Annotated in this window: 54 protein-coding genes and 1 pseudogene (1 of these 55 only partly in view); 24 read left to right on the top strand and 31 right to left on the bottom strand. The window is 62.3% G+C overall.

The genetic code is table 11. The features are described from left to right. Positions 1–37 precede the first annotated feature (37 nt). Complete coding sequence (locus GRS80_RS09020; protein WP_160047246.1) at positions 38–694, top strand: ThuA domain-containing protein; 657 nt, start codon at positions 38–40, stop codon at positions 692–694. A gap of 37 nt (positions 695–731) precedes the next feature. On the opposite strand, the gene GRS80_RS09015 is transcribed toward GRS80_RS09020, so the two are convergent. The 4 genes from GRS80_RS09015 to GRS80_RS09000 form a co-directional block, all read right to left on the bottom strand. Further along, positions 732–1,883 (bottom strand): ABC transporter ATP-binding protein, encoded by a 1,152-nt coding sequence (locus GRS80_RS09015; RefSeq protein ID WP_160047245.1) that lies wholly within the window; start codon positions 1,881–1,883, stop codon positions 732–734. A gap of 209 nt (positions 1,884–2,092) precedes the next feature. Continuing rightward, positions 2,093–2,932, bottom strand: a complete 840-nt coding sequence (locus GRS80_RS09010; RefSeq protein WP_160047244.1) for a carbohydrate ABC transporter permease — start codon at positions 2,930–2,932, stop codon at positions 2,093–2,095. After that, on the bottom strand, positions 2,932–3,789 hold the full coding sequence (locus GRS80_RS09005) for a sugar ABC transporter permease (protein ID WP_200840357.1): 858 nt from the start codon (positions 3,787–3,789) through the stop codon (positions 2,932–2,934). The genes GRS80_RS09010 and GRS80_RS09005 overlap by 1 nt, the downstream gene beginning before the upstream one ends. Positions 3,790–3,938: 149 nt before the next feature. Continuing rightward, positions 3,939–5,252 carry an extracellular solute-binding protein gene (locus GRS80_RS09000; RefSeq protein WP_160047243.1) on the bottom strand — a complete coding sequence of 438 codons (1,314 nt, stop codon included), beginning with the start codon at positions 5,250–5,252 and terminating at the stop codon, positions 3,939–3,941. 280 nt (positions 5,253–5,532) lie between these two features. Between GRS80_RS09000 and GRS80_RS08995 the strand changes: the two genes are divergently transcribed. The 3 genes from GRS80_RS08995 (at position 5,533) to GRS80_RS08985 (ending at position 10,468) form a co-directional block, all read left to right on the top strand. Further along, positions 5,533–7,755 carry a glycoside hydrolase family 3 N-terminal domain-containing protein gene (locus GRS80_RS08995; protein WP_200840356.1) on the top strand — a complete coding sequence of 741 codons (2,223 nt, stop codon included), beginning with the start codon at positions 5,533–5,535 and terminating at the stop codon, positions 7,753–7,755. Positions 7,756–7,837: 82 nt separating this feature from the next. Beyond that, positions 7,838–8,917, top strand: coding sequence for a TrmB family transcriptional regulator (locus tag GRS80_RS08990; protein WP_160047242.1), 1,080 nt, complete (start codon positions 7,838–7,840; stop codon positions 8,915–8,917). 612 nt (positions 8,918–9,529) lie between these two features. Continuing rightward, positions 9,530–10,468 carry a glycoside hydrolase family 2 protein gene (locus tag GRS80_RS08985; RefSeq protein WP_160047241.1) on the top strand — a complete coding sequence of 313 codons (939 nt, stop codon included), beginning with the start codon at positions 9,530–9,532 and terminating at the stop codon, positions 10,466–10,468. A gap of 204 nt (positions 10,469–10,672) precedes the next feature. Here the strand turns inward: GRS80_RS08985 and GRS80_RS08980 are convergent, their stop codons facing one another. Next, complete coding sequence (locus tag GRS80_RS08980) at positions 10,673–11,638, bottom strand: mannonate dehydratase (protein WP_343161516.1); 966 nt, start codon at positions 11,636–11,638, stop codon at positions 10,673–10,675. Between the two features lie 100 nt (positions 11,639–11,738). Between GRS80_RS08980 and GRS80_RS08975 the strand changes: the two genes are divergently transcribed. Both GRS80_RS08975 and GRS80_RS08970 read left to right on the top strand, forming a co-directional pair. Next, positions 11,739–12,620 carry an NAD(P)-dependent oxidoreductase gene (locus GRS80_RS08975; protein WP_160047240.1) on the top strand — a complete coding sequence of 294 codons (882 nt, stop codon included), beginning with the start codon at positions 11,739–11,741 and terminating at the stop codon, positions 12,618–12,620. Positions 12,621–12,712: 92 nt separating this feature from the next. Continuing rightward, positions 12,713–13,453, top strand: a complete 741-nt coding sequence (locus GRS80_RS08970) for a sugar phosphate isomerase/epimerase (RefSeq protein ID WP_160047239.1) — start codon at positions 12,713–12,715, stop codon at positions 13,451–13,453. A gap of 171 nt (positions 13,454–13,624) precedes the next feature. On the opposite strand, the gene GRS80_RS08965 is transcribed toward GRS80_RS08970, so the two are convergent. Then, positions 13,625–14,725 (bottom strand): Gfo/Idh/MocA family oxidoreductase, encoded by a 1,101-nt coding sequence (locus GRS80_RS08965; RefSeq protein WP_200840355.1) that lies wholly within the window; start codon positions 14,723–14,725, stop codon positions 13,625–13,627. Positions 14,726–14,869: 144 nt separating this feature from the next. Here GRS80_RS08965 and GRS80_RS08960 point away from each other — a divergent pair, with 144 nt between their 5' ends. The 8 genes from GRS80_RS08960 (at position 14,870) to GRS80_RS08925 (ending at position 22,686) form a co-directional block, all read left to right on the top strand. Next, positions 14,870–15,112 carry a hypothetical protein gene (locus GRS80_RS08960; protein ID WP_160047238.1) on the top strand — a complete coding sequence of 81 codons (243 nt, stop codon included), beginning with the start codon at positions 14,870–14,872 and terminating at the stop codon, positions 15,110–15,112. Between the two features lie 191 nt (positions 15,113–15,303). After that, entirely contained in the window at positions 15,304–16,236 is a 933-nt protein-coding gene (locus tag GRS80_RS08955) for a hypothetical protein (protein WP_160047237.1), read from the top strand. A 105-nt stretch (positions 16,237–16,341) separates the two neighbouring features. Continuing rightward, the gene (locus GRS80_RS08950) at positions 16,342–18,135 is read left to right on the top strand and encodes an ABC transporter substrate-binding protein (RefSeq protein ID WP_160047236.1); all 1,794 of its coding nucleotides are present in this window, start codon (positions 16,342–16,344) and stop codon (positions 18,133–18,135) included. A 15-nt stretch (positions 18,136–18,150) separates the two neighbouring features. Further along, entirely contained in the window at positions 18,151–19,167 is a 1,017-nt protein-coding gene (locus GRS80_RS08945) for an ABC transporter permease (RefSeq protein ID WP_160047235.1), read from the top strand. After that, a complete protein-coding gene (locus tag GRS80_RS08940; protein WP_235019691.1) occupies positions 19,148–20,251 on the top strand; it encodes an ABC transporter permease in 1,104 nt (367 codons plus the stop codon). Before GRS80_RS08945 ends, GRS80_RS08940 begins: the two co-directional genes overlap by 20 nt. A gap of 8 nt (positions 20,252–20,259) precedes the next feature. After that, a complete protein-coding gene (locus GRS80_RS08935) occupies positions 20,260–21,333 on the top strand; it encodes an ABC transporter ATP-binding protein (protein ID WP_235019690.1) in 1,074 nt (357 codons plus the stop codon). Continuing rightward, positions 21,330–22,424 carry an ABC transporter ATP-binding protein gene (locus GRS80_RS08930; RefSeq protein ID WP_160047233.1) on the top strand — a complete coding sequence of 365 codons (1,095 nt, stop codon included), beginning with the start codon at positions 21,330–21,332 and terminating at the stop codon, positions 22,422–22,424. Before GRS80_RS08935 ends, GRS80_RS08930 begins: the two co-directional genes overlap by 4 nt. Before the next feature lie 31 nt (positions 22,425–22,455). After that, on the top strand, positions 22,456–22,686 hold the full coding sequence (locus tag GRS80_RS08925; protein WP_160047232.1) for a hypothetical protein: 231 nt from the start codon (positions 22,456–22,458) through the stop codon (positions 22,684–22,686). 653 nt (positions 22,687–23,339) lie between these two features. On the opposite strand, the gene GRS80_RS08920 is transcribed toward GRS80_RS08925, so the two are convergent. Further along, the gene (locus tag GRS80_RS08920) at positions 23,340–24,989 is read right to left on the bottom strand and encodes a fused MFS/spermidine synthase (protein WP_160047231.1); all 1,650 of its coding nucleotides are present in this window, start codon (positions 24,987–24,989) and stop codon (positions 23,340–23,342) included. An 85-nt stretch (positions 24,990–25,074) separates the two neighbouring features. Further along, positions 25,075–25,293 (bottom strand): hypothetical protein, encoded by a 219-nt coding sequence (locus GRS80_RS08915; protein ID WP_149082009.1) that lies wholly within the window; start codon positions 25,291–25,293, stop codon positions 25,075–25,077. Positions 25,294–25,388: 95 nt separating this feature from the next. On the opposite strand from GRS80_RS08915, the gene GRS80_RS08910 reads away from it, so the two are divergent. After that, positions 25,389–25,796 (top strand): SRPBCC family protein, encoded by a 408-nt coding sequence (locus GRS80_RS08910; RefSeq protein WP_160047230.1) that lies wholly within the window; start codon positions 25,389–25,391, stop codon positions 25,794–25,796. Between the two features lie 6 nt (positions 25,797–25,802). Here the strand turns inward: GRS80_RS08910 and GRS80_RS08905 are convergent, their stop codons facing one another. Further along, complete coding sequence (locus GRS80_RS08905; protein WP_160047229.1) at positions 25,803–27,059, bottom strand: GTP-binding protein; 1,257 nt, start codon at positions 27,057–27,059, stop codon at positions 25,803–25,805. 89 nt (positions 27,060–27,148) lie between these two features. On the opposite strand from GRS80_RS08905, the gene GRS80_RS08900 reads away from it, so the two are divergent. Then, the gene (locus GRS80_RS08900; RefSeq protein WP_149082012.1) at positions 27,149–27,484 is read left to right on the top strand and encodes a hypothetical protein; all 336 of its coding nucleotides are present in this window, start codon (positions 27,149–27,151) and stop codon (positions 27,482–27,484) included. Further along, the gene (locus GRS80_RS08895; protein ID WP_160047228.1) at positions 27,484–28,470 is read left to right on the top strand and encodes an ArsA family ATPase; all 987 of its coding nucleotides are present in this window, start codon (positions 27,484–27,486) and stop codon (positions 28,468–28,470) included. The genes GRS80_RS08900 and GRS80_RS08895 overlap by 1 nt, the downstream gene beginning before the upstream one ends. Here GRS80_RS08895 and GRS80_RS08890 read toward each other — a convergent pair. After that, positions 28,452–29,690 (bottom strand): class I adenylate-forming enzyme family protein, encoded by a 1,239-nt coding sequence (locus tag GRS80_RS08890; protein ID WP_160047227.1) that lies wholly within the window; start codon positions 29,688–29,690, stop codon positions 28,452–28,454. The genes GRS80_RS08895 and GRS80_RS08890 overlap by 19 nt on opposite strands. A 404-nt stretch (positions 29,691–30,094) precedes the next feature. On the opposite strand from GRS80_RS08890, the gene GRS80_RS08885 reads away from it, so the two are divergent. Together GRS80_RS08885 and GRS80_RS08880 are read left to right on the top strand one after the other, a co-directional pair. Continuing rightward, a complete protein-coding gene (locus GRS80_RS08885) occupies positions 30,095–31,951 on the top strand; it encodes a carbon starvation CstA family protein (RefSeq protein WP_160047226.1) in 1,857 nt (618 codons plus the stop codon). 130 nt (positions 31,952–32,081) lie between these two features. Beyond that, positions 32,082–32,303, top strand: a complete 222-nt coding sequence (locus GRS80_RS08880) for a hypothetical protein (protein WP_160047225.1) — start codon at positions 32,082–32,084, stop codon at positions 32,301–32,303. A 42-nt stretch (positions 32,304–32,345) separates the two neighbouring features. On the opposite strand, the gene GRS80_RS08875 is transcribed toward GRS80_RS08880, so the two are convergent. Together GRS80_RS08875 and GRS80_RS08870 are read right to left on the bottom strand one after the other, a co-directional pair. Beyond that, positions 32,346–33,137 carry a hypothetical protein gene (locus GRS80_RS08875; RefSeq protein WP_235019688.1) on the bottom strand — a complete coding sequence of 264 codons (792 nt, stop codon included), beginning with the start codon at positions 33,135–33,137 and terminating at the stop codon, positions 32,346–32,348. Between the two features lie 291 nt (positions 33,138–33,428). After that, positions 33,429–34,628 (bottom strand): redox-regulated ATPase YchF, encoded by a 1,200-nt coding sequence (locus tag GRS80_RS08870; protein WP_160047224.1) that lies wholly within the window; start codon positions 34,626–34,628, stop codon positions 33,429–33,431. A 345-nt stretch (positions 34,629–34,973) separates the two neighbouring features. Between GRS80_RS08870 and GRS80_RS08865 the strand changes: the two genes are divergently transcribed. Next, positions 34,974–35,315 carry a hypothetical protein gene (locus tag GRS80_RS08865; protein WP_160047223.1) on the top strand — a complete coding sequence of 114 codons (342 nt, stop codon included), beginning with the start codon at positions 34,974–34,976 and terminating at the stop codon, positions 35,313–35,315. Between the two features lie 6 nt (positions 35,316–35,321). On the opposite strand, the gene GRS80_RS08860 is transcribed toward GRS80_RS08865, so the two are convergent. From GRS80_RS08860 to GRS80_RS08845, 4 genes are all read right to left on the bottom strand, one after another. Next, positions 35,322–35,600 carry a hypothetical protein gene (locus GRS80_RS08860; RefSeq protein WP_160047222.1) on the bottom strand — a complete coding sequence of 93 codons (279 nt, stop codon included), beginning with the start codon at positions 35,598–35,600 and terminating at the stop codon, positions 35,322–35,324. Positions 35,601–35,776: 176 nt separating this feature from the next. Further along, positions 35,777–36,898, bottom strand: a complete 1,122-nt coding sequence (locus GRS80_RS08855; protein WP_160047221.1) for an alanine--glyoxylate aminotransferase family protein — start codon at positions 36,896–36,898, stop codon at positions 35,777–35,779. A gap of 83 nt (positions 36,899–36,981) precedes the next feature. Continuing rightward, a complete protein-coding gene (locus GRS80_RS08850) occupies positions 36,982–37,668 on the bottom strand; it encodes a class I SAM-dependent methyltransferase (RefSeq protein WP_160047220.1) in 687 nt (228 codons plus the stop codon). 98 nt (positions 37,669–37,766) lie between these two features. After that, on the bottom strand, positions 37,767–38,543 hold the full coding sequence (locus GRS80_RS08845) for an NAD(P)H-hydrate dehydratase (RefSeq protein WP_160047219.1): 777 nt from the start codon (positions 38,541–38,543) through the stop codon (positions 37,767–37,769). Positions 38,544–38,923: 380 nt separating this feature from the next. Between GRS80_RS08845 and GRS80_RS08840 the strand changes: the two genes are divergently transcribed. Next, positions 38,924–39,664, top strand: a complete 741-nt coding sequence (locus GRS80_RS08840) for a hypothetical protein (RefSeq protein ID WP_160047218.1) — start codon at positions 38,924–38,926, stop codon at positions 39,662–39,664. A 102-nt stretch (positions 39,665–39,766) separates the two neighbouring features. On the opposite strand, the gene GRS80_RS08835 is transcribed toward GRS80_RS08840, so the two are convergent. The 7 genes from GRS80_RS08835 to GRS80_RS08805 all read right to left on the bottom strand — a co-directional run bounded on the left by GRS80_RS08835 (position 39,767) and on the right by GRS80_RS08805 (position 48,052). Continuing rightward, on the bottom strand, positions 39,767–40,999 hold the full coding sequence (locus GRS80_RS08835) for an iron-containing alcohol dehydrogenase (protein WP_160047217.1): 1,233 nt from the start codon (positions 40,997–40,999) through the stop codon (positions 39,767–39,769). 70 nt (positions 41,000–41,069) lie between these two features. Continuing rightward, a complete protein-coding gene (locus GRS80_RS08830; protein ID WP_343161508.1) occupies positions 41,070–41,822 on the bottom strand; it encodes a TraB/GumN family protein in 753 nt (250 codons plus the stop codon). Positions 41,823–42,037: 215 nt separating this feature from the next. Further along, entirely contained in the window at positions 42,038–43,345 is a 1,308-nt protein-coding gene (gene gdhB, locus GRS80_RS08825; RefSeq protein ID WP_160047215.1) for a glutamate dehydrogenase GdhB, read from the bottom strand. A 2-nt stretch (positions 43,346–43,347) separates the two neighbouring features. Beyond that, complete coding sequence (locus GRS80_RS08820; RefSeq protein WP_149083033.1) at positions 43,348–43,488, bottom strand: rubrerythrin-like domain-containing protein; 141 nt, start codon at positions 43,486–43,488, stop codon at positions 43,348–43,350. A 102-nt stretch (positions 43,489–43,590) separates the two neighbouring features. Beyond that, positions 43,591–46,569: a bacterio-opsin activator domain-containing protein gene (locus GRS80_RS08815; RefSeq protein ID WP_160047214.1), complete on the bottom strand. Its 2,979-nt coding sequence runs from the start codon at positions 46,567–46,569 to the stop codon at positions 43,591–43,593. Positions 46,570–46,742: 173 nt separating this feature from the next. Further along, positions 46,743–47,597, bottom strand: a complete 855-nt coding sequence (locus GRS80_RS08810; RefSeq protein ID WP_160047213.1) for a YihY/virulence factor BrkB family protein — start codon at positions 47,595–47,597, stop codon at positions 46,743–46,745. Between the two features lie 248 nt (positions 47,598–47,845). Further along, positions 47,846–48,052 carry a DUF2196 domain-containing protein gene (locus tag GRS80_RS08805; protein WP_343161515.1) on the bottom strand — a complete coding sequence of 69 codons (207 nt, stop codon included), beginning with the start codon at positions 48,050–48,052 and terminating at the stop codon, positions 47,846–47,848. A gap of 158 nt (positions 48,053–48,210) precedes the next feature. Here GRS80_RS08805 and GRS80_RS08800 point away from each other — a divergent pair, with 158 nt between their 5' ends. After that, positions 48,211–48,921 (top strand): phosphoribosyltransferase family protein, encoded by a 711-nt coding sequence (locus tag GRS80_RS08800; protein ID WP_160047211.1) that lies wholly within the window; start codon positions 48,211–48,213, stop codon positions 48,919–48,921. A 165-nt stretch (positions 48,922–49,086) separates the two neighbouring features. Here the strand turns inward: GRS80_RS08800 and GRS80_RS08795 are convergent. The 4 genes and pseudogenes from GRS80_RS08795 to GRS80_RS08780 all read right to left on the bottom strand — a co-directional run. After that, positions 49,087–49,302: pseudogene (locus GRS80_RS08795) on the bottom strand (low molecular weight phosphatase family protein); the annotation flags it as partial. 137 nt (positions 49,303–49,439) lie between these two features. Next, positions 49,440–50,255 (bottom strand): ion transporter, encoded by an 816-nt coding sequence (locus tag GRS80_RS08790; protein ID WP_149083036.1) that lies wholly within the window; start codon positions 50,253–50,255, stop codon positions 49,440–49,442. A 234-nt stretch (positions 50,256–50,489) separates the two neighbouring features. Further along, complete coding sequence (locus GRS80_RS08785) at positions 50,490–50,924, bottom strand: universal stress protein (RefSeq protein ID WP_160047209.1); 435 nt, start codon at positions 50,922–50,924, stop codon at positions 50,490–50,492. Positions 50,925–51,022: 98 nt separating this feature from the next. Continuing rightward, positions 51,023–51,613, bottom strand: a complete 591-nt coding sequence (locus tag GRS80_RS08780) for a 50S ribosomal protein L15e (protein WP_160047208.1) — start codon at positions 51,611–51,613, stop codon at positions 51,023–51,025. 217 nt (positions 51,614–51,830) lie between these two features. Here GRS80_RS08780 and GRS80_RS08775 point away from each other — a divergent pair, with 217 nt between their 5' ends. Continuing rightward, positions 51,831–52,493 (top strand): TrkA family potassium uptake protein, encoded by a 663-nt coding sequence (locus GRS80_RS08775; protein WP_160047207.1) that lies wholly within the window; start codon positions 51,831–51,833, stop codon positions 52,491–52,493. Positions 52,494–52,850: 357 nt separating this feature from the next. Here the strand turns inward: GRS80_RS08775 and GRS80_RS08770 are convergent, their stop codons facing one another. Then, positions 52,851–53,915 (bottom strand): DNA methyltransferase, encoded by a 1,065-nt coding sequence (locus tag GRS80_RS08770; protein ID WP_160047206.1) that lies wholly within the window; start codon positions 53,913–53,915, stop codon positions 52,851–52,853. A 180-nt stretch (positions 53,916–54,095) separates the two neighbouring features. On the opposite strand from GRS80_RS08770, the gene GRS80_RS08765 reads away from it, so the two are divergent. After that, positions 54,096–55,103 (top strand): glutathione S-transferase family protein, encoded by a 1,008-nt coding sequence (locus GRS80_RS08765; protein WP_160047320.1) that lies wholly within the window; start codon positions 54,096–54,098, stop codon positions 55,101–55,103. A gap of 242 nt (positions 55,104–55,345) precedes the next feature. Here the strand turns inward: GRS80_RS08765 and GRS80_RS08760 are convergent, their stop codons facing one another. The 3 genes from GRS80_RS08760 to GRS80_RS08750 all read right to left on the bottom strand — a co-directional run. Then, complete coding sequence (locus tag GRS80_RS08760) at positions 55,346–55,600, bottom strand: hypothetical protein (protein ID WP_160047205.1); 255 nt, start codon at positions 55,598–55,600, stop codon at positions 55,346–55,348. Positions 55,601–55,674: 74 nt separating this feature from the next. Further along, a complete protein-coding gene (locus GRS80_RS08755; RefSeq protein WP_160047204.1) occupies positions 55,675–56,481 on the bottom strand; it encodes an NAD(P)-dependent oxidoreductase in 807 nt (268 codons plus the stop codon). A 75-nt stretch (positions 56,482–56,556) separates the two neighbouring features. After that, positions 56,557–56,963, bottom strand: the 3' end of a protein-coding gene (locus GRS80_RS08750) for a zinc-binding dehydrogenase (RefSeq protein ID WP_160047203.1). 607 nt of this gene lie beyond the right edge of the window; 407 of the gene's 1,014 nt are visible here — the last part of the coding sequence; its start codon lies off the right edge, out of view; it ends in the stop codon at positions 56,557–56,559.

Raw genomic sequence — 56,963 nt, 5'->3', positions numbered from 1 at the left:
TCCAAAGATTTAGTATATATTACGAATTCGTACCGGTATGGCCACGAACGCGCTGTTGATCGGGGAACGCACCTTTCCATTTCACGCCATCGACGAGAAGGGTGACGAACTGGTCGATGCAGTCGGCGACGCCGCGGACGTAGAGATCACGACGGACCGAGATGTACTCGAGTCACTCGACGACTACGACGTCCTGATCGATTACATGACCGACAGCGAGTTGACCGCCGAACAGATCGATGGTCTGGTTTCGTTCGTCCGGAACGGTGGCGCATACGTCGGCGTCCACTGTGCGGCCGATCTAACGAGTACGGCCCCCTCAGACCCCGAGGACGTCGTGGACACGCGACCGGAACCCGATCCACGCCATCGCTCGTTACTCGGTGGGGAGTTTCTCGACCATCCGGCCCAGAGCGAGTTTCACGTGGACATCGTCTCCGATCATCCAGTCACAGCCGGCGTCGATTCCTTCGACGTCTACGACGAACCGTACCAGGTCGACGTCGGCGCCACCGTCGACGTGCTCGCGCGTATGGAACACTCTGAGTTAAAGAACTACCCCGTCGCCTGGGTTCGGACCGACGGAGACGGCCGCGTCTGCTACATCTCACTTGGACACACGGACGAAGCGCTTCGTAGTTCCGGCTTTCGACAGCTTCTGCGTAACGCGATTACGTGGGCGACCGACGGCTAACAGCGGCTCTCCGACACTCCACACCGCACGAAACCGGTCACCGTTCGGGACTCGTTATTCGTTTTTCGGTCTCGTCGGCCGAATCCAGGTCTTTCGTTCGAAGCGAATCACCCGTCTCCGCGTCGAAGAGATACACGTTGTCGTCGTCGAATCCAAGCAGGATATCGTCCCCGGCCGAGAGTCGGTGCTGACTGTCGACACGTGCTCTGATCTCTGCGTCGCCGACCTGGGCGTAGACCACGTTTTCGTCACCCATCGCCTCGACCACAGTTACCGTCACGTTGAACCCGCTTTCAGCGCCGACCACCAGATCCTCCGGCCGAATCCCGACGGTACACCGGTTCCGGTCGCCGAGGGCCTCCGCGATCGACGACGCCTCCGAATGATAGACGAAATCCGCGTCGCCGTTGAACGTCACTGTATCGCCGTCGCTCGAGACCGTCGCCTCGAGGAAGTTCATGCTCGGACTGCCGAGGAATCCAGCGACGAACTGGTTGGTCGGATTGCGGTAGACGTCCTCCGGCGGGCCACACTGCTGGAGTTCGCCGTCGTTGAGGACGGCGACCCGATCGCTCATCGCCATCGCCTCGGTCTGGTCGTGGGTGACGTAGACCGAGGTGATTCCGAGTTGTTGCTGGAGTTCCATGATCTCCTTTCGCATGCTGTCTCGGAGTTTGGCGTCGAGATTCGAGAGCGGTTCGTCGAGTAAGAACACCGATGGCTCCCGAATGATCGCACGACCGAGCGCCACACGTTGTTGTTGGCCTCCGGAGAGGTCACTCGGCTTCTTCGGAAGGAGATCCTCGATACCGAGCATTTCGGCCGTCTCTTCGACCATCGATGCGATCTCGCTTTCGGGAATGTCCGTCGAGAGACGGAGTCCAAAGCCGATGTTGTCCCGAACGCTCATGTGGGGATACAGCGCGTAGTCCTGGAACACCATCGCGATATCTCGGTCGCGGGCGCGCAGGTCAGTTACGTCTTCGTCTCCGAACTCGATCGTACCGGTGGTGACGTCCTCGAGACCGGCGATCATTCGCAACGTCGTCGTCTTCCCGCAACCACTCGGTCCGACGAACACGAGAAACTCACCCTCCTGGATCTCGAGGTCGATGTCGTTGACGGCACAGATCTCGCCCCCCTCCGAATCGTAAATCTTGTTCACACTGTCAAGTTCGATCGACGTCATCTATACACACATCCAGTCTCCTGGATAATGAATATACCGGAGACCAACCGAATGAATGCGGTGATCGGACCCTCATACGGATTGCGGTCCCGATTTCCCGGCACACGGGTCGACCGTTGCCGAAGCACTAGTGAACAGGAAACCGTATCACTCCCCGCCCTGGTCGAGTCAGTTCGACGTCCAAAAAATCGTCCGGAGTCGCGTGTCCGTTACGGCTGGTACGCGGTTCCGGCGAATCCTCTCACGAAGTACTTCTGCAGGAGCAAGAACAGTATCGTGATGGGGATGATCGCGAGCGCCGTAGCGACCATGATCTGATCGAAGTAGAGTCGGTGTTGACCGACGAGGCGCTCGATCGCCAGCGGAATGGTGAACAGTTCCTCGCTGGTGAGGACCACCAGCGGGTAGAGGAACGCGTTCCACTGGAACAGAAAGAGGATGACCGAGAGTGCGGCCAGCGCCGGTTTTACCGACGGCAACGCGATCCGATAGTAGAGTTGGAACTCGGAGGCGCCGTCGATCCGCGCGGAGTCGAGCCACGAGTCGGGAATCGACTTCATGCTCTGGCGCATGAGGAAGATACCGACCGGGTTCGCCGCGAACGGCAGGATGAGCGCGATGTGTGTATCGAGCAGACCGAAGTTCGCCATCAGGAGGAACAGCGGAATAATCATAATCTGGACCGGCAACACGACCGTCGCCAGGATGAAGTAGAAGAGGTACTCCTTGTAAGCGAACTCGTATTTCGCGAACGCGAAGCCCGCGAGCGAGCAGAGGAACAGCGAGAGGACGGTGTACACCGTCGCGACGAAGATGCTGTTCCAGATCGACAGCAGATACGGGAACCGATCGCGGAGATCCGCGAGGTTCTCGAAGAAGTGGGTTCCAGGGAGGAACCGCGGCGGGTACGTGAAGAACTGATCCTGTGGCAATGTCGCGCCGACGATCATCCAGTAAAACGGGACGAGCGTCAACACGATGACGATCAGAAGCGAGATGTAGACGCCGAACTGAACCGGCAGATCCGGTTTCTTGGATGCGACCGACATTAGTCTTCACCTCCAATTTTCATCTCGATGATCGACAGTGCCGTGACGACGCCGACGAGTACGTACGTGAGCGCGCTGGCGTAACCGAGGTTGAAGTAGACGAACGCCTGATCGTAGATGTAGTAGAGGATCGTGATCGTCGAGTTGCTCGGACCACCCTCGGTAATGATGAACGGCTCAGAGAACAGCTGCATCGAGCCGACCGTCGAGAGGACGATCACGAACAGCAACATCGGTTTGAGCTGTGGCACGGTCACGTACCGGAACTTCTGCCAAGCACTCGCGCCGTCGATTTCGGCCGCCTCGTAGAGCCGGCCGGGGATGTTCTGTAAGCCTGCAAAGAGGATCAACATGTTGTACCCCATCCAGCGCCAGTCGAGTGTGATCGCCAGCATGACACGTGCCCACCAGCGATCTGACTGCCAGGCGATCGGTTCGAACCCGACGAGTTGGATAACGTAGTTCGCGAGCCCGAACTGTTCGGAGAAGATCATCAGGAAGATCGTCGAGTACGCGACGAAGTTCGCGGAGACGGGAAGCGCGATCAGCGTGCGCTGCAGTCCCGAGAGCTTGATGAACGACGCGTTAAGCGCGAGCGCGACGCCAAGCGAAACCAGGACCATCAGCGGCATCTGGAACACGGTGATGATGACGGTGTTCCACATCGACAGCCAGAACAGTCCGTCACCGACCATCCGGGTATAGTTCTCGAGACCGACGAACTCGACGTTCGAGATGCGCGGAACTTCGACCGCGAACACACCCAGGTCGATCGCAAACAGGAATCCCTCTCCGACTCCGTGATACTCGAAGAACGAGAGGTAGAGCGTGTAGACGACAGGGAACGCTAAAAACACTGCAAAAAATATGAAGAATGGGAGGATGTACAGATACGGCACTCCCGGGAAGGAGGGGAGTGAATCACGAACGCGATTTCGAGCGATTCGCCCCTCCGTTCGAACCGCCTGTATACTACTGTGTTCTCGTATTGACATTGAATACCTGTTCAGGCGGTGTCGAGGCCGGTACGATCGGCGACGGCCTCCTGGGCCTGTGCACCGATCTCGTTGGGCGCTACGTTACCCTGGAGGACCTCTTCGAGTTGCGTTTCCATCTCGTCTAAGACCTCGGCGTGTTCTTCGTGGTATCGGAGCTCCGGAACTTCTTCGGCGACCTCGAGGATCAGTTCGTAGCTCTGGCCGTCGAAGTACTCCTGGGGCTCCTCCCAGAAGGAGTCGCTGTACGTTTCCTCGTTCGCGGGGAAGACGCCAGCTTCGGTTCCCAGCATCATACAGCGCTCGGTGTCGGTGAGGAAGAACTCCGCGAAGTCGTACGCTCGTGCGATCTCAGCGTCGTCGAGCTGACTCGCGAAGACGACGCTCGAGCCACCGTGGTTCGACGCTCGGGCGTCGCCGTCGTGGAGTGCCGGACAGCGATGCATTCCCCAGTTGCCGTCCTGCCCTTCGAGGGAATCTTCCAGCGCACCGGCCATCCAGGCGCCGGAGGTGACGGTCGCGTACCGATCGTCGTTGAGCGCCGCGAACCAGCTTTCGGTGAACTCGTCGGTTCTATCCATCACGTCGGCCTCGTAGAGGTCGAGCATGACCTCCGCGATCTCGGCCGTCGCGTCCGTGTCGATGTTGAGCGCACCGTCCTCGGTGTAGATCTGCTCGCCCTTCTGGCGGTAGAAGATCTCCCAGCGGATGCCGAGCATCTCCGGTGCCCACGAGAGAATGAACTGGTCGTCGTCGAGTTCCTCACCTAGATCGATGAGGTCGTAGTAGGTCTCGATGTCCCCGGGTGCGAAACCGGCCTGGTCGTACATGCTCCGATTGTAGAAGGTGACGACCGGCGCGGTGTCCATCGGGAGGCCGTAGATACCGTCGCCGTCGAAGCCTTCGATCGGCGCCCACTTCCAGTCGACGAAGACGTCCTCCGCGCCGTCGCTCATCATTCCGGAGATATCCGCGAGGCCACCGCGGGCGATCATCCCTGGCGTGTCACGGCCCTCCTGGATACCGATCGAGGGCGCGCCCTGGCCGGACGCCACGGCGGTGTTGTACTGGGAGATGTTCTCGTCGAAGCCCAGTTCCTCGATGTTGATCGAGACGCCGTCGTTCTCCGCGGTATATTCGTCGGCAGCGGCCTCCCACGCGGGAGGAAGCGTGCCGTGGGTCCAGACGTTGATTTCGTCGGCCATCTCGCCGTTACCGCCGTTGCCGCCGTTGCCGCCGTTACCACCATTGCCGCCGTTGCCACCGTTACCGCCGTTGTCGTCGGTACTGATACAACCGGCAATCAGTACTGTTCCTGCTCCCATCGATCCCAGCAGCTGTCGTCGCGACACTGGTGCCATACCATTACGTGACATACGAAAAAGATTGTGTGGGTTAACCCACTTAAACATTTCTAAAACGATCAATATCCTAACCAGGCAGGTGTAAATTTCTCGGACAAACTTGTGGTTTTAATCTAGCTTCGGCACCACCTGTTCGAATGGTCGAATGCGTGTTCGGACGCGTGTGTACACTGGGGGTCAATGTTCCAGGCGGACGTGTCGAGTACGAAAATATAAGTATTGCGCCTCGAAATGGACGACAATGCGTTCAGAATCGGATACGCCCGCGTTTAGAGATGGTGATATCGACCTTGAGACTCGCGTCGACGACCTCGTAGAGCGGATGACGCTCGCCGAGAAGGCCGGTCAGGTGACCGGGACGTGGGGTGGGAATTTTCGACACGAGAACGACGTCGACGATCTGAAGACGGCGATTTCCGAGGCACACATCGGGGCGGCTGCTCCGTTCGGCTGGGGGTCCGGGATCACGAGGGATCCCGCCGAAGCAGCCGCGATCGTCAACGAACTCCAGCGTCACGCGATGGATGAGACGCGACTGGGTATTCCGCTGTTGTTCAACGTCGATGCCGTCCACGGTCACGCCTACATTACCGGGGCGACGGTCTTTCCGAACGGACTCGGTGCCGCCGCGACCTGGGATCCCGAGGGCGTCGAGAAGGCCGCCTCGGTAACGGCGGGTGAAGTTCGGGCGACGGGCGCACACCAGAACTACGGCCCGACGACGGACGTCGCCCGCGACCCGCGGTGGGGACGGGCGTTCGAAACCTTCGGCGAGAGCCCACACCTCGTCGGCGAACTGGTCGCCGCGAAAGTTCGTGGCTATCAGGGATCGGGAGTCGGCGACCCCGAGGGCGTCGTCGCGACTGCGAAACATTTCCCGGCGTACAGTGAACCCGAACGCGGCGAAGACGCCGCACCCGTCGACGTCTCCGAGTACAAACTCCGGAACACGTTCGTCGCGCCCTTCGAGCGTGCACTCTCGGAGGACGTCCGCTCTGTCATGCCATCGTACAACTCGATCAACGGCGAGCCATCTCACGGCTCGGTCTCGCTCCTTCGGTCGTTGCTCCGCGACGAACTCGGATTCGACGGGCACGTCGTCTCCGACTGGGACGGCATTCGGCACATCTTCGAGGATCACGGGACGGCCCACAATCACGCGAGCGCCGTCAAACAGGCCCGACAGGCAGGTCTCGACATCGCCTCCGTCGGCCACATCGAGCACGCCGATCGTGTGATCGAACTGGTCGAGGACGGTGACCTGACCGAGGATGCACTCGATACGAGCGTTCGACGCGTGCTCCGCTTGAAGTTCGAACTCGGGCTGTTCGAGGAGCCGTTCGTCGACGAGGAGGCGGTCACGGAGACGCTCGGCAACGACGATCACCGCGAGGTCGCACGCCAGTCGGCGCGTGACAGCATGACGCTTCTGAAAAACGACGATCTCCTCCCGCTGTCCGGCGACGAGGACGTCTTCGTCGGCGGCCCAAACGCCGACGACATGGTCCACCAACTCGGCGGCTGGAGCGTCGACGACGACGACGGTATTCCCGGGGAGACGATCCTCGAGGCGATCTCGGCGTCGACGTCCGGAACCGTCACGCACGCCCAGGGGACGACGCTCAACGAGACGATGGACGTCGACGATGCCGTCGAGAAGGCAGCCGCGGCCGACGTGGCGGTTCTCGCACTCGGCGAAGGGTGGTACCTCCACGAGTTCGGCCCCGCCGAGCAGGCTGGCGTCGAAACCGGCGAGTGGCCGACCCGAACCGAACTCCGGCTCTCAGCGCCACAGCGTGAACTCGTTCAGCGAGTACACGAAACCGACACCCCGGTCGTCGGCGTGCTCGTCACCGGCCGCCCACTCGTCGTCGACTGGATGGCCGAACACGTCCCCGCGATCCTCATGGCGTACTTCCCGGGGACCGAAGGCGGCGTCGCGATTGCGGAGACGCTGTTCGGCGAGAACGATCCAAGCGGTCGGCTTCCGATCACGATCCCGAGTTCGACCGATGCGCTCCCGCAGACGTTCGACCATCTGGTCCACCCGACTCCGATCGGCGACCACGAACACCCTGACTCGTACGATCCGCTGTATCCGTTCGGCCACGGCCTCAGCTACACGACGTTCGAGACCGACGACCTCGCCGTCGCGTACGATACCGACGCCGACGCGGTTACCGTCGAGGTCGACGTCTCCAACGTCGGGGATCGAACTGGAACGGAGATCGTCCAGATCTACGCGCGCCAGCTCCAGGCGTCCCGCGTTCGACCAAACCGCTCGCTCGTCGGCTTCGACCGCGTGACCGTAGAGCCGGGTGAGACCGTGAGGGCGACCGTCGAGCTACCGACGGCCGCCTTCGAGTACCACGTCCCGAACGTCGGCACCGTCCTCGAGCCGGGTCCGTACCGAATCGACGTCGACGCCCACTCCGAGACCGTCGAGTTGCCCGAGGACGCATAAGCCTCCGCCGACACCCCGAGGACGTATAAGACTCCGCCGGCGAAGCGAACCATTATCTAACTACCACCACAGATGGTAGCCCATGGATCGAAGCAGGCTTCGCACGGCGCTCGAAGAAGGGGGGTTGACCTCCTATCAGACCGACGCCTATCTGACCCTGTTGGATCGTGGTATGGCCTCCGTGACGGAAGTCGCGAACAACTCCTCGATCCCGTCCTCACAGATCTACGACGTGCTTCGTGCCCTCGAGGACAAGGGGTACATCGAGACGCTCGAGCAGGATACGCTCCACGCACGCCCGGTCGATCCCGAACACGTCCTGGAGGATCTGCGCGAGCGCGGATCGCTGCTGGTCGAGGCGGCCGACGAGATCGAAGAGCGCTGGCAACGGCCGGAGATGAGCGACCACTACATGACCGTGTTCAAAAGCGAGGATACGGTCGTGAGACGTGCCAAAGAACAGATCGACGAGGCCGAGATCGGCATCGAAGTCGCGTGCCAGATCGAACAGTTCGAGCGGTTGAAACCCAACCTGAAGGCCGCTAAAGAACGGGGAGTTGTCATCAAGATCGTCGTCTACTGCCCGAACGATCCCAGCGAGCTGTTCGAAGAGAATCTGGAGCCGTACGCCTCGGAGGTGCGGGCGTGTTACATTCCCGGGCCGTTCGTCGCCGTTATCGATCACACGAAGACGTGTTATACGCCAAATATGCGACCCAGCGAACCGTTCGGGCTCGTCTTCGACGATCCGCTCCTCTCGTTTATCTTTCACTGGTTCTTCCAGATCTGTCAGTGGGCGATCTGGGAGCCGATCCTCCCGCGCCACGATCCACCGACGTCGTACGTGAGTATTCAGGGGTTCATCCGCGACATCGGGCCGCTCTTTCTGGAGGGAACGACTCTCGAGATTAGCGTCGAGGGAATCGTTCCCGAGACGGGCGAGGACCGAACGATTTCCGGGACCATCACCGAGGTCGTCTATCCGGGCCGGTACCGCAACGAGTTGCCGACGTACGAACGCCTCGGCGGCAAGGCGGCGATGGCCGTCACGACGTCGGAGGGGACGTACACCATCGGCGGGTGGGGTGCGGTGTTCGAAGACCTCGCTGCGAAGGTGATTACCCTCGAGAACATCACCCTCCCCCATCGCTTGACCGAATAACCCGATCTCGTTCGATCGATTTCGTTCTGCGGGCCGCGGTCAATTCGTTTCCAGGACTTCGTGTTCGGTGTAGTCGTCCGTCTTGACCACGCCGAAGGGAGAGATCGGCTCGCCAATCCCGGTATTCGACGGAACCCGGATGAATGGATATTATATAGTGGAGATGGTAGGAGATTATATACGGACAAAATCTGTGAAAACACCGGACTTGAAGCACCCAAAAATATTGTCTATCCATCATGTAGTCTCCAAAATAACCTAAAAAAGATATGTTCTTATCAATACCATAGATGGGTGGTATTGACACAAAGTACAGATACAAGACGTTATAAGCCAGTATAACCACAATGAGCCACACTAGTGATTATACTTCTAAAATACTATTTCCTATTGATTAAATCAACTATCGAATGTTTCCCCGAACACAAATTTACAAAAGTATGTCCGTAATCTGCCGGTCGACATCTCATCCACCAAGGACGTTTGACGAGACCCGTGTGCTTTAAATCTGTACTATTGTAAATCATCCAGTGTATCGTCGATCACAGCCAATCCTCCCGCTCAGTGCGGTCGGGGGGTGCGTGTTTATTCCGGTGCGTACATATAAGTAGTATGAGTGCAAATCGTCATCAGCTGACGATCGGGATCGTCGGGTTAGGGACCCACGGGACGAATCACACGCAGGCGCTCAGGGAACTGGGACACGACCTGGTCGGTACCGACGCGGACCCAACTATCCGCACAGAGTTCGAAGATCAGTTCGGCGCGGAAACCGTCGAACACCCATCGACTCTCTTCGAAGAAGCGATCGACGCCTACACGTTCGATGGTGAACGGGTGTTCTCCCGCAAAGAATCAATCTCGATCGATACTCAGGCGAGTCGCGCCGTGACGGTGGTTCCGGACGACGCGTTCGGCGACGTCCCCCCCGAGTCGGTGTTCGTCAGAACCGAGTTCCACCCGGTCGACGACGTCGAGAGCTACCCCGACTTCGCCTTCTTCGAGTCGGTCAAACACCTCGAACTGCCAGAACCCGAGATCACCGTCGACGTCGAGGGTACCGACGTCGTTCTCGAGACCACCGACGCGGCGCTGTTCCTCGCCGTCGACGACTCGCTGCTCTCGGGGCACTTCTCTGATAACTACGTCCACCCCACCCCCGGAAGCCCGTTCGACTCTCCTTCCAGGGAGCGGCCAGCGAGAGCGAACTCGAGGAGGCGGTGTCGGTTCGAAGCCTTGAATCGACGTACTGAGCGCGAGCACGGATCGCGTGGGTTATCTGCAGGTCGTGTCCGACCGTTTCCTGTAACTATCGACGACGCCTCCCACGGAGAAACGGCGATTCCGTTCGGACGTGGGCAACAACGGATTACGGAACGCACCGACCTCAACCGAGTACGATTGAACCGAACGGTGGCGACGAGGCCACCGATCTGGGGTAACGAGAACCTCGGACGACATCCTCGAGAGGCTATCGCGGTCGCTGCCGAAACGAGTGACATGACTGATCGGTCGAGGAGCGTGCGACGGTGGATCGAAATACCTACGTGAAGTGTCTTTTGTACCGGTACATAATAGCGATTCTACATTTTTATGGGACCTCTGTCCGGCCTTTCACACCACTCAGTCGGATATCAACCAATGGCAAAACAGTTATATTATTCACTAAATTTATAGATCAATCGGGCAGAACGAGGTCGTCGCTGGCTCGGATCCACTGTGGAGAACGTATCTGCTGGCGGTCCCGACCGGTCGTTACTCGAGCAGGCCCTTTATGTATCCGACGGCGAAGATCTTGCCGGTGATGTGGTAGCCGGGGATCGAGTTATCCTCGCCTTCCATCGTGGGGACGTGGTCGGGTCGGATGGGGCCGTCGAAGCCGACCTCGCGGTAGGCGTCGATGGCGGCCTGCATGTCGGTCGGCCCCTCGTCGTGCCACGTCTCGACGAAGGCGTCGCCGTCGCCGTCGACGTCGCGGAAGTGAACGAAGGTGATCCGGTCGCCGAAGTGACGGATCGTCTCCGGCACGTCGACGCCCATCGCCGCGAAGTTCCCCTGACAGAACGTCAGGCCGTTGTACGGCGAGTCGACGATATCGAGCACACGGTCGTACGCCTCCACGCTGTTGATGATCCTGGGCATGCCTCGAACCTCCTCGCACGGTGGGTCGTCCGGGTGGAGACCGAGTTTGACGCCCGCCTCCTCGGCGACGGGAACGACGCGCTCGAGGAAGTACTCGAGGTTCTCCCAGAGATCCTCGGCAGTCGTCGTCTCGGCCGCGGCCGGCGTCGGACCCCGACGCATCAGGTCGTCGTCGTAGGAGGTCGTCAGTGAGCCGCCGCGGGCGGGCGTCGTCGTCGACGTCCGGGCCCACCGGAGTCCGGCCATCCAGTCGTAACAGACGACCTCGACGCCGAGTTCGCCGAGATTTCGAAGCAAGGTACAGAACTCTTCGATCTCCTCGTCTCGGCCCTCGAGTGCGAGTCGCGTCTTGTCCGTCACCGGGACGCTCCCTTCGAACGCGGCGGGTTCGATCCCGTGGTCGCGATACCGGGAAATCAACGGCATGAGTTCGTCGTAACTCGAGGGGCGGCTCCCGTCACCGATCTCGAGGGAGTGAAAGACGGCGTGGTCGACGCCGGCCTGTTTCGCGAGTTTCCACCGTTCGTCGGGTTCGGGGGGGGAGTACGAGTGCGATGTCCATCGTTGTGACTCGAGAATTACCCCGTCGTCTCTTATGCTTTTCTTCGTTGCGTCGCGAAGCTGAACACACGTCTGCAGGATCGATAGCTATTCCTTTCGAACGGCCGAACCTCGAGCCATGCCACTCGAACGCATCGCGGTCACCGGCGGAAACGGGAAGATCGGCGAAGCGATCCTCGCGGAGTTCGCCGAGCACGGGTACGAGACGGTAAACATCGCACGAGGGAAACGCCGGGAGGACGTCTCCGACGAGTTCCGCTCGACGGACCTGCTCGATGCGGGCGAGACGTACGGTTCGATCGCCCGCAGCGATGCCGACGCAGTCGTTCACATGGGAACGATTCCGGGACCGACGAACCACCCCGGATTCCGAACGTACGAGAGCAACGTGATGTCGGCCTACCACGTCCTCGAGGCGGGCCACGAACTCGGTCTCGAGTCGGTCGTTCTCCCCTCGAGCATCAACGCGATGGGCGCAGCCTACCAGGGGGCTCCGACCGACGTCCGGTATCTCCCCGTCGACGAGGATCACCCGCTGACCCCGCGAGATCCCTACGCGACGAGCAAGCACACAATGGAGGTCACCGCCGACGGCTTCGGCCGCCTTCCCGACGCCCCGACCATCTCGTCGCTTCGGTATCCGTGGGTCGCCACCGACGACGAACTCCGCGAAGAGTTCGCCGAAGCGGACCGCTCACTCGCGGGACTCGAGGACGCCTGGCACCACACGACCCGCGACGTCGTCTTCTCGTATCTTCACATCGACGACGCGGCGTCGATCGCTCGACTCGCCGCCGAGGGCGAGTTCGACGGTCACGAGACCTTCTGGGCGGTCGCCACAGACACCTCGGCCGACGTTTCCTCCGAGCGACTGGCCGAGGAGTACTTCCCCGACGCGTCGATCGAATCACCCCTCGAGGGCCACGAAACCCTCATCAGCGTCGATAAAGCCGAGGAACGACTGGGCTGGACGCCCGAGCGAAGTTGGCGGGAGCTGTAACGAGACGGAGAGTCGACGGCGTCATCCGGGTGTTTGCCGAGCGGCCGACGACACTCACCAGGTTTATCACCACCGGTACCCGTTTTCGAGGTATGGTTCAGACCGCGATTCAGTTGTACTCGCTTCGTGACATCGACGCCTCGCTCCCCGAGGTTCTCGACCTCGTCGGCGACACCAGCTTTGACGGTGTGGAGTTCGCCCACCGCGTCGGATCCGACGACGTCGACGTCGATGCCGTCCTCGAGGCGCTCGAGCGCAACGGCCTCGAGTCGGTGGCGGCCCACGTCGGACTCGAGGCCCTAGCGGAGGAATACGAGGCAATGACGGAACTGTACGAGACGCTGGGCTGTGAGACGCTCGTCGTGCCGTGGCTCGATCCTGAACAGTTCGCCTCCGAAGATGCGGTCGCGGACACGGCCGGTCGTCTCGAGCGGGTCGCCACCGATCTCGCCGAGGACGGGTTCGACCTCCACTATCACAACCACGACCAGGAGTTCGTCAGCCTCGGCGAGGGAACTGCGATGGACGAACTGCTCGCGCGAGCGCCGACTGTCGGCTTCGAAATTGACCTCGGCTGGGCGCGTGCGGCCGGGGCCGACCCCGTCGAGGTCGTCGACGAACACGCCGATCGGATCTCCTATGCTCACTTCGCTGACGCCGACGCCGAGACGATGGCCTGTGTCGAACTCGGCGACGGCGACCTCGACGTCGAGGCCGCACTCGAGGCGGTCCGACGTGCCGACGTCGAGTGGTACGTCTACGAGCACGACGAGCCCGACACACCCCGGGAGTCACTCGCCCACGGTGCCGAGACGCTCGACTCTTTCAGGTGAGTCGAGCCGCGAGCGAAGAGCAGAGATGTTCGAAGCGGACCGAGGGTCGCGGTCGCCCGTCGGTTCGCCGGTAGGGAGGCGACGGCTGTCATACGGTTTACTGTCCGTCAGTACCGCCGTGTCCGGGACCCGCTTTGCGGGAGCGGCGGGACACAGGGACAGCAATCCGTATCAGTCGTCTGTGGGCTCGGGCGAGAGCGCACCCGATTCGATCATCTCCTCGAAGGGGTTGTCGTCGATCTCGAGCGGGAGGTCGACCCGGCCGCGCCGGCGGACCGACTCGTATCCCGCAAAGAGGATTTCGGCCGTGTTCAATCCGATCCGACCGCTGAGGACCGGCTCGTCGCCGGAATCAAGCGAGTCTACCAGATGTTCGACGAGTCGGTCGTGGAAGAACGATCCGAGTCGATTGGCCGGTTCCGAGCCCGCGTTGTGGATGTTCTCGCCGTCGACGTCGATCGCCTCGCGCTGGCCGCCGCACTCGAGTTCGAGCATCGGTCCGCCGTCGACGTCGATCCGAACGGTGCCTTCGGTACCGCGCAGGACGAACGCGCTGTCGATCAGTTCGGTCCGCCTGCCGGTACTCGAGACGGCGTGGACGCCGTTGTCGTACGCCCACTGTGCCCACATCTGGTTTTCCTGATGCGCGCCGAATCGCACGTCCTCTTCCCGATAGTCGAGTTGTGCGATAACCCACTCGGCGGGGCGGTCGCCAGCGAACATGCCCGCGAGATCGACCGAGTGGGCGCCCGTATCGTAAAAGTCACCCCAGCCGATCTCGATCCGGGAGAGGTCGCCAATCTCGCCTTCCTCCAGGAGACGGTTGGCTTCGGTGAACGGCTTCGCGAACCGCCGCTGTCGGTTGAACGTTAGTTGAGTGTCGTACCGCCAGCAGGCCTGGACCATCCGCTGGGCGCTCGCCCAGGTGTGGGCCATCGGTTTCTCGCAGTTGATCGCCCGGACTGCGTCGTGTTTTGCACAGCCGACGACGATCGCCTCGTGGATCGCGGGCGGAACGGCGATGCTGACGATATCCGGACCGACCGCCTCGAGCATCCGCTCGTACTCCTCGAAGACGTTCTCCGCGGGCACGTCGAACGCGTCGGCGAACGCGTCGCCGTTCTCGGGAACGACGTCTGCACACGCGACGACGCGGCACCGATCGTGATTTCGATACGCTTCCGCGTGGCGATACCCCATCGCGAAGCCGTCGACCGTCGGATTCGACGGATCCGGCCCCGTACCGATGATAGCTACTGTATACTCGCTCATTCGTCTTCGATATCATTTCGTAACGCCGAAAATAGTGCTTTCGGTTGGACATCGATCCTCCTGGTCACAAACCTTTATGCGAGTATAGCGACCCAGAACGAACATGCTCGAGACGACGTGGACGGGGCGGAGGTCGGCGATCCGATGAGTATGTCGCCGAGAGAACGGTTCTGGGACGTCCTCTGTGAGTACCGGCCGTTTCTCCACCTACTTTTGCTGTTTACGACGGTGCTTTTGGTGTTGACGGTGATCGCGATGGCGATGGGCGATCAGCAGACGGACGCCTACGTTATCTCGATCGTGACGATCGCGATTCTCGTCGCGACGATCGTCGCGATCAGCTACTGCGTCTGGCGATGTGGAGCGATGACGAACGACCAGTCGTGAGACGGTCGCCGTTCCGAGACGGTGCCGGTCGGACGCAAGCCCGATCGAACGCGAGAGGCTGCACGTGGTCGGGCGAACAGCTTATACTATCGGACAACGGTCAGTGACGATTGTCGACCTCCCGTTCGGTCGACAACCTGTGACCCGGTTTGTCCGGCAGTATTATCAGTTCGACGCAGAAACGACGAACCATGGCCGAACAGAACGCAGGGACGAAAGAACTCCTGGACGCGGTACAGGACGATCCGACGGCAATCGACCTCGAACTCGCCGAGGAACTACTCGAGGCCGAGGGCGCAAGCGGGCGAGCGACTGCGCTACAGGCGATCTCGGTGATCGCGACCGAAGAGCCCGATCGCGTTCTCGAGTACACCGACCGCGTCGTCGAACTCCTCGACGACGACGTTCTCTCCGTTCGGAGCACGGCGGCACTGGCACTGACGTCGCTCGCTCGAAACCGGCCGGACGCGGTCGTCCCCGCCGTTCCGTCGCTCGTCGATATTCTCGGGGCGGAACCGCCGCTATTTCGGTTTCGCGCCGCGGGTGCGCTCGCGTCGCTGACGGCCGACCACCCCGACGCGTTCGTCGAACACACCGACCACCTATTCGAGTTGCTGCTCGATGGCCCGACGTTCGACGACGATCCACGAGCGATCGCGACGTCCGAGGAACTCTCTCCCGAGGAGAAACAACGGACGCTCTCGACTCTGGCGGGTCGTTCGAGCGAGTGGAAACGGGCGCGGACGCGTTCGAACGCGACGCGAGAGGTCGTCGCGAACGTGCTCGTCGAAGTCGCCCGGGTCGCCCCCGAGGAAATCGAATCGCGTCTCGATCGCGTCCTCGAGATGCTCTCGGACGACGATGCGGCCGTCCGCGGCGCGGGAGTCGAGATGGTTCGACACGTCGCCGAAGACGATCCGGACGCAGCCGAGGACGCGATCGATCCGCTGCTGGCGTTGCTCGACGACGTCGAGTTCGTTCGTGCCCGGGCGATCCGTGCACTCGGGTATGCCGAGGCGGGGCCGGCGATCGAACCGCTCCGAGAGATCGCGTCGACGGATTCGAACGACGACATCGCGAACCTGGCAGCGGATACAGCCGACTGGCTCGGCGAAAACAGCTAATTAGGTGCAGGACGACCCACCGCCAGAGAGCGATGCGGACCTTCCTGATAAATATGAGGTGATAACAGGAAGCTTTATATGATTCGAATATTCATAGTGAACTGTATGGCAGATTATGACACGATAGTGTCTCGACGAGAGATTCTTGCCGTCACGGGGGCAGCAGGTGCAGCAGCGCTCGCAGGTTGTTCGGACGACGCTTCCGGAGGCGGAGGGAACGGTGGAAATGGCGGAGACGGTACGACGGACCCAGGAGAGGACGTTCCGGATCACGCCGACGTCTACTTCCAGACGGCCGACGGCGAACACCAGGTCAGCGACTTCCAGTTCAACCCGCATCAGTGGGGCGGCTACTCCCACATTTCGTTTGCCCTCTACGCGGAGTGGGCAAACTACATCATCGACCAGGGAGAGTACTACCCACACGCGGTAGCGGACTGGGAGGTCACCGATACCACGATGACACTTCACATCAGCGACGAGTTCACGTGGGGCAACGGTGACGACATCACCGCCGACGACTTCATGATGCAACTCGAGCTCGGCGAGGCGATGGACGACTCGTTGTACGACTTCGTCGACGAGGTCGAGGTCGTCGACGACTACACGATCGAAATTACGTACCCGGAGGGGACGAACCAGGATATCATCGAGCACGTCGTCCTCGACCGCGATCTCGACCATCCGCCGGCCGACTGGGGAGACCTTCACGAAGCCTACCTGGACGGCGAGGACGTCACGGACGACCTGTTCGGTCACGAAGTCGAGGAGCCAACCCCCTCGGGATTCGTCGACCTCACGGAACTGGGCGAACAACAGGCGACGTTCGACGTCAGAGAGGACAGCCCGGTCGCCGACAACGTCAACTGGAACGGCTACCAGGTGGGGTACCGCTCGGGCAACGAAGCGTTCCACCAGTCGTTTGCGACCGGCGAACTCGACGGCGTCCACAGCCTCTTCGCCGGGCCCGGTGCCCTCCAGCAGTTCCCCGATACGCTCGAGCAGGTCCAGGTTCCCGGTGGTTTCGGGCTAGGAATGGTGTTCAACTACGATCACGAACACTTCGGCGAACGCGAGGTCCGGCAGGCGTTTGCCTACGCCATCGACTCGGAGACGGCGATTCTGTCGGTCGGTGCGGACTCCAAGATGGAGTTCCCCGTCCAAGGGGGACTCACGGTTCCGGCGACCCATGAGTGGCTCGACACTGACGAGTACAAGAGCTACGATCAAGACGTCTCCCGAACCGAGGAACTCCTCCAGGAGGCTGGATTCGAGCGAAACGACGACGACATCTGGGAACGCGACGGATCCGAACTCGAGGTCGATATCATCGTTCCCGCCGGCTGGAGCGACTGGGTGACACCGACCAGTACGATCGTCGACCAGCTCTCCCAGGCCGGCTTCGCCGCAGAACTCAACTCCCAGGATCAAGGTGTCTGGCAGGAGAACCTCTCGTCAGGTAATTTCTCCGTCGCCGCGTACGGACATACCGAGGGCGGAAACGCCTCGATGAACCATCCCTACTTCTCGTTCACCTGGAAGCTCGAGAATCGGGATCACGGCTCGCCGAACTTCTTTAGCTTCCCCGAAGACGAGGCGATCACGGTTCCCGACGGGGACGGTGGCGAAATCAGTGTCAATCCGCGTGAAGAACTGTCCGCGATCGCAAACACAAACGACGACGCGGAGCTACACGAGAGTGTCGGACGGCTCGCCCGGCTGTTCAACGAGGATCTCCCGATGTTGCTCATCGACGAGAAGTTCGAGCAGTCGTTCCTGAGCCGCGACGGGTGGCAGTTCCCCGCCCAGGAAGAGTCCCAACATTTCCAGGCGTTCTGGCCGCTGTACTGGCTAGCCAAACAGGACGAACTAAAGGCGACGACTGCAGCCAACGACTAACTTCGACACGCTTCTATGAACTGGTTTATCAAACGGACCGGCCAGGCGATATTCACCCTCTGGGCAGTTGCAACCCTCTCGTTCGGGCTCATTCGACTGATGCCCGGTGGCGCGGCCGATATCATGGCCTCACGGCTACAACAGCAAGCACAGGGATCGAACATTCCGCGCGAGCAACTCCGGGAGATGGTCGCCTCCCAACTCAACGTCGACCCCGACGCGCCGATCCACGAGGCGTACTACCAGTACATGTCCGCGCTCGTGCAAGGCGACTTCGGAAACTCGATCCGGTACGGTGGGCAGGAAGTGAACGCCATTATCGCCGATACCCTTCCCTGGACCCTGTTTCTCATGTCGCTTTCGACGCTCGGCATGTTCGCCATCGCGCTCTCGCTCGGCGCGATCATGGCCTACAAGGAGGGATCGACGTTCGACCTCGCGAATACGGGCGTCGGAATCCTCCTCAGCTCCATCCCCTACTACGTCGCCGCCGTCGTCTTCATCGCCTTTCTCGGCTACCGGACGCCGCTGTTTCCCGTTCGAGGACGCTATCCCTCCGGCGTCGATCCCGGCTTTACCATCGAGTTCATCGGCGGTGCGTTCCACCATGCCATGTTACCCGCACTGTCGTTTATCGTCACCGGCTACGGCCTGCTCGCACTCACCATGCGCGGCAACAGCATCCAGGTTCTCGGCGAAGATTACGTCAGAGTCGCCAGACTCCGCGGACTCCCCGACCGACGGATCGCGCTTCGCTACGTCGGCCGAAACGCCGTCCTTCCGCTCTATACCAGCCTCCTCATCTCCATCGGCTTCATGTTCGGCGGCTCGATCATCCTCGAGATCCTCTTCCAGTACCGGGGCATCGGCTTCGAGATGGAACAGGGGATCATCTACCGGGATATGCCGCTGATGATGGGGACGTTTCTCGTGATCACGTTCGGCGTCGTCATCGCACTCTGGATCGGTGACGCCACGTACGGGAAACTGGATCCGCGGATCAAATCGGGTGATGACAGTGAAGCCTACTGACGACGACGCAGTGAAGGCTACCGACGGGGAGTCGTCGTCAGTAGACGGCTCTCGCACGGACGGCGGACAGATGTTCTCGCAGGCGGAGATAACGGAGGTTACCCGAACGCAGCGGTACCAGGAGTGGTTCGCCGAGTCCATCGCCGAACCGTTCCGAATCGCCTGGAGCGACTGGCGAACCAAGGTCGGTCTCCTCATCATCGTCGGCTTTCTCCTCATGGGGCTGGTCGCCTGGATCTCCTCGTCGACCTGGTTCGTCCTCGAGCGCATCGTCCTCGTCGATCCACCGATCGCCAACCAGGGCTCCCCTCGGCTCCAGCCTCTCGAGGACATGAGCCATCCCCTCGGCACGGACATGAACGGCCGAGATCTCATCTCGGGCGTCGTTCACGCGACGCCGACGATGATCCAGATGATCCTCGCCGGCGCCGTCTTCGCCATCGTCGTTGCCGTGATCGTCGGCACCCTCGCGGGCTACAAAGGCGGCACGACCGAAACCGTTCTCATGACCGCGAGCGACGTCGCGATGACCATCCCCGGCCTCCCGCTGGTGATCGTCCTCGTCGTCCTCATCGAACCGCAGTCGCCGTGGCTGATCGGCATCATCATCACGATCAACGTCTGGGCCGGCATCGCCCGGACGATCCACTCGCAGGTGCTCTCGTTGCGCGAAAACTCCTACGTCGAAGCCTCCCGCACGATGGGCATCGGTACGCCGACGATCATCCAGAAGGACATCCTGCCGAATCTCATGCCGTACGTCCTCGTCAACTTCGTCTACGCCTCCCGACGCGTCATCTACGACAGCGTCGCGCTCTACTTCCTCGGCTTTCTCTCGTTCCGAGGCGTCGAGAACTGGGGCGTGATGATGCACCTCGCGTACGCCAACGCGAGTGCGCTGTTGAACCCGGAGGCGACGTACATGCTGATCGTCCCGATGCTTCCGATCGTCGTCCTCTCGTTCGGGCTGATGCTGTTCGCACAGGGAACCGACAGGCTATTTAACCCCCGCGTGCGGACGAGAAACGAAGGGAAATCGAAGACCAATGAGACCGACGAACCCGACCCAATGACGGGGGTGTGACGATGAGTATGCACGAATCCACGACCGACCGAGACCTGTACCAGACCGCCGACCCGATCGTCGAGATTCGGGACGCGGAGGTCGTCTTCGAGATGGACCGCGGCGTCTCCCGGGTCCTCGAGAGCGTCGACCTCGACGTCGACCGAAACGAGATCCTCGGAATCGTCGGCGAAAGCGGCAGCGGCAAATCGATGCTCGCCTCCGCCATGCTCGATGCCGTCGTCGATCCCGGAATCCTCTCGGGATCGATCACCTACCACCCCGACGGGAGAGAGTCCGTCGACGTCCTCGAACTCGACGACCGCGAACTCAAGAAGCTCCGCTGGGAGGATATCTCGATGGTGTTCCAGGGCGCGATGAGTTCGTTCAACCCGACGATGAACGTCGGCGGTCACTTCACCGAGACCCTCGACGCCCACAACTACGACGTCGAGGCCGGCATGGATCGGGCCCGTGAACTCCTCGCGGATCTCTACCTCGAGCCCGAACGGGTACTCGAGGCCTACCCACACGAACTCTCCGGGGGGATGAAACAGCGGGCGCTCATCGCGCTCTCGGTCGTCCTCGAGCCGGACGTCCTCGTCATGGACGAGCCGACCGCGGCCCTCGACCTCCTGATGCAGCGATCGATCCTCTCGTTGCTCGAGGGGCTCAAAGAGAAGTACGACCTGACGCTCGTGTTCATCACGCACGACCTGCCGCTGGTGGCCGAACTCGCAGACCGGATGGCCGTCATGTACGCCTTCCAACTGGTCGAGATCGGCCCGACCGAGGAGATCCTCGGGAACGCCGCACACCCCTACACGCGAGCGTTGCTGAACGCCACGCCGAACCTCGATGCGCCGCTTTCGGAGATGCGACCGATCGACGGCTCCGCACCGGATCCGGTCGACGTGCCAGCCGGCTGTTCGTACCATCCACGGTGTCCGCTCGCCGACGACACCTGCGTCGCCGCCGATCCGGAGTACCACGGCGTCTCCGAGAGCCACGGCGTCGCCTGCCACCACTGGGAACACGCTGCCGAGGAGATCCCGTTCACCGTCGACGCCGTCGAGGCGACCACCGGAGGTGACCAGCGATGAGCGACCACCTCGTCTCCCTCGAGGACGTGGAAGTCCACTTCGAGGAGAGCCAGGGCATACTCGACTTCGGCGCTCCGGAGGTCGTCCAGGCCGTCGACGGCGTCTCGCTCGAGATCGAGGAAAACGACGTCGTCGCGCTGGTCGGCGAGTCCGGCTGTGGGAAGACGACGCTCGGCAAGACGGCGATCGGGCTCCAGCGGCCGACCGGCGGGAGCGTCTCCTACCGCGGTCAGGACATCTGGGACGCGAAAGACAATCGTGGCGACGTCGACATCCCCCACGACGAGATTCGCCGATCGCTCCAGATCATCCACCAGGATCCCGGCAGTTCGCTCAACCCCAACCGCCGAGTGATGAAGATCCTCGAGGCACCGCTGAAACGGTGGCAGGACCAGATGAGCGCGGGCGACCGCCGCCGGGAGGTGCTCTCGATGCTCGAGCGGGTGGGGATGACGCCGCCTGGCGACTACGCGGGGCGGTATCCCCACCAGCTCTCCGGTGGGGAGAAACAACGCGTCGCGCTCGTGCGAGCGCTGCTGATGGATCCCGACCTCATCCTCGCCGACGAGGCGATCAGCGCACTCGACGTCTCGCTTCGCGTCGAGATGATGGACCTGATGCTCGATCTGCAAGCCCAGTTCGATACCTCCTTTATCGCCGTCTCGCACGACCTCTCGAACGCGCGCTACTTCGCCTCCCACGGCGACGGACGGATCGGCGTGATGTATCTCGGCCGACTCGTCGAGATCGGGCCGGCCGAAGAGATCATCACCAACCCCAAACATCCCTACACGAAGGTTCTCCGGTGGGCGACGCCCGACCTTCGGGCAGGGGTCGACTCCGGCGATCCGCCGGTTCGAAAGATCGACATCCCCGATCCGAAGAACCCGCCGTCGGGCTGTCGGTTCCACACCCGGTGTCCGGAGGCACGAGACGCCTGTCTGCGTGAGGATCCCGGCGCGTACGACGTCGGATCCGATCACGAAGTCGCCTGCTTTCGCGAACTCGACGAGCACGAGTACTGGTCGAGTTCGCCGCTTGCAGACGAGGAACTCGACGACACGTCGCCGTCAGCACCGTCGACGGACTGACGGCGATCTGCCGCGAGGACGGATCGCCAACGTGACAGACACCAGCGTTCGGATCCGTTCCGACGTCGGATCTACTGGTCGAGTTTGTCCGGTCGATCCCCCGAACGAAGCTATCAGTCGTTCGAAAATCGATCTCGCCCTCGAGTCCGACCAGTACCGCGTCTCGGACGTCTGGAGCGACGACGAGTGGACTACGACCGACGAGATTCACGCGACCGTCGAACCTCACGGAGTCGCGTTCTACCGCGTCGGAGCACGCTGAGGGGAGTGACCACTCGAGGTCGAGAGATAGCTGTCGAGTATACGCCTATAACAGATACCATATGTATGCTGGAGAATACACGTGGTCCAATATCCTTCACTTCTTATGACTACACCTGTTAACCCGTTTTTCACGTCCGGGTTTCAATCAGTGCCACAGCGGACCTGGGAGTTATTTCTCCGCTTTCGAAGAGTGTATCGCACGCAAATAGGGACTTTACTTACCACAAAACTCCCAGTCACACCACAGAAATGTTACGGGTATGAAGCATATGTGTATTTGTATTTCACACGCCTCTCACTCCTTTTAATACGTGTTTACTCTCGAATAGGTGTGGAAAAACATCGTTAACAAATAGTGTCCGATCGATGAAGTCGAGGACGTAACCGCTGAGTGTGGCTACACTCGGACCGTCACACGAACGAGTCGAGACGACGTTGCAGACGTCCGGTGGGGTGGACCTGCCCACGATGTAACGCTGAGCCGACGGCGGGCGAGATCCGTCGTCGGAGACGTTCGGATGGGAGTGACCCGAAATCCGGTGTCCGGCGGTCGGATTCGGTTTCACCTCCCATCGGCGAGCACGGATCACGCTCACGAACTACCGTAACCGGTACGAGAACGGCTACCAGTGATCGATCGGCACGACCGGATCATCGGCCTGGAGATGCGGTCGTCTCGAGCGCCGGTTGGGTTCCAGCGTTCGTTCCGATCGGTTCCTCGGAGCCGACGTCCGGCTCGGGCACCTCGTCCGGTTCGCTCTCGTCGGTCTCCTCGATGACGTACCGTTGGCCGAGCATCGGATCGAGCAACTCGTCGACGCCGCCGCGGTCGTCCCGGAGCACCGGCGCGTCGGCCGTATCCGGCTCGGCCATCTGGTTGTCGACCGCGTCCTCGAGATCGACGCCGAGCGCTCGGTCCGCGTTTCGCTGTGCGAACTCGTCCTGGCCGAGGTCGCTGTCGGCATTCGTCGCCACGACCTGAATGTTCTGAATCGCACTCGATGGCGACGTTCGGAAGCTGTAGACGTCGGGAAAGACCGTCACCATCGTTCGATGCTGGGCTCGGTAGAACTCCGATCCGGAGCCACTGGGCGCGGAGATGACGTTGGCATAGAGAACGCCGTCGTCGCTCAGTCGATCCGAGGCCAGTTCCATGAACTCGACCGTGGTGAGGTGAAACGGCACCTGGTCCTGTTTGTAGGCGTCGAGGACGATCACGTCGTACGTCTCGTCGGTGTTCTCGAGGAACTGCCGTCCGTCCTGGGCGTAGACGTTCAGGTCGTCGCTCTCCTCGAGTCCAAAGTACTCCTCTGCGGCGTCGGTCACCGCCGGATCGATCTCGACGACATCGACCGTCGCGTCGTATCGCTGTTCGAAGTCCTGGGGGCCGGTGAAACCGCCGCCACCGACGAACAACACCCGCTCGACGTCCTGGTGGTCCTCGACCGCGAGCATCGAGAGGTGAAAGTACCGCGTATACGTGAAGACGTGGCGATCCGGATCGGAGAGATCCGTGGCGCTGTGTCGCGAGCCGTCGAGATACATCGTCCGCTCGTCACCGTTGTCGACGATCTCGAGGTGCTGGTGTGCGGTGTGTTCCTCGTAGACGACGTCACCACGGTGGTCGAGTGCGACCGGACTCACACCGGCTGCGACAACGAGCAATACTGCGATCGCGACGCTCGCCACCGTCGGCTTGCGGGGGAGCCCTGGAAGCGTGAGTCCGACGGCCGTCGCGACGAGAACGAACCCGAACAGCAGACCGATCGTCTCGATCGTCATCGCGGGAATGAGCACGAACGTCGTCGCCGCCGAGCCGACGATACTCCCGATCGTCCCGAGCGCGTAAACGTGGCCCGACGCCTCGCCGACCCCCTGTTTCTGCGAGAGTTCGGCGGCGTACGGACTGATAAATCCGAGCAAGTACGTCGGCGGGCCGAACAACGCGATAACCGCCGGCAGCGAGGCGTACCGAGGCGGGAGCGGGAGCGTCGACGTATACGCGAGCAACAGATCGCCGGCGTAGATCACGATCCCGACGTAGACTGCAGTCGCGAGCATGATCCAACTCATCTGCCCGTTCGTCGCCAGTGACGCCCGTTTCCCGCCCTGCCAGTAGCCGAGGCTCAACGCGATCAGAAAGACGGTCAGGATCCCGCCGACCGTGTAGATGTGACTTCCGAACTGAGGCGCGACGATTCGAACGGCGAGAATCTCGAGGCCCATGCTGGTGACCCCCGAGACGAACACCGCGACCTCGGGTTTGGTGGGCCGGTACGACGCGAGCGCCCGTCGGTCCATACCACAACAAAACCGCGGTCGGTTGTGTACCTGTTGTTTCGACACACCGACTCCACCGTCAGGAAGACGCTCGTCCGTCGACTGCTTACGGTTTGATTACGAACTGCGTGATCGCGAAGATGACCAGCGCGACGAACGCGACGTTGACGAGCGTTAACTCGGTCGCACCCATAAACGAGAGCCCCCAGACGACCGTCCATCCGAACAGGACGGAAAGGGCGACGTTGAACAGCGCTGCCACTCGTGGATCGCCCTCCGAGGACTCGAGTCCGTCGCGAAACCCCTCCCGCTCGTCGTCGCTCATGTCAGTAGAGGCGTCCGTCGCGTACTTAGTCGTTTTCGTCGTTGCGCGAGATCGATCACCGAACGTTATCCGGCAGCGGTGTAAACGAGTGTGGTATGCGAGACGTATCGGTTTCCGGATTCATACAGGAAACGCCGGGCGTGCTTCGCCGACACCTCGATCCTGCGACCGTGGTCGAAGCCGAAGGGTCGTTCACACCCTCGAGCGTCGACGAGCGCGAGGAAGAAACGATCGTCGTCGCGTCGGGACCTGGCCTCGAGTTCCCACTCCGGTTCGAGAATCGCGACGACGAAATCGTCTACACGCAGGCGAGCGAGGACGGCCCGTTCGCCCGGATGGAGACCCGGATCGAGTTCGACAGGGAAAACGAGGGAACACGGGTAACGATCCACTCCTCGGTCGAACTCGCCGCACCGATCCCCTTCGGTGACCGGATTGCTGCATGGAAGCGGCGTCGCGAACTCTCCCGAATGCTCGAGGCCGTGACTCGAGACCTCGAGTAACCCGAGTTAGCGCAGGACGACCCTCCCGCCGACCTCACTCGGGAACGGGTTCTCGAGCGCCTCGCCGTCGACGGCGTCGGGAGCGCAGACGCAATCCCGGAGGGAGTCACGAAGCGCGGCTTCGTCGAACTGGCCGATGAAGACGAGTTCGGTCCGGCGGTCGCCGTGCTCGTCGTCCCAGGGCTCGTCTGGGTGATTTCGGCGGTAGAGACGCTGCTGGGCGGCCGGTCGCGTCGCGATCCAGTTCCCTCGCGCCTCGAGTACGACCGACCGTCCGGCCTGACTGAGCTGAATCAGCAGATCGTCGCGACCCGCGATCCAGCACTGCCCTTTCGCTCTGACGACCGACTCGGGCAGGTCCTCGAGAAACGAGGCGAATCGGGTCGGATGAAACGGCTCGGTTCGCCGGACCGTGATCGACGTGACGTCGTAAATCTGGTCAGGGGTTCGGTGATCGTGTTCGTGGTCGTCGTGGCCGTGATCGCTATGGCCGTGTTCGTCGTGGTCGTCGTGGCCGTGATCACCGTGGTCGTCGAGATGTCCGTGTTCTCGAGCGTGCTCGAGCGCGCGTTGCCAGCCGGGGAGATCACCGAGTTCGTCCGGATCGAACAGTTCCCGACCGAGAAGCCGGCTGGGATCGATCTCGCTGAACGTCGTTCGGTGGATCTCCGTGTCGGGCTGGAGCGCTTCCACGATCGTCTCGAGCCGATCGAGATCGTCCGCGTCGAGGAGATCCGCCTTGTTCAACAGGACGAAGTTGCTGAACTCGAGTTGTTCGACGAGCAGGTCAGAGAGCGGCCGATCCTCGGCGTCCGGTGGTGTCTCCCGCTCGAGCGATCGGCCCTCGACGGCGTCGAGGAGCAGACTGGCGTCGACGACTGTGACGAGCGAGTCGACCTCGTAGCGCTCGGCAGCGGCCGACCCGGTCGTGAACAGCCGTGCGACCGGCGCGGGTTCACTGATCCCGGAGGATTCGACGACCAACTGGTCGAAGTCGTAGCCCCGAGCCAACCGACGAACTTCGGTCTCGAGATCGTCCTGAAGCTCACAGCAGATACAGCCGTTGCTCAACTCGGCGATGCCATCTCGTGCGAGATCGGTTTCGTCCTCGAGCAACGCCGCGTCGACGTTGACGTCGCCCATGTCGTTGACGAGGACGGCGATGCGCCGATCGGTGCGCTCGAGCAGATGGTTGAGTAACGTCGTTTTCCCGGCACCCAGGTTCCCGCTGACGACCGCCACCGGTATTCGACCCGAAGCCATAGCTGTCGAATTAACGCCCAACTCGTATAATAGAACTGGTCGCTGGCTCGGGCGATATGCTTTTGGCCCGACGTTCGAAACGTCCTGGCATGAGTCTGGTTCGTCGTATCGTCGCATACAAAAACGCACTCGAAGGATGGTTGCGCGATCGGTTCGAGGACACGCTACCCGGTCTCTGGGCGCGTGGGCTGTACCACGGGCTGTTCTCACATCCGGCGTACGAAATCATCGAACTCGAGGCCGAGGACATCGAGGACGCGTTCATGGTCGCGTGCTTTCCCGACGCGTTCGGCATTCCGAGCCCGGTTTCCTACTATACGGCCGAGTTACTGCCGTATCTCGAGGACGAGTACGAACAGTGGCAACGGCGGATGTGGGATCGCGGGAGTCTCCTCGAGCGAAAAGGAAAGCAGCTTCACTTCTGATGGGTGGAACACGATTCGTCTTCTTCGGCGGGAAAGGTGGCGTCGGAAAGACGACGGTCTCGAGTGCGTTCGGACTCGACAGTGCGCGGGCGGGCGATCGGACCCTGCTCGTCTCGACCGATCCGGCCCACAGCACGGGCGACGTGTTCGAGCAGTCCTTCGGCGACGATCCACAGCGCGTCGAGAGCTACGAAAACCTCTGGGCGATGGAGATCGATCCCGAACGCGAGATCGCCGACCACCTCCAGGGGATCAAACGGAAACTCAACAGCCAGCTGAGCGCGTCGATGATCAACGAGGTCGACGTCCAACTCGAGATGGCCCACCAGACGCCGGGGGCCTACGAAGCCGCCCTGTTCGATCGGTTCATCGACGTGATGGCCAACGTCGAGGAGTACGATCGAGTCGTGTTCGACACCTCGCCGACCGGCGGAACGCTTCGATTGCTCTCGCTCCCGGAACTCCTCCGGGACTGGGTCGAACAACTGCGGGCCAAGCGGATGCAAAGCGTCGAACTCTACGAGCGAGCAGCGATCGGGAAGCGCGAGCCCAGGCGAATGCGCGAGGGCGATCCTATCCTCGCCAGACTCGAGGAACGACGAGATCGGTTCGAGTTCGCCCACGAGACGCTTCGGACGGACGCCTCGTTCTATCTGGTGATGAACCCGGACGACCTCTCGCTTCGCGAGACCGAACGCGCGGTCGACGCACTCGATGAGTACGATCTCGACGTCGGCGGAATTGTCATCAACAGAGTGACACCGGAACCCGAGTCTCACGAGGAGGGACGCGGCGCGTCGTACCTTCGCGAACGGTGTTCGAAAGAACGAGATCGGATCGAAGCGGCCCACGATCGCCTCGAGCCGCCGATAGTGGCGGAAATCGAGGCCCGCGTCGAGGAGGTCAAGGGGCCGTTGCTCGCCGACGTCGCGGACGAACTCGATGTGATTCGGACCGAGGGGCGCGATCAGTCCTCGACGCGGTAGACGTAGTCGTCGACGTCTTTGTACGCGGTCAACCCGGTGTGATACCAGTTGTCGCCACCCCGGAGCGTGAACCGTTCGTCCTCGAGGGTGTCGTTGTCGTAGTAGCCGTCGGCGACGTTCGGGCCGGCGACGACGAGTTCACCACAGGCCTCGGACGAAACGGTCTCGTCGCCCTCGACGACCGGACACTCTTCGAACGCCGGGTTGACGATACGGGCCTGGCCACCGGGTACTGGGCGACCGAGCGACCGATTGCTGCCGTCGACGTTCACCAGCGCGACCGGCCCCGTCTCGGTTCTGCCGTAGAAGTAGTACCGCTTCTCACAGCCGGCATCCGACAGCATCTCTCGAGCACTGGGAGGAAACGGACCACCTACCGAACCGGCGACCCGCAGCGACGAGAGGTCGACGGCCTCGAGCAGTTCGTCCGCGGCCAACCTGGCGTACATCGACGGAGAGAGGTGAAAGACGGTGATGTCGTGTGCGTCGAGCCGATCGACCGTGGCTTCGGCCGACGGATTCGCGATCAGGTTGTACCGACCACCTGTGAGGAGCGTCGCGTTGAGAACGGGGGTTATGTTGAAGAGGTGAGTCGCTGGGAGCACGCTGAGTTGTTCGTCTTCCGGACCGAGGCCACCTGGAACGATCTCTGCGACGGCTTCGGCGTTCGACCGAAGCGCCTCGTGTGAGAGAACCACACCCGTCTTTCTTGGTGTTTCCGTACCTGTATACGAGAGCAATGCGGGGTCCTCGTCCGCTCGCTCGATGACTTCCCAGAAGTCGTAGAGCCCGTCGGTGTCGGTAAACGCATCGAAGTCGACTCCCAGATTCGCACCGTCGCCGACCCGCACCAGCGCGTTGAGCGTGTCGACGTTCGAGAGAATACCCGTCACCTGATCGTCCGTCGCGACGACGACGTTTGCGCCGACCTGCCGTGTGATTGCTGACTTCTCCTCGGTTTCGAACCGGGGATTGATCGGCACAGCGACGCTCCCGTTTCGGAGCGTTCCGAGTAGTGCAACGACGAACGCGGTGCTGTTCGGGAGACAGATCGGTACCGTATCGCCGGCTCTGACGTCGTACTTTCGAAGCCCCCCGGCGAACTCGCTGGCCCGAATCCAGAGTTCTCGATACGTCAGCTCGTCGTTACCGTCTACGAGAGCTGTCGAGAGGGGTCGCTGTTCGACGGTCTGGCGCATCGAATCCACCACGTTCGTCATACGTTCTAATATTCATAGAGAAGACACGTATATAATAAGTTCCATGAAAAATATGTCATGTTAGAGGGACAGACATTGACTCCCACCGAGTATAGTCTTCGAGTGAAACGCGACCGACGCAACCGGGATTCCCGACGAAGGAAATAGCGATCGATTAGAATCCGGTTGGAGGGAGTCACACCCCACTATCTGAGTGAATTGCCGCGAACGGGTTCATAGCAGTTATTCCAGACCTGAGTGATATTTATTCCCACGTGCACTACAAAACAACTCCTTTGACCTCTCTCCCAGTTGATTCACTTCGATCATCTGTGATAAATATAATTTATTATACTAAAACATGGTGGTTGTTTGGGGGAGATTTAAGTTGTATTTATGCATGGTGTATCCTGGGGTATGAAACCATGGTACAGGTAGTTTGGATGGTCGCGTTCGTACTGATAACGTTCACAGTTGGATATCTCGGCTACTCGAGATATCTCGCGCAGTTCGTCGAGCTCGACGACGAGCGAACGACACCGGCACACAAGTATCAGGATGGCCAGGAGTACGTGCCATCCAAGAAACCGGTCTTGCTCGGGCACCACTACTCGAGTATCGCGGGAGGAGCACCGATCGCTGGGCCGATCACGGCCGCAGCCGCGTTCGGCTGGCTTCCAGCACTTCTCTGGGTTGGGATCGGCAACCCGATTTTCGGCGCGGTGCACGACTTCATGTCGCTTTCCTCGAGCGTTCGCCACGAGGGGAAATCGATCGGATACATCATCGGCCAGTACGTCGGGAAACGCGGCAAGAACATGTTACTGTGGTTTGCGTTCCTGACGATCATCCTCGTGATCGCGGCGTTCGCGTTCCTGATTGCGGCAGTGTTCAACGCGTTCCCGGCGGCGGCGACCGCCAGTATCGTCTACCTCGCGCTTGCCGTTCTCTTCGGAGTCTATCTCTACCAGTTCGGACTCCCGTTCATTCCGGGGGCGATCGCGTTCACCCTCGCCGTCTTCGGCGGCGTCTGGGTCGGCCTCGAGTTCCCGTTCGCGATCGTCGCGACGGAGACGATGCCCGCGGGAACGATCACGATCTTCGGTGAGGGAGCACTCAGCTTCCTCCCGCTCGCTGGCGCGATGGGTGCAAACTTCGCGGCGTGGACGATCGTCGTCGTCCTCTATGCGTTCGCCGCGAGCGTCCTGCCGGTCTGGGTGTTGCTCCAGCCGCGGGACTTCCTGACCTCCGCGATCCTGTACGTCGGTGTCGGGGGGATGTTGCTCGCCGTCATCGTCGCCACCGTCATCGGCTTCAGCCCGGTCACGATCGATGCCGTCTGGGATCCGGGAGTCGAGACGGTCACCGTCGACGCGCTGACGGCGAACCTGCCGGCGTTCACCGGATTCGTCCATCCGGCGCTCGGCCCGCTGTTCCCGTTCCTGTTCATCACGATCGCCTGCGGGACGATCAGCGGCTTCCACTCGCTGGTTTCCTCGGGGACGACGGCCAAACAGCTCGACAAAGAGACCGACGCACGGCTGATCGGCTACGGCGGCATGCTCGGGGAGGGACTGCTCGCGGTGACTGCGATCCTCGCCGTCTCGCTCGTCGCCGGTGCCGGTGACAGCCTCGCTGCAGCGCTCGTCACGTTCCCGGCCGGTGGTGGCGCGTTGCTCACCGTCTACGGCCTCGGAGTCGCAACCGCGACGACGTTCATCGGCCTCCTGTTCGTGAGCTTCCTGCTCACCAGTACCGACACGGCGATGCGACTGGGTCGGTACATGTTAGAGGAGATCATCGGCACGCCCGAGACCCAGATCGAGGAGACGTTCATGAACCGCTACGTGAACGCGAGCGTCGCCGCGATCGGTGGCTACCTCCTGGTCGCCTCCGGTACCTGGGAGAACATCTGGCCGCTGTTCGGCGGTGCGAACCAGACCCTCGCCGCGCTCGCGTTGCTCGTCGCGACGATCTGGCTCGCCAACTGGAGCGACACGAAACAGTTGATCAGCACCGGCGTGCCGCTCCTGTTCATGATCGGCGTCACGCTCGTCGGTCTCCTGTGGATCGGACTCCTCAGGAACCCGTCGACGATCCTCTCCGGAGAGACCGGAACCATCGAGTCGATATCACTCGGGCTACAGAGCATCATCGCACTCGTTCTCGTCGGGTTGACACTCGGATTACTCAAGATGGGGTACTCGAGCATCAAAGAGGCCAGAGACGGGCTCGATAGCGACTCGATCGTCGGTGCCGAAACGGGGCCAAGCGACGACTAGCATCGGTACCGTCCCAACCGAGTTTCGAAAGCGAGTTCAGTCGTCCGGTTCCCGCCATCCACGCCCTCTTTCCGTCGACCGAACCCGACCAGTCGGTAGAGTTAGGTATCTCGAACTCGTCGGTCGACGTATGACCGATTCGTCCGAGAAGGAAGCCTGCGGCCGCTGTAGCATGAGTACCGTGGTCGATATGGCGACCGAAGACGGACACCGAAGCCGAGACCCCCTCGAGGGAGACCGAATCGAACTCGAGGAGGACGAACTCCGCCGCGCCAGCCCGCACGTCGTCTTGCTGGGTCGGGTCAAATCCTACCTCGACGCGTTCGCTCGGCGGCTTACCTACGGGAAGTAAACGCAGTCGAACCACGGAGGGGATCGGCGTTCGAACGGACGGTTACAACCCGAGCCGGCCGGCGAGCCGCCGGAGCGGTCCGCCAGCGGTCTCTTCGGGCGTCTCCCAGTGGACGAACGCCGGTTCGATCTCAGCACCGGGACTCGAGACGAACACCTCGTGTTCCGGGGCGGTGACGACGAGTCGAATCTTGTACTCGCCGTTGTAGCCGAACTTCAACAGCGTCCGCTCCGAGAATTCCTCGACGAACGTCTCGACCTCGTCGGGTATCTCCGGAGCGACGACGACGAACGTAAACGTCGTACTGAAGTGGTCCTCGTTCGCCTCGATCCACTCGTCGGCGAGGTCGTGGCCGAGGTCGACCAGCGACTCCAGTCGATCCTCGCTCACCCGCGACTCGCGGGTCACGAAGAGGTGTTCGTACGCCTCGTGGTTCGCGTACGTCACCGACGGGTGGAGGAAGTGTTTCGAACTCTCGATGCGCAACTCGCCGTAGAGGTCGAACCGTTCGGTCTCGACGACTCTCTCTTTCTCGAGGTCGTAGTTGACGAACAGTCGGTCGGCGACCCGGTCGACGTACTCGTCCTCCCAGTCGGGAACGCCCTCGGCCGCCCGGAGGCTGGGTTCTTCGTCCTGCTCGGCGTCTCCATCGACCGAATCAGCCCCATCAACATCCGATCCGATCCCGTCGGCAGCCGGAGTATCTCCCTCGTCATCCGGTTCGTCCCCGTCGACGGTAGACTCCGCGTCGTCGGGTCCGTGCACTCGAGCGTCGCGTTCGGGCCCCTCCCCGTCCGGTTCGCCGTTCGTCTCGTTCGCTGGTCGGCCCGTCATATTCGATCTCGTCGGGTCGAAGGTTTCGGGCAGGTACACTTAAACCGTGCGCCACAATCACACGGTGGTTCGGACTGCGATCGAGCGCGGTCTGTACGGCGGATCGTCTCAGGGGGATTATCGTCGGGGGTCATCGGTTTCCTGTGACGGATCGAGAGACAGCCACGACAGACGAGGCCGAAACCGTCGGGTGGCGACGATACTCCCTCGCATACGGTTTACTATACGTCGGTACCGCCGAACCCGTGACCCGTCTGCGGGTTCGCCGGCACATCGGGACAGCAATCCGTCTCAGTTGGTCGTAATGACCTCGAGGACGTCACGTGCCTCGACTTCGTACTCCTTGCCGAGCTGGCGGTTCGACCGACAGTCGATGGCGTGGAGGAAGCCGTCACCGATGTCCGAGTGGAGGCTGTACGCGAAGTCCTCGGCCGTCGACCCCGGCGGGATCAGATAACAGTCAGGAAGCACTTCGCCGCGTTCGTTCCCGAGCCCATTCGCGCCGCCGGGAAACACCGGTGTCACGCCCAGCACGTCGAACAGCGCCGTCTCGAGGGCCGCCTGGACCCCGGTCGCGCCGTACTCGGAGAGAAACTCTCGAATCTGTTCGAGACCCTGTTCCTGTTCGCCCGAAATATCGCCCGTGATCTCGAAGTCGGCGTCGCCGGGCCGGTAGTCGACGACGCTGGCCTTGTCAGCCGACTTGAGGGCCTTCTCGGCGTGGGCGCTGCACGGGACGATCGTCAGGTGCTCGTACTCGGGGTCGGACGTGATCTCCGCGTAGTTCGCCTGGGCCTCGGGGGTGTCCATCTTGTTCGCCGCGATCACCATCGGTTTGGTCTCCGTGCGGATCTCGCGGGCCAACTCGAGTTTGTCCGTCTCCTCCCACTCGTCGGGATCGAAACCGACGTCGATCCGGCGAATCAGGCGCTTGATCTCGTCTTCGTTCGTCTTGAACGCGCTCATCTGTTCGGCGAGTTCCTCCTCGATGGCGTCGTCCTCGGTCGTATATCCCGACTCGTAGCGACCGATCCCCTTCTCTAAGACGTCCAGATACCACTGGTCGAGTTCCTCCTCTAAGAACGCGATGTCCTCGCGCGGATCGTGACCCTCGGTCGGTTCGCCCTCGAGGTCCGTCTCCCCGGAGAAGTCGACGACGTGGACGAGGACGTCGGTCTCGTTCAGGTCGGTCAGAAACTGGTTGCCGAGGCCGTTGCCCTCGTGTGCGCCGGGGATCAGCCCGGCGACGTCGACGAGTTTTGTGGGGACGAATCGGGTGCCGTGATCGCAGTAGCCGACCGACGGCGTACACTCTTCGTCGAACTCGGGTGCCGCACACTCGACGCGTACGTAGGCTTCACCGACGCTGGGGTCGATCGTGGTAAATGGATAGGCCCCTTCGGGGACGTCGTTCATCGTCGCCGCGTTGAAAAAGGAGGACTTGCCGACGGAGGGTTTGCCGACGAGTCCGATCCGGTAATCCGTACTCATTATCTGTCCCTCGTGCGGCCCGACTAAACGGGTTTCCTTCCGATTCAGGATTGCTACGGGAGAGCGTGGCATACGGGCGGCTGCCCGTCAGTGCCGACACACCCGTGACCCGTGGGGCGGGTTCGCCGGGACATCTTACACCAATCGGTATCACGCCCGAGTGGGTCGTACACCGGTGGCTCTCGGAGGGCGTCACAACCCCGATTCGAGACCGACCGCGCCGGACGTGCTGTAGTAAAGCTACCACATCCACACATATACACTATAAATTATCATTTGAGCAGACGTTCATCAGTTGATGACAGTCGTCCCGACCTATTTATAATAATTCGTTGACGTTGCGCTATGGGCGATTCGAACGCCGATACGATAGCAACGACTCGAGTACGGAGAGTCCACGACGTCACCACCGACGACGTGCGTCCTGAACTCGACATTCCGATCGAACGGTCACACGTCGCCCGTCTCGAGGGAGAGCGATCGTTGTCGGAACGAGTCCGGTGTTCGACGTGCGACGTCGTGATTGAACCGCAGGAGTATCGGCTCAGCTGGGTCGTTACGAGCAGGGAGACGACTGTCGAACGCCACTACTGTAGCGAGCCCTGTCTTCCAGACGAGGCGACGATTCGTGCGAGCGACCGATCCGACGGGTCGGGTGCGTCTCGAGACTGGTCGTACTGTCGGTGACCGTCGTCATCCCGTAATCGCGTTCCAGCTCCAGCCGGCGGCTCCGAGCCAGATCAGAACGAGAACACCGAAGATAGCCCACTGCTGGATTTCGGTTTCCGCGACCGGTGCGAAGACGTCCATCAGGCCGGTTGCCTGCATCAGCGCGATTACGATCAGCACCAGTCCAAATATCGAGACGGCAGCGATTCCGAGCCAGTTTCGCCCCATCCACTTCCCCTCGCGTTCGGCCTCCTCCCTGTCGGTCGTGGGTGTCTCGGTCGGTTCTCGGTCGGGCTCGGACATAGAGACGGTAGTCGGACGAGAGGGGAAACCGTTCTACCTGCAGCTTCCGGCCAGGCTGGGGACGTATCCGTTCGTCCGACCCGTTCGTGTATCCTCGTACGGATTGCTGTCCCGCTGTTCCAGTGCGACCGCCGCCCGGTCGCGAGTGTGCCGGCACTGACGGTCAATCGGTCGTCTCACTGGAGGACGTCGGCAAGTGCGTCCATCGTTCGCTCGACCCGGTCACGACGTGCGTTGTGCCCCATGTGGCCGATTCGAAGTATCTCGTCCTCGTGGTCGCCGAGTCCTGTTGCCAGCACGATCTCGTGGTCCTCGAGCATCCGTCGTTGGAGCTCGCTGGCACGACCGTCGACGTCAAGTGCCGTTACCGTCGGCGAACAGTCGCCTTCGTCGGCAGGGTAGGTCTCGAGGCCGAGTTCGGCGGCCCGCTCGTGACAGTACGTGGCGACCGACTCGTGGCGATCGAAGACGGAATCCATTCCCTCCTCGAGCAACAGATCGGCGGCGGCGTCGAGCCCGGAGAGGTTCGACGCGAGGTGGGTGTACGGGAACCACTCGTCGTCGACGGCGGTCCGCCAGGGCTCGAGGTTCGCGTAGAGCGTCGGGTTCTCGGCGGACTCGATCCGATCCCAGATACGATCACTTACCGAACAGATAGTGAGTCCTGGCGGCGAGCTGAAACACTTCTGACTGCCGCCGATGCAGACGTCGATCCGGTCGGTCGGAACCGGTGTTCCACCGAGCGAGGAGACGGCGTCGACGACCGAGCGGATCCCGTGTTCGTCGAGGACGTCGAGGATCGGCTCGAGGTCGTTCAACGTCCCGGTCGGCGTCTCGCAGTGGACCATCGTCGCGACGTCGAAGTCGTCGCCGTCGGCCCGTGCGTCTTCGATCGCTTCGGCGACGACGTCGGCATCGAGCGTCCCCCGATCTGAAACGCCGCACGTGACGGCCTCTCCCCCGTAGCTCTCGACGAAATCGGCGAAGCCGTCGCCGTAGAGGCCGTTCGAGAGACAAAGCACGCGGTCGCCGTCGTCGACCAGCGAGGCGACGGCAGCCTCGAGGCCGAGGATTCCTTCGCCGCCGAGGACGACCATATCCATCTGCGACTCGCCGTCCTCACCGGGAGCGCTCGGATCCGCGCGGAAAATCGACTCGAGTTTGTCCAGCAGTCCTCGGTACCACTCGAAGAATTCGGGCTCGACGTCGGGGTTCGGCGTCGGTTCCGCCATCCGGCTTCGCACTTCCTCGGGCACCTCGGTTGGACCGGGCGTCATCCGTAATCGATCGTCGGTCATACAGGAACTCGAGACCCCCGGAGGGATAAATCCCGAATACGGTACAGTTGCTGGAGCCGGTCGGTATCCACCGACCGTCCATCCTACTCGGTTCCGATGCCGAAGAGGCCGTCCCGGTTTCGCCGCAACCTGCCCCGGACGACCGGCGACGCGGGAAAGACTCCGACGCCGGTGCGTTCGATCTCCTCGAGCCCGAACGCGTCGTGGGAGACGAACCGGTCGATCGTGTCCCGGTTCAGGTGACAGCCTCCCGCGGCTCGTCGCCACAGCGGTGTCAGCAGGTCCTGGCCGCTCGCCCGCCAGTCGTCGGCACGGACGTGCTCGAGGAAGCGAAACTCGCCGCCGGGTTTCAGTACCCGCGCAACCTCCTCGAGGGCGGCGTCGGGGTCCTGGATCGTACAGAAGACGACGCCGGCGACGACGACGTCGAAGGCGTCGTCGGGGTACGGAAGCGACTCGGCGCGAGCGTCCCTGAGGTCGACCGGCAGGCCGGTTTCCCGTGCGTTGTTCTCGGCTCGCGTGCGCATGTGGGGATCGGGCTCGATAGCGTGGTACTCGAGGTCACCCGTGCTGGCGTCGACGGCGTAGGGAAACAACTCGCCGTTGCCACAGCCGAGATCGAGGGTGCGACCGGAGAGATCCTGAACCAGGTACTCCCGGTGAGACCGGAGCTGTGCTGGTTCGGGCAGCAGGTCGTAGAGCGCCGCGAAGACGGGGTGGGAAATCTCGTGGTCACACCCGCCCGCGTGCTCGGCGGTCGATTCGGACATACGTAGGGATACAACGGACAGACGGGTAATCGTTTGCGCACTCGAGCGACCGCTTCGATCGTGGTCGGCGTGAGCCAGAGCGAAGGGAGAGTAGCGACTCACCTGATCGTATCCGGAATGCGCTCGATCACGTCCGTCGCGACGACGCCCGGACCGAACTCCGCGGTCGCCAGCTCGCCGGTCTTGCCGAGAATCCAGGCACCCAGCTCCGCCGCGTCGGGTCGATCCATCCCCTGTCCGAGCAACGACGCGACGATACCCACGAGCGTATCACCCGTCCCGGCGACCGACAGCGCCGACGTTCCCGTTTCGTTCTGGATCCGATCGCCGCCAGCGACGATCTCGTCGACGTCGCCGGTCAGCGTGACGACCGCGTCCGTCTCCCTCGAGAACGCCTCGAGCGATCCGTAGGCATCGCAGATGGGGTCGTCTTCGGCTCCGCTGGGGGTGAGAACCGCATTCGAGAGGTCGGCCTCGAGACTGGGTTCGATCGCGAGAGCGTCGACGACGGTCGGGACGCCCACGGTGTCGACGACCGAGCGGATCGCGTCGGGGTCGGCGTCGACGAGACCCGGCCCGATCACGAGGGCGTCGGCCCACTCGCTCATCTCGTGGGTGCGGGCGACAGCGCGTTCGTCGAACGTCTCGCCGGCGTACCGATCTACCAGCAGATTCGGCGACTGTCCGGCGACGATCTCGTAGATCGGATCGGCCACGAGCGCCCGAACGTGATCGGAGCCGGTTCGAAACGCCGCGCGTCCGACGAGCGCGGGCTGATTTGGGTACGCGGTGCTCCCCCCGATGACGCCGATCCGACCGTTCTCCCGGCCGGATTCCTCCGCGACGTTCGAGAGCGTTCGCTGGAGTCGAGCCATACGGTTCGTCGGAACCGCACTCGGGTAGGCGTTGGCCACGCGTACTCCGGCTTACCGACAGCTGCGCCGCCTGGCTCTTATCAGTAGTTAGTAGCACGGCTTCTTTATTTAGTAATGGACACGAAACCCACGCTCGCTCAATAGAGGCGAAGAAGTGTGCACTCACCGCGAGCGAACGACGTGAGCGAGCGGGCCGACGACCGACCCGAAGGGGAGAGAGGAGTGCTTTTCATCAACGTTTCGCCGAGAGCGGTCGCTCTGCGACCGCACGCAGAGCAAAAGGTTGGTAGACTAACTGTTCGAAATTCGTGTCTCTCTATTACTAAAATGAACATTTTCGTCAAAGGGGTATTTTTGTCGGTAACTCCTGATACACAGGTATGCAGCGACGAAGATTTCTCGCGGGAATGGCTGCATCAACTGTCCTAGTGGCAGGCTGTCTCGGCGACAGTGATGGTGAAACCGATGACTCACAGACGGGAGCCAGTAACGAGAGTGACGACGATGCAGTGGAGTACGATCGATGTCCACACCGCATCGTTCGGGTCTCCGACCTTCCTTCCCCCGCCGAAGCAGAGGCACTGGCAGCTCTCGAGAACGATGAGACCGAATCCGAGAAGGGTCCATATCTCCCAGACGTGATCGATATCAACGAAGCGTATCTCCTCCATGAGGATAGTTACTACCTTGTTGAACAACCAGATATGGAGAATCAAAGCCCGATCTACCTCACGGAGACGCTGCCGGTATTTGGCGAAAATGTGATACTAGAAAACAGGATGGATACTGACGTCACAGTACACATTCGTATCGAACACGAGGACACGAGCGATGTACTGCTCGAGGAGACGGTCAAATTCGACGTAGACGAACACGTCACTCTCAACGACGACGTGGAATTCCCGTATGGCGAGTATCATGCAGAGTTCGACGGGGACGACCTCTCCGAACAGGATACGTGGGAAATCGCTTGGGAGTTGGACTGGGCGTACGAGACCGGCGACGACTATCCAGTCCTGCTCGACGATCACGGCGTGTTTATCGATCCTGTTGCTCGAAACACGTCGTTTGGACCGTGTTCTTGGGACGATGACGGTAGCGTCAGTTCGGGTGACTACTGATACGTTCAACAGGGTTTTCGTACGTCACGTTCCGTCGTTCCATTGGGCTTTCCCGTATCGGAATACCGCTGACGCTCCGGTGAAGACGTAACGGGTCGCAAGTCAGGACCGGCGCGAACTGTCGGGTGCGAGCGCGTCGTCGTAGACCGTCACGAAGAGGTTTTCGAGCTCCTGGCGAGTGGGTTTGCGTGGATTGTTGGCCGGAGATCCCGAATCGAACGCGTCCTGGGTCATCTGGGGGACAACCTCGAGGTACTCCTCGCGGGAGAGGACCTCGCCGAAGTCCTCGAGGTAGTCGGTGAGGGAGATGTCCTCGCAGAGTTGTTCGATGCCGTCGCTGGCCTTGCGAGCGGCCACGCGAGCGGACTCGTTTTCGTCGGCGACACCGAGGATACGGGCTACGTCGGCGTACTTCTCGGGTGCAGCCATCTGGTTGAACTCGACGACGTAGGGGAGGATGAGACCGTTCGCGAGACCGTGTGGGACGTGAAGTTGTGCCCCTAGCGGGCGGGCCATGCCGTGAACGAGCGCGACCGACGAGTTACCGAAGGCTTTGCCGGCCTGGAACTGTCCGATCATCATCTCCGTTCGGGCCTCGATGTTGTCACCGTTGGACCAGACCACCGGGAGCGCATCGACGATCCGGACCATGGCGTTACGGGCGTACTCGTCGGTGACTCCGTAGCTCTTGACGGACGTGAACGCCTCGATGGCGTGGGTAAAGGCGTCGATACCCGTGAAGGCGGTGTGGCTCTTGGGAAGCGAACGAGTCAGTTCGGGATCTTCGATGGCGACTGTCGGAACGATGTTCTCCGAGACGATGATGAACTTCGTTGCGGTAGACTCGTCCGTCAGGACGGCCGTCCGCGTCGTCTCGCTTCCGGTCCCTGCGGTGGTATTGACGACGATGATCGGTGGCGTCGGATTCGGGACACCGTCGTATCCGGCCTCGTCGACACCGAAGCTTCGGATGTCGCCCTCGTTGGTCGCCAGGATTCCAACCGATTTGCCGGCGTCGATCGACGAACCACCGCCGAGTGTGACGATAACGTCACAGTCTTGCTCCCGCCAGAGCTGAAAGGCCTCCCGGACGTTCTCGACTGTCGGGTCTGGCCGAACGTCGGTGTACAGGACCGTCTCGACGCCGCTGGATTCGAGCGCCTCGACGATCCGGTCGCCGTGGATGTCGTAAATTTCTTGTGAGGCGAGGAGGAGGGCCTTCGTTCCGTAGCGATCGGCGTACTCGCCGACCCGTTCGCTCGCGTCGATACCGAAGAGCGTTTTTCCGGGCGAGACGACGGTTCGCGTTCCGTGCGTCGGCGCTGGTTCGGACATGCTCTCTACCCACGGTGAGCGTGTGGAAAAGCGTTTGTTCGTAAGTGTACGACAAGTAGCCGTCGAGGGATCAGTCTATCGGGATCCGCCTCGAGGAGCCGGTCGGTGACCGGATCGGGACGGTCACGCTCCGGAGGCCCTCGTCACCCTCAAGCGACGCGAGCGTTCGGCGGATGCCGTTGTGGTGGCCGACGCCGACGACGGCGACGACGTCGTAGCCCTCAAGTCGGAGCGCGTGGAGCCGTTCGGCCATCGCCCGGTCCCGACGGTCGATCACCACTTCGGCGAGTTCGGGGACGACACGGCGTAGGAGGTCGATCGCCGGCTGGACGTCGTCGCCGTGTTCGATCTCCGCGAGCGGGGGTGAGAGAGGGGCAACCGAATCGGCTCGCCGGCCCGGATCGGGGCGAGCAGCCCGGATCAACACTCTCGGGATCGTCGCCGGCCCGACCCGGGAAGCGATCCCCGAGATCGTCTTCTCGATCGGATCGTCGACGAGCGCGACGTCGGTGTCGAGTTTGGCGGCAGTGTCGATCGCGACCGCCATGTCGGTCGTCTCGAGGTCGAGCCCGTAGAGCCGGCCGATCGTCCGCTGAATCGCCCGAACCGCGGTGTAGATTGCCGCGGGGATCGGCGTTACCGCTCGAGCGAGATCGGCGAACGACGGGTCGACGTCTCGGTCGAAGTACTCGAACCGACGAACGTCGAGTTCGACCGCGACGAGATCCGGATCGGCCTCGCGGATCGCCCGCCGGACGCGACGGCAGTGACTCGCAGAGTAGTGAACGCTGGGGACGAGGGTGATAGAACCGTTGGCGGACACGCACCGACGTACCACTACGACGCTCTTGAAAGACGGGGGGTGTCTCAACTAGCGGAATAGCGGCGAGACGTCCGAAAGCGGTACAACTACCCCAGGTACGGATCGGTATGCCGGTGTACCGATGAGGGTGCTGTCCGAGCCGCGACCCCGCTGGAAACGGCGTACGTACGTAGCCCTGTCTGGATCAGTGCCCAAAGCGTACGTACGTAACCGTGTCAGGGCCAGAGTCCGCGGATATCGTGTGCTTCGGCGATCCGCGAGAGCGCGACGACGTACGCCCCGTCGCGCCAGGTGACGTCACGCTGTTCGACCTCCTCGCGGACCGCGTTCCAGGCCGTCACCATCTCGGAGTCGAGTTCCTCGTGGACCCGCTCGAGCGACCAGCGCCGTCGGTTGATATCCTGGAGCCACTCGAAGTAACTGACGGTGACGCCGCCGGCGTTGGCGAGGATGTCGGGGATCACCGGAATCTCTCGTTCCTCGAGGATCGCGTCGGCAGCGAACGTCGTCGGGCCGTTTGCCCCCTCGACGACGAGATCGGCGTCGACGGCGGCGGCGTTGTCCTCGGTGAGGACGTTTCCGACAGCGGCCGGGACGAGGACGTCGACGTCCAGTTCGAGCAACTCGTCGTTCGAGAGTCGCGAGACGTCGGTCTCCTCCGCATAGCGGGTGACAGCCTCCGGCTCCTCGTCGTGGGAAGGGATCGCTCCGACCTCGAGGCCGTCGGGGTCGTAGATACCGCCGTTGACGTCGCTAACCGCGACGACATCCGCCCCCCACTCGTCGAGCAGGCGGGCTGCGTTGGCGCCGACGCTGCCGAAACCCTGGACGGCGACGGTGGTTTCCGAGAGCGGGTAGTCGAAGTACTCACAGGTTTTGCGGGTGACGATAGCGACGCTTCGTCCGGGGGCCCGCTCTCTGCCCTTCGAGCCGCCGATCGCGGGAGGCTTGCCGGTGACGACGCCGGGAATCGTCTCGCCCTCTTGCATGCTGTAAGCGTCCATCAGCCACGCCATCGTCTGCGGGTCAGTCCCCATATCTGGTGCGGGAATATCCTTCGTCGGACCGATGACGCCCCGAATCTCCTGCATGAACCGACGCGTGAGCCGTTCTTTCTCGTCGGCGCTCAAGGACTTTGGATCGACGACGACGCCTCCCTTAGCGCCCCCGAAGGGGATATCCATCACTGCACACTTCCAGGTCATCCACATCGCCAGCCCGACACACTCGTCACGGGTAACCTCCGGATGGTACCGGAGTCCCCCCTTGTAGGGCCCCCGAACGCTGTCGTGTTGGGCCCGGTAGCCGGTGAAGACGTCGACCGATCCGTCGTCACGCTCGAGTGGGACGGTCACCTCGTGGACCGCCCTCGGATGGCGGAGGCGCTCGTGGATCGCGTCGTCGATCTCGAGGTTCGATCGAGCTCGAGCGAGTTGTCGACGGGCGGTCTCGAGTGCAGTCTCCGGTTCGTCGCTCGACGATTGCTGCGGCTCAGCCGTCGAAACGTGTTGATCCGGCCCCATCGTTATTCGATCGGTGTCCGTCGGTTGCGCATATCGGCACCGCAGTTGGGACACGCCTCGGGTGCCAATGCGATGACGACCGTACCGCAGTCGAAACACTCGTAGGTCGATTCTTCGCCGGGATCGAGTTGAACGTCTTTCATGGATATCGTCGACGAGCGAATCGCGGGTGCGATCGTCGCATCTAGGAATATTAGGGATATTAAGATCAGGTTGTTCGTTGAATATCTAGCATCGGATCTCGGCTATGGTTCACTATTCAACCCCACTTCGTCATCCAGCACGTGAGCCGTGCCGTCGAACAGTGCCTCGAAGAGTTTTCGCTGGGCCGTTCGCACGTGCTGGTAGAACGCCGCCGGAGAGATCTCGAGTGTTTCCGCAACGTCTTCCCCCGATCGAGCACGCGGCGACTCGAAGTAGCCGCCGTAGTACGCGAGTTGGACGACCTCGAGTTGTCGGTCGGTGAGTGTGTCGAGGAGGTCGGCCCGGCCGTCGGCTCGCATCGTGCGGTCGACGGTCTGTTTCGAACGGAGGTCGACGTCCTCGAACTCGCTCGAGACGATGTCCGCACTCTCGCGAGCGTCGACGGAGCTCGGAACGTCCACGACGATCCGTGCGAGCGACGGCGTCGCCACGAGGCGTCGCAAGACAATACCGTGATCGGCGAGCCGGAGTGCGAAAAACGGTCGACTGAGTACGAGTCGGACGGTTCCACCAGTTCGGTCATCGTCGTCCGCGGGCGACGGTCCACCGTCGACGACCTGGGCGTCCTCGACGGCGACGAGATCTGCAGCCGCAGCCACGACGTCGGTGGCCGATGCCCCCTCGACCGACGCGAATACCGTTGCTCCGTCGTCGTGCTGTCGTACGCCGCCATCGAACCAGAGCGTACAGTCGGCCCGTTCGGCGAGCCGGGTGAAGACGGAGCTCTCGTCTCGAACCGCGAACTCGAGGCGGTTGCTCGAATCCGAGAGGAGTGCACTCTTTCGCTCCACCGCGGCGATGGCGGAGGCGATCGTCTCGCCGAGTTCGTCGAAGACGGATCGTGTCACGTCGTCGAACGCATCCGGCCGATCGGCGTACACCGTCAACACCCCGTAGGTGAACTCGTCGTAGGACAGTGGCACGCCGAGTACCGACTGATACTCCGCGGCGAGCGCTTCGCCTCGCCACCGTTCGTCACGAAGTCCGTCGACGACGTTCGAGACGACCGTGACCTCGCGATGGGTCGCCGTTCTCACGGCTGGCTCCGTCGCGTCGCCGCTAAGCGACAGCGAGACGCTATCGAGATACTCCCGACCACGTCGCGGACCGCCGTAGGCGCGCACCTCGAGATGGTCTCCCCCGTCGTCGGACGCACCGATCCAGGCGACGGAGAACCGATCGGCTGCGGTAAGTCGATCACAGACCGCCTGCTCGATCTCCTCGCGCGTCTCCGCCTGGACCAGTGCGGCGTCGATTTCGCGGATGAGTTCGTTGATCCGGTTGAGTCGGGTGAGCTGGCGGTTCCGCCGCTTGAGCTCCCGATCGCGTTCCCGAAGCGTTCGCTCGCGCTCGACCCGGTCGAGGGCGGCCTCCGTCGTCGCCGCGAGTAGGTCAGTCAGCTCCCGGGAGGCGTCGTCGAACTCGTCCGGCGACGACGATCCAACGACGAACACGCCGTGGTCGCCGAGCGGAACGAACGCGGCGCTTCTGACGTCGGTCGTCGGGTTCGAGAACGCCGCGGCGTCGGTGATGTCCTCGAAGAACCGGCTCTCTCCCTCGAGGAAAACGGCTCCGAGGACGTTCTCGTCACCGACTCGCTCGGCCGAGAGCGGGCCGTGGAGCTCCGCCATTCCGGAGGAGTGTGCCGCCGGCTGGAGGACGTTGTTCTCGGGATCGAAGCGGTAGATCCCGCTGGCCTCGAGGGCGAGGACGTCCGTGGCATCTCCCACGACGAGATCCACGATCTCGCGGTCGGTTTCGGCGTAGAGGAGTCGCCTGGTCGTTCGATGGAGGGCAGTGAGCGCCTCGTCGCGGCGCTTGCGTTCGGTGACGTCGCGACAGCTGTACAGCGTCTTTCCGTCCTGAATCGACACTTCCCGAACGTTCACGAGCAGGGTGTGTTCGCGTCCGGCCTCGTCCGTCGCCGTACACTCGATGTTCGTCAGAACGCCCCCCTCGGCGAGTTCTTCCCGGTCGAACAGCTCCGCTCCGAGCAGTTCGTCGATCGTCCCCATCTCGTGGATCTCGTCGTCGTCGTAACCGAAGATGAAGTGGACGTTCGGGCAGACGTACGTGAACTCGCCGTCGTCGTCCGTGACGAGGACGGTATCAGTCATGTTGTTGAGCGTTACGCGGTGGAGTTCTTCGGACTCGCGAAGCTCCTGCTCGAGGCCAGCGCGCTCGGTTACGTCCTCCGCCCGGACGAGCACGGAGGTGACGGTTCCGGTCTCGTCTCGGACCGGTCGAATCGTGACCGACAGTGTTCGTGAGCGGTCACTATCCGTCCGGCCGATCTCGGCGGAGACGTCCTCCGAGCCGTCGGTTTCGCCGGATGCCGTCCACGGAAGCTCCCGCCGAACGACGGACCCGTTGGCCGCCGTCTCGAGCGCCTTTCGGAGCGTTGCTCGCTCGTCGTCGCTCTCGTGCCACGGCGACACGTCGAGGAAGGGGCGACCGACGACGTCGGTTCCGGTCGCATCGATCGCCTCGAGTGCGACCTCGTTCGCCCGGCGAACCCGTGCGTCGGGTTCTAAGAGCCATGATTGTGTCTCGCTATCCTCGAACACCGCCGTGAACCCGCGGGCCCGCGACCGTCGGCGACGTCGCCGGCGACCGGTCTCGATCGCACGTTCGATCGCACGACCGCGCTCCTCGGGGCTCCGATCGGCGGCGACGTACTCCGTCACCCCGGCCGTGATCGCCTCACTGGCGAGCGATTCGTCGCCGTCGACCGGTGCCAGGACGACCGGAAGCGTCGCATCGCGTTCCCTGATCGCCTCGAGCAACTCGAGTCCGCTTCCGTCGACCAGCGTCCGCCCCGTCACCACGCAGTCGATCAGTCCGTCCGTAACCCGCTCGAGCGCGTCGTCTATCGTTTCGACCGTGGTCACGGTATCGGCACCGTCGTCGGTTCTCCACCGCGCCGGTTCGGTCGATCCATCGCTCGAGTCGCGATCCGTCTCGGCGGTATCCGATTTCGCCACGAGAAGGTGGGCGTCGGCGATCGGTCCAGAGACCATTCACCGCCAGTACGAACTCGGGGCGATAGAAACCATCGGTCCGCACCCGGGCTGACAGGGGGGGTGGTGTTACTCTGTGAGGTCAAATCGCGCGGTACTTTCTCGAGGTGATCAGATCGGGTGCTTGCTCGAGGATACCGGGGATCCAGCCCCTCCTGCGAGCGCTCCCCGCGTCAAGCGTACCTGGACCAGAGTTCCTGCATCGGCACCCACTCCTCCTCGGGATCGACGCGACCCGCGAGGACGGCGTTCAGGACCGACCCCAGGAGGAGACAGAACCCGCCGAAGTAGACCCACGTCAACACGAGCAAGACCGCACCGGCGATCCCGAAGAGCGCGACGCTCTCGGACGTCGCGACGTAGATTCGAAAGCCCACCGCGAGAACCGTCCAGGAGAGGGAAGCGAGGACGGTCCCCGGGAGCACCTCGCCGACGGAGACGTCGGACTGGGGAAACAGGTAGTACATCGGGACGAAGACGAGCGTCAGGAGTACCGCGAGAACGGCCGCACTCGCAACCGTCGCCACGGGGCCGCCGACGAGCACCGAGAGACTCACGCCGACGACGCTAACCAGCGCGATTCCGACCGCGATCGTCGTCGTCACGAACGCGACGCCGAACGCAGTCACGAGCGTGACCGTCACGGCCGTGTTCGCGTACGACTCCGACCGCCTGGAGCCGTAGACGCCGGTAAACGCGCTGTTGACTGCCTGAAACAGACGAGTCGCGCTCCAGACGAGGATCACCAGCGCGAGCACCGCGGCCCGCGTTCGATCGACGCCGGCACCGGCAACCTCGTCCGTCCCGCCGTCGGTCACCATCCCCTCGAGCCCGCTCGCAGCCTCTAACGACTCGATCAGTGGGTCGAGCGAATCGAGCAGGCTCGCACCGACGAGCAACAGGACGACGAGCGGAACCAGCGTGTTGAACGCGTGGTAGGCCAGCCCCGCGGATTTGACGCTGATCTGACGCTCGCGCGCTACGGCGATCACGTCACGTACCAGTGCGAGCGGACTCGAGTCGGCCATGGCTCGAGGATCCACGTCGGTAGGGAAATCGGTTGGGCCGGCAGACGTGCCGGATCGACGGACGAGGCGGTGGCGACGCGGAACGAGAGAGTCTCGATTCGATCGACAGCACACCGCTACCGGACCGATCCTATACCGACGCCACACTGATACCGGACCGAGTTCTCACTGATCTAGTACCGATATCCCACCGGTACGACACCAGTCTCACACCGATCTAGTACCGATGCCCCACCGACACCGTACCGCTACTCGTCGTGAACGACCGACTGGACGTGTCCGCCGACGCCGTTTTTAAGTTCGACTTCCGGTCCCTCGGGGGTGTCCTCGTAGATCGTCGCCACCTCTCCGACGATCGGTTCCCTGTCCTCCGACTGGACGTCCTGATCGCCCTGGACGATCTCGACGGTGATCCCCTGTCGCAACTCTTGGGCAGTTGGTCGTTCGCTGGAGATGAACGCAGGTGCGTCGGTGACGGCGAAAAGGGTGGTGCCTGCACGCGCGACGGCCGAGACTCGGCTCCGTCAGGCGGTGATTCGATACAGGGTGGTGGATAGTTCGACGTCGTGTTTACATCGAAACCACCATAATTGTGGAAGACTGCCCATCGAGTATGAACCGTGCCGAGAAGGCCGCTCTCCAGTTGCGCGCCGTCGACGTGTTGCGGATGTTAAAGGAGACGCGAACCTACGACGAGTTGGCCGCCACTACCGGCCTCCCCGCTGGCGACCTCAATCGGTACGTGAACGGTCACGTCCTTCCCGGCGCCGACCGCGCCGGCGACGTCGTCGAGGATCTCGGACGGGAAGCGCTGGCCGCGGAACTCGACGCCCGCATTCGCGTCGACGACGAGGGGTACGTCGACAACACCGCCACCGTCTTCGATCAGCCGTTTCTCGACCTCGTCGCGCCGGTCGTCGCCAACGCCTTCGCCTTCGGTCGGCCGGACGTCGTGCTCACCGCCGCCACCGACGGAATCACGCTCGCCGCCTCACTCGCCAGTTACTACGGCACCCGCTGTGTGTACGCGAAAAAGCGCAAGGAGACGGCCGTCGAGGAGTTCATCGAGGCCCGCGAACGCCTCGAGTCCGGCATCCAGCTGACCTACTACCTCCCGGAGTCGGCCATCGATCCCGGCGAGTCGGTGCTGGTCGTCGACGACCTCATCCGCTCGGGTGAGACCCAGGAACTCCTGTTGGACATCGTCGAGACCGCCGACGCCGACGTTGCCGGCGTTTTCGCGCTCATTGCCGCCGGCGAGGACGGCATCGAACGCGCACGCGAGCGGACGGACGCGCCAGTCGGCTCGCTGACGATCGTCTGATCGGCGACTTGCTTCGATCGTTCCGTCGACAATCCGAGACCCACTCGAGTCCATCCTCTATCGCTCGAAACCGTCGTTTCGAGGGGTTTTCACTCGTCGTAACCGCCATTCGCCTCACCGTCACTCGAGTTCGCCCGCCTCGAGGCCGTCGAACAGCGCCTCGACGCGACTCGAGAGATCGATCCCTGCCTCGTCCATGACCTCGACGACGTCGTGGACGGCGTCGGCGGCTCTCGTTCCTCCGGAAACGATCTCGATGTCGAGGTCGGGGGTCACACGCTCGCGCTCGGCGAAGGCGGTTGCCATCTGACTTCTCCCGGCGTTTTGGACACAGACGAAGGCGATCCGGCTGTCGACTCCGTGTTCGGCGTCTGGCTCCATATCCGACTCGAGGGCCGTTCGGGACCTAACCGTTCGTATGTTCGGCCGTGTGCCAACTGTTCGCATCAATATTCCGGAACGCCCGCTCGAGACGCCACATCAGCCGTCGCGGCCGACGCCTGGCGACGAAACCGGACCTACTTCAGCCGTTCCCCGCAGTGTGGACAGTACTCGTACTCCGACTCCGACTCGTCGTCGGTTTGGTCCATGAACCCTGCCGCGAGAATCGAAGCCGGCAATGCGAACAGCCCGATCCCGAGCAAGGCGATTATCCCGGTCAGGAACTGACCAAGGGGCGTAACCGGCGTGACGTCGCCGTAGCCGACGGTCGTCAGCGTGATGAACCCCCAGTAAAACGAGGCGGGAATCGACGAGAAGACCTCCGGCTGGTGGGGGTGCTCGACGAAGTACATGACACTCGAGGCGAGCGTCAACAGCAACACGTTCGCGAACAGTGCCAGAAGGAGTTTCTCTTTCTCCCGATAGAACACCAGTCCGAACGACCGCATGGCACTCGAGTATCGCACGAGTTTCAACAGCCGGAAGAGACGCACCAGTCGGATCGCACGGAGGAACCGAAGATCGGTCTGTACCCCCGCAGCCGAAAGGTAAAACGGCAGGATTGCGATCAAATCGATGACGATCAGGGGGCGACTCGCAAACCGAAGCCGTCCGGAAATCGGTCCCTCGTAAGCCGGATCGTCGACGGCAGCCCACACCCGGCCGAGGTACTCGACGGTAAAGATCGCAACCGAGAACAGCTCGAAATAGTGGAAAAACGGACCGTACGCGGCCGCGATGGTGTCGACCGTCTCGAGGATAACCGCCGCGACGTTGGCGGTAATAAGCGCCATGATGAACCAATCGGTGTAGTAGCCAACCGTCCCACCCAGCTCTGGTTCGAACAGCTTCCGTGTTCGACGACGAGCATCCACATACCGACCGGCACTCATAGAAACGGTATTTCAGTAGAGAATTATTAGTGTTCTGCTAGGAGAGCGGATTTTCGTCAACCACCATTCACGCCGATAACTGCACCGTCGCTTCGAACGCACGCTCGGTGTTCGAAGGAGTGCCCACGGTTTCCCGACGTGTCGGGAGACGTCTGAATTTAACGGGCAGAGAGGGGTAACACGAGACGAAGGTCTCACGAGCGAGGTTGCTCACCGGGTCGGCGTCCCAAGACGTTACCGGACGATCGTTACGGGAACCGGCGAGCGCCGGGCGACGTTCTCGGCGACGCTACCGAGTAAGATCCGACTCGCACCGGTCCGACCGTGGCTGCCGATGACGACGTGGTCGACGTCGCTTCCCTCGACGTAGTCGACGATCGAACGCGAGACGCTGCCGATGACCTGTTCGGTCTCGAGGTCGTGGTCGTACGCCGCGGCCTGTTCGCGTGCTCGCTCCAGGATCCCTTCGGCACGGTTCTCGTGTTGTTTTCGGATCTCGTCGTAGTTCGCCATCGCGCCGCCTTCGATACCGGTGGCCGCGTAGAAATCGCCCGGATCGAGGACGTGGATCGCCGTGATCTCGACGTCGGGATACTCTCGGCAGGCGAACTCGAGTGCGTCGGTCGATCGGTCGGATTCGTCGATTGGAACGAGAACGTGGTTCGTCATGCTCGCCGCTACGCAGCGGCGAATCATAAATTTCAGCCTCGATAGCGTCCGCTGGCAACTGTCGAAAGAACGAAGATGAAACGAGCGGACGGGAGAGGTTACTTCGCGCGGCCCTGACCGCCGGTGTTCGACGGTCGGACCTTCTCTGCGCCCTTTCCACGGGTGTTGAGGCCACGGTTGGCCGTTCCCGCGTTCGTCAGACCACGGAACGCGCGGTTCTGGTGGGCGTCGTCGCAGATCCAGTTGAGATCGTCGTCGTTTTCGATCGCCGGGTGGTTCGGATCGACGAGGATCACTTCGAACCACTTCTGGGAGCCGTCTTCACCAACCCAGTAACTGTTCAGCACACGGAGGTTGGGGTACTTCCGAGAGACCCGTTCCTCGCCGATGCGCTGGATGTTCTTTCGTCGGCCGATGCGGTTGACGCCCTGTCGCTTCGAGCGTCGGCCCGCCTTGTGTCGCTGCTTGCGCGCCGTCCCCTTGCGGACGGAGACGCGAGCGACGACGATACCCTGTTTGGCCTTGTAGCCGAGTTCGCGTGCTTTATCGAGTCGCGTCGGGCGATCGACCCGTTCGATCGCGCCCTGCTTGCGCCACTCCTGTTTGCGTTGCCACTGTAGTTCCCCGAGTTTGCCGTCGTCGGGGTCCTTCCATGCCTCCTTGATGTGGGAGTAGAAGCTCTTTGCCATGCGTATCACCGCGGGCGTTTCCTGGTTCAATCCCGACCGGGGACGGTCCCCGCGGATCACATCCCGACCTGCGGCGAAGCCGTGCAGGTGCCCGCTGATGCCCGCGACCCAGCGAGTCGGTCGATTCTACCCAGCGTTCGGGTATAAGCGCTTCGAACCTCGAGTCGAACTCGAGGCGAGACCAACGTATTTGTCGTCGGGGAGAGTACAGCGTGACATGAGATTCGTTATCGTGGGGTACGGACGAGTCGGATCACGAACGGCACACATCCTCCTCGAGGAGGGTCACGAGGTCGTCGTCGTCGACGAGGATTCCGACCGGACCGAACGCGCGGAGCGATCGGGGTTCGACGCTTGCCACGGCGACGGCTCGGACGAAAACGTTCTCGTCGACGCCGGTATCGACGGCGCTGGTGCGATCGGCGCGTTCACGCCCGACTTAAACGTCAACTTCGCAGCCTGCATGGTCGGGAAACACTACGGCTGTCGGACGGTGCTTCGGATCGACGAGGACTACCGCGAGGACATCTACGAAAGGTACGCCGAAGACGTCGACGAGATCATCTACCCGGAGCGCCTGGGTGCCGCAGGCGCGAAAACCGCGATGCTCGGCGGCGATTTCGACGTCGTGGCCGATCTCGCAGCGAATCTCCAGCTTACGGTCCTCGACATTCGTGACGGATCACCTGCGGTCGGGAAACGAGTGAGCGAACTCGAACTCCCCGATTCCGCTCGGATTTACGCCCACGGACGCGAACGCGAACCGCTGACGATCCCGCTCCCGGGCACCGAACTACGGGCCGGCGACGAGGTCGCAGTCATCACCGAGACGAACTCTCTCGAGCGCGTGCAGGCAGCGCTGTTGCCCGCCAACGGGTGAGACGATCGCTGTCACGGTCGGTGAGAGAACGGCGAGAAACCAGTCGACGGCGAGCCGAACGGAAACCGGTCGCGGGCCACCTCGAGTCGAGGTCGCGTAACCGATCGACAGCAGTTCCGTTCGACGAACCTGTTCGCCAGCAATCCGGGCGACAACCACGTACCGGCAGCCGGCGGACGCCGGACTCGGCGTCCGGTCGCTGCCGTCACTCGATCACCAGCGGGTTCTCCCTTCGTCCGCTGTAAACGGCGCGCGACGGGGGGATGGGGGTGATAACACGGTGCGCGCCGGTCGAATCGAGACGCTCGGTGGTCATAAAACCGCGTCAGACGATCGAATGACGGGAGTCTGACGGCGTCACTCGCTCTCGTCCGGCCGGAAGACGAGAACGTTCTGATGGACCATCGAGGGGACGAACGAGAACGGATAGCCGTAGACGTGGAGGTCCTTCGTGGGATCGTACCAGACGAGATTCGCCGCGAGGGTTACCGGTGCCGCCGACTCGACCGCTCGCGCCAGATCCGCCGAGAGGAACTCGTAGGACTGCTCGCGGTACATGTCGCCGATGAAGACCACCAGATGACCGCCCGGGGCGACCGCGTCGGCGAAGCGGTCGAACTTCTCGGCCATCTCCGCGAGCCACTCGGCTTTCGTCTGCGTTCGGGCCGACTCGTCCTCGAGTTCACCGTCGTCGCCCCCTCCGTCCTCAGCCTCGCTCGAGCCGTCGTCGAACGATCCCAGCTTGCTCTCGCGGGTCGCTCGCTCGTTTCGGGTCTGCTCGAGTTCGTCCATGTGCCAGTAGGGGACGTCGGTCAACAGGAGATCGATCGAGTCGTCGGGGACGTCCTCGATGAGGTCGGCGCAGTCGCCGTGGCGCATCTCCTGGGCGGCGAGGGGGGGCTCGCCGCGAGCGCGGCGCTCGTCGTTCTCGCGTTCTACGACCGTCTCGTAGATCTCGACCCATCGCTCGTTGCGCTCGAAGCCGATGGCTTCACGGAGACCGGTCCCCTCGTGTTCGCAGAAACTCGCGCCGAGCAGGGTACCACCGACGCCCGCAAACGGGTCGAGGATGGTGTCGCCCGCTTTGCTGAACCGGCCGATCAACTCGGCACAGAGCCGCGGCGGTTTCTGCCCACCGTGTTCGCTCCGGCGGTCGTGCTGGACGGCCGGTGGGTAGCCCTGAGCGATCACCGACTTGGTCGCGTACTTCCACTCCTTTCCGGTGAGGTCGTTGACCCGATTCCGTTCGTCGTAGATCCCGCGACCCTCGACGTAGCGCTGGTGGTCCGCGAGTTCGTCGGTGTCGATCACCTCGCCGTCCTCGACGGGAAGGGATTCCTCGCGTGCGCGTTCCGGATCGAACGACCCGTCGTCGTCCGTAAACAGGCGACTCTGCCGATGACGCTCCCCGTCGTCTGCCATGGCCTCGAGTGGTTACCGGGGCCGCTTAAACGCTTTCTCTCCGGCTCGGCCGACGTGTTCTGGGGTGTGGACACAGCGACGCCGTCGTCGATCGGTGACGTGACGCCGCTCTCGTGGTTCGTCGACGTGGTAACACGAACGTCAGGGGACACTTTGTACCCTCGAGCACGTACGGGCGGTATGAACATGCTCGTCGACGGCGAGTGGCGAACCGACGCGTACGAATCGACCGACGACGACGGCTCCTTCCAGCGTCAGGAGACGGCGTTTCGGGACTGGGTTCGCGACGATCCCGACGCCGAGTTCCAGCCGGAGGCCGGTCGGTACCACCTCTACGTCTCCTACGCGTGTCCGTGGGCACACCGAACGCTTGTCGTCCGCGCGCTCAACGGACTCGAGGACGCGATCTCGGTGTCGGTCGTCGATCCCTACCGGGACGAGGACGGCTGGCAGTTCACACCGGAGAAGGAGGGCTGTACCCCGGACCGCGTTCACGACGCCGACTATCTGCGCGAACTGTATGTCCGCGCGGATCCGGATGCGACCTGTCGCGTGACGGTGCCGGTGTTGTGGGACACCCACTCGAATACAATCGTCAACAACGAATCGAGGGAGATCATGCGGATGCTCGAGACGGCCTTCGACGAGTACGCGACCCGGGACGTAGACCTCTACCCGGAGGGGTATCGCGACGAGGTCGACCGGATTCTGGACGACATCTACGAGCCGATCAACAACGGCGTCTACCGGGCCGGCTTCGCGACCGACCAGAGACCCTACGACGAGGCCGTCGACGACCTCTTCTCGGCGCTCGACCACTGGGACGACGTGCTCGAAGACCAGCGGTATCTCGCCGGTGACCGACTCACCGAGGCAGACGTCGCCATGTTCACGACGCTCGTCAGGTTCGACAGCGTCTATCACACCCACTTCATGTGTAACGTCCAGTACGTCCGCGAGTACGACAATCTGTGGCCGTATCTCCGCGATCTCTACCAGACGCCGAGGGTCGCCGAGACGGTGAACATGACCCACATCACGGAACACTACTACACCACTCACCCGGAGGTCAACCCACACCGGATCGTCGCTCGAGGCCCGGACCTCGAGTTCGACGCTCCCCACGATCGGGACGAACTCCCGGGTGGGCCGCCGTCGGAGCTCGTCGCAGCCGGCACGGATCGATAAACCGGTCTGGGTCGGCCGTGGACCGGATCGTTCGTCGTCAGCAAAATAGCGTACGGCGATTCGTTTCACACGGACTACTGTACGTCATCGACGAGACAATTGCGAGCAGTCCAGCGGTCACACCGGTACAGCAGGCCGTATCATAGGGATTATCGTAGCCAACCACCGGTTTCGAATCCTCTCTTTCGGCACTGTCTCTCGGTTCTTCACTGGGAAACGATGAACTCCTACGATAATCCCTATCAGTCCTCGTCCTCGTCGTCCGTCTCCGGTTCTGGTGGCGAGGGCCGCAGCCGATTCGGATCGTTTCGCCACGTCTCGTAACTGGGCTCCACGTCGTCGCCCGCGACGAACACTCGCCAGAGAAGCCACACGAGGACGACGACGGGGAAGACCGGAAGCATGACGATCGCAATAATCGCCGCCATGACGTACCCGATCGCCGACATCTGGACGTTCGAGACGTAGCCGGTCGACTCGGACACCTTGGTAGACATATGTGACGGTTCGAACGACCCGATATTCGGTCTTTCGATACGGGGAGCCAACGGTCCGGAGACGGCGATCCGTCTCAACCGGTCTCGAGCCCCGTTCGTCCGTTCACCTCGTCCTCGAGCACCGCCTGGGAGTCGTCCTGGGGTCGGTAGCCGAGTTCGAGCATCGTCTCGGAGAGCGAGAGGAACCGTTCGGCGTTGTCGGAGATGCCGTGGGCGATCAACGGCGTCTGACGGAGCGAGTGCATCGCGGCCGCTTCGACGACGCGTCGACAGTCCTCGGGGCTGAGCCACATCGCGCGGACATACCGCTCGCCAGCGCCGTCTCGGTCGGCACACTCCTCGCGGAGTTCGTCGCGGGTGAGCAACCAGCCGATCCGGAGGGAAACGACGTCCAGTCCGTGACGGTTCGCGTAGTACGCACCCATCGCCTCGCCGAAGACCTTCGTGACCCCGTAGTAGGTGTCCGGATCCGGCGGATCGTCCGGCCGGACGACCTCCGGGTTGGCGACCGTCGATTCCGGACGGATTGGCGAGACGGTGTTTTCCATGTTCACCGCGTGGTTCGAACTCGCGAAGACGATACGCTCGAGGTCGTTCTCGACTGCGGCCGCGTACACGTTGTACAGCCCCTCGACGTTCGGTCCCGAGACGGCGTCCCACTCGGCGCGTGGATCGGGGTTGGCCGCCAGGTGAATCACCACGTCCTGTCCCTCGAGTGCGTCGAAGACGGCGTCGCGCTCGGTGATGTCGACCGGCGTCGTCTCGAGGTCCTCGGTCTCGCTGTGTGAAAAGAGCGTCAGCGCCTCGTCGCGGTCCGAGAAGGCCGCGATCGCTTCCCGTCCCACAGTGCCCGACGCGCCGGTGATCGCCACGTTGGTCATAGACGACCGACACCACTCGAGAGGAAATACGTCGGGCCGGCACGTTCTGGCCTCGCTCCCGGTTCGCTTCGACGGTTACGGATGGACGACCAGTTTCCCGACACTCTCGCGCTCGCTCATCGCCACGAACGCGTCGGCCGTCTCCTCGAGTGCGTACGCCTCGTCGATCGCGGGCTCGAGATCGCCGGCTGCGACGAGGTCGACGAGTCGTCGCAGGTCGTCCTGTGTCCCCATCGTCGAGCCGACGATCCGCTTGTGCTCGAGAAAGAGCTCGGCGACGTCGATCGTCGAAGTCCCTCCGGCCGTGCGTCCGCAGACGACCATCGTCCCGCCGCGGGCCATCACTCGTTGACCGAGTTCGGTGTACTCCCCGCCGAGGTGGTTGACGACCGCGTCGGGTACACCGATCTCTCTCACCTGCTCGTAGATCTCGTCGGTGTCGGTCGACTGGATTCCGTGATCGAGCCCGAACTCGCGGACCT

This window comes from Natrialba sp. INN-245 (assembly GCF_009807105.1).
GTDB classification, from domain to species: Archaea; Halobacteriota; Halobacteria; order Halobacteriales; family Natrialbaceae; genus Natrarchaeobius; species Natrarchaeobius swarupiae.
Note: the sequence above shows the minus strand (reverse complement) of the source record. Positions and strands in the feature narration are given on the sequence as shown.

Bases quoted from the DNA above. Each gene is read 5' to 3' on its own strand.
- GRS80_RS08905 (WP_160047229.1), bottom strand. From the start codon at position 27,059: ATGGCTTCGGGTCGAATACCGGTGGCGGTCGTCAGCGGGAACCTGGGT.
- GRS80_RS08800 (WP_160047211.1), top strand. From the start codon at position 48,211: ATGAACCGTGCCGAGAAGGCCGCTCTCCAGTTGCGCGCCGTCGACGTG.
- gdhB (WP_160047215.1), bottom strand. From the start codon at position 43,345: ATGGGGCCGGATCAACACGTTTCGACGGCTGAGCCGCAGCAATCGTCG.
- GRS80_RS08855 (WP_160047221.1), bottom strand. From the start codon at position 36,898: ATGACCGACGATCGATTACGGATGACGCCCGGTCCAACCGAGGTGCCC.
- GRS80_RS08885 (WP_160047226.1), top strand. From the start codon at position 30,095: ATGGTACAGGTAGTTTGGATGGTCGCGTTCGTACTGATAACGTTCACA.
- GRS80_RS08995 (WP_200840356.1), top strand. From the start codon at position 5,533: ATGCGTTCAGAATCGGATACGCCCGCGTTTAGAGATGGTGATATCGAC.
- GRS80_RS08985 (WP_160047241.1), top strand. From the start codon at position 9,530: ATGAGTGCAAATCGTCATCAGCTGACGATCGGGATCGTCGGGTTAGGG.
- GRS80_RS09020 (WP_160047246.1), top strand. From the start codon at position 38: ATGGCCACGAACGCGCTGTTGATCGGGGAACGCACCTTTCCATTTCAC.
- GRS80_RS09010 (WP_160047244.1), bottom strand. From the start codon at position 2,932: ATGTCGGTCGCATCCAAGAAACCGGATCTGCCGGTTCAGTTCGGCGTC.
- GRS80_RS08880 (WP_160047225.1), top strand. From the start codon at position 32,082: ATGACCGATTCGTCCGAGAAGGAAGCCTGCGGCCGCTGTAGCATGAGT.
- GRS80_RS08990 (WP_160047242.1), top strand. From the start codon at position 7,838: ATGGATCGAAGCAGGCTTCGCACGGCGCTCGAAGAAGGGGGGTTGACC.
- GRS80_RS08820 (WP_149083033.1), bottom strand. From the start codon at position 43,488: ATGAAAGACGTTCAACTCGATCCCGGCGAAGAATCGACCTACGAGTGT.
- GRS80_RS08850 (WP_160047220.1), bottom strand. From the start codon at position 37,668: ATGTCCGAATCGACCGCCGAGCACGCGGGCGGGTGTGACCACGAGATT.
- GRS80_RS08910 (WP_160047230.1), top strand. From the start codon at position 25,389: ATGCGAGACGTATCGGTTTCCGGATTCATACAGGAAACGCCGGGCGTG.
- GRS80_RS08870 (WP_160047224.1), bottom strand. From the start codon at position 34,628: ATGAGTACGGATTACCGGATCGGACTCGTCGGCAAACCCTCCGTCGGC.
- GRS80_RS08775 (WP_160047207.1), top strand. From the start codon at position 51,831: ATGAGATTCGTTATCGTGGGGTACGGACGAGTCGGATCACGAACGGCA.
- GRS80_RS09000 (WP_160047243.1), bottom strand. From the start codon at position 5,252: ATGGGAGCAGGAACAGTACTGATTGCCGGTTGTATCAGTACCGACGAC.
- GRS80_RS08890 (WP_160047227.1), bottom strand. From the start codon at position 29,690: ATGACGAACGTGGTGGATTCGATGCGCCAGACCGTCGAACAGCGACCC.
- GRS80_RS09015 (WP_160047245.1), bottom strand. From the start codon at position 1,883: ATGACGTCGATCGAACTTGACAGTGTGAACAAGATTTACGATTCGGAG.
- GRS80_RS08940 (WP_235019691.1), top strand. From the start codon at position 19,148: ATGACAGTGAAGCCTACTGACGACGACGCAGTGAAGGCTACCGACGGG.
- GRS80_RS08970 (WP_160047239.1), top strand. From the start codon at position 12,713: ATGGTTCAGACCGCGATTCAGTTGTACTCGCTTCGTGACATCGACGCC.
- GRS80_RS08930 (WP_160047233.1), top strand. From the start codon at position 21,330: ATGAGCGACCACCTCGTCTCCCTCGAGGACGTGGAAGTCCACTTCGAG.
- GRS80_RS08865 (WP_160047223.1), top strand. From the start codon at position 34,974: ATGGGCGATTCGAACGCCGATACGATAGCAACGACTCGAGTACGGAGA.
- GRS80_RS08975 (WP_160047240.1), top strand. From the start codon at position 11,739: ATGCCACTCGAACGCATCGCGGTCACCGGCGGAAACGGGAAGATCGGC.
- GRS80_RS08835 (WP_160047217.1), bottom strand. From the start codon at position 40,999: ATGTCCGAACCAGCGCCGACGCACGGAACGCGAACCGTCGTCTCGCCC.
- GRS80_RS08785 (WP_160047209.1), bottom strand. From the start codon at position 50,924: ATGACGAACCACGTTCTCGTTCCAATCGACGAATCCGACCGATCGACC.
- GRS80_RS08790 (WP_149083036.1), bottom strand. From the start codon at position 50,255: ATGAGTGCCGGTCGGTATGTGGATGCTCGTCGTCGAACACGGAAGCTG.
- GRS80_RS08815 (WP_160047214.1), bottom strand. From the start codon at position 46,569: ATGGTCTCTGGACCGATCGCCGACGCCCACCTTCTCGTGGCGAAATCG.
- GRS80_RS08960 (WP_160047238.1), top strand. From the start codon at position 14,870: ATGAGTATGTCGCCGAGAGAACGGTTCTGGGACGTCCTCTGTGAGTAC.
- GRS80_RS08950 (WP_160047236.1), top strand. From the start codon at position 16,342: ATGGCAGATTATGACACGATAGTGTCTCGACGAGAGATTCTTGCCGTC.
- GRS80_RS08810 (WP_160047213.1), bottom strand. From the start codon at position 47,597: ATGGCCGACTCGAGTCCGCTCGCACTGGTACGTGACGTGATCGCCGTA.
- GRS80_RS08780 (WP_160047208.1), bottom strand. From the start codon at position 51,613: ATGGCAAAGAGCTTCTACTCCCACATCAAGGAGGCATGGAAGGACCCC.
- GRS80_RS08900 (WP_149082012.1), top strand. From the start codon at position 27,149: ATGAGTCTGGTTCGTCGTATCGTCGCATACAAAAACGCACTCGAAGGA.
- GRS80_RS08755 (WP_160047204.1), bottom strand. From the start codon at position 56,481: ATGACCAACGTGGCGATCACCGGCGCGTCGGGCACTGTGGGACGGGAA.
- GRS80_RS08770 (WP_160047206.1), bottom strand. From the start codon at position 53,915: ATGGCAGACGACGGGGAGCGTCATCGGCAGAGTCGCCTGTTTACGGAC.
- GRS80_RS08765 (WP_160047320.1), top strand. From the start codon at position 54,096: ATGAACATGCTCGTCGACGGCGAGTGGCGAACCGACGCGTACGAATCG.
- GRS80_RS08935 (WP_235019690.1), top strand. From the start codon at position 20,260: ATGCACGAATCCACGACCGACCGAGACCTGTACCAGACCGCCGACCCG.
- GRS80_RS08840 (WP_160047218.1), top strand. From the start codon at position 38,924: ATGCAGCGACGAAGATTTCTCGCGGGAATGGCTGCATCAACTGTCCTA.
- GRS80_RS08845 (WP_160047219.1), bottom strand. From the start codon at position 38,543: ATGGCTCGACTCCAGCGAACGCTCTCGAACGTCGCGGAGGAATCCGGC.
- GRS80_RS08955 (WP_160047237.1), top strand. From the start codon at position 15,304: ATGGCCGAACAGAACGCAGGGACGAAAGAACTCCTGGACGCGGTACAG.
- GRS80_RS08860 (WP_160047222.1), bottom strand. From the start codon at position 35,600: ATGTCCGAGCCCGACCGAGAACCGACCGAGACACCCACGACCGACAGG.
- GRS80_RS08875 (WP_235019688.1), bottom strand. From the start codon at position 33,137: ATGACGGGCCGACCAGCGAACGAGACGAACGGCGAACCGGACGGGGAG.
- GRS80_RS08915 (WP_149082009.1), bottom strand. From the start codon at position 25,293: ATGAGCGACGACGAGCGGGAGGGGTTTCGCGACGGACTCGAGTCCTCG.
- GRS80_RS08895 (WP_160047228.1), top strand. From the start codon at position 27,484: ATGGGTGGAACACGATTCGTCTTCTTCGGCGGGAAAGGTGGCGTCGGA.
- GRS80_RS08920 (WP_160047231.1), bottom strand. From the start codon at position 24,989: ATGGACCGACGGGCGCTCGCGTCGTACCGGCCCACCAAACCCGAGGTC.
- GRS80_RS08965 (WP_200840355.1), bottom strand. From the start codon at position 14,725: ATGAGCGAGTATACAGTAGCTATCATCGGTACGGGGCCGGATCCGTCG.
- GRS80_RS08945 (WP_160047235.1), top strand. From the start codon at position 18,151: ATGAACTGGTTTATCAAACGGACCGGCCAGGCGATATTCACCCTCTGG.
- GRS80_RS08760 (WP_160047205.1), bottom strand. From the start codon at position 55,600: ATGTCTACCAAGGTGTCCGAGTCGACCGGCTACGTCTCGAACGTCCAG.